This window comes from Methanobrevibacter wolinii SH (assembly GCF_000621965.1).
Taxonomy (GTDB): Archaea; Methanobacteriota; Methanobacteria; order Methanobacteriales; family Methanobacteriaceae; genus Methanarmilla; species Methanarmilla wolinii.
This window is the reverse complement of the sequence record NZ_JHWX01000007.1, coordinates 57672-115342: the sequence shown is the minus strand read 5'-3', so window position 1 is coordinate 115342 and position 57671 is coordinate 57672. Positions and strand designations below refer to the sequence as shown.

Annotated in this window: 49 protein-coding genes, 2 tRNA genes and 1 riboswitch (2 of these 52 cut by a window edge); of the genes, 40 read left to right on the top strand and 11 right to left on the bottom strand. The window is 24.2% G+C overall.

The features are described from left to right. Both T523_RS00500 and T523_RS00495 read left to right on the top strand, forming a co-directional pair. Nucleotides 1–910, top strand: the 3' portion of a protein-coding gene (locus tag T523_RS00500) for an FAD-dependent oxidoreductase (protein ID WP_042706889.1). 302 nt of this gene lie to the left of the window's left edge; 910 of the gene's 1212 nt are visible here — the last part of the coding sequence; the start codon falls outside the window, past its left edge; its stop codon occupies nt 908–910. 532 nt (nt 911–1442) lie between these two features. After that, a complete protein-coding gene (locus tag T523_RS00495) occupies nt 1443–2105 on the top strand; it encodes a hypothetical protein (protein ID WP_042706888.1) in 663 nt (220 codons plus the stop codon). A gap of 205 nt (nt 2106–2310) precedes the next feature. Here the strand turns inward: T523_RS00495 and pyrI are convergent, their stop codons facing one another. Continuing rightward, nucleotides 2311–2781 carry an aspartate carbamoyltransferase regulatory subunit gene (gene pyrI / locus T523_RS00490; protein ID WP_042706887.1) on the bottom strand — a complete coding sequence of 157 codons (471 nt, stop codon included), beginning with the start codon at nt 2779–2781 and terminating at the stop codon, nt 2311–2313. A gap of 249 nt (nt 2782–3030) precedes the next feature. Here pyrI and hisA point away from each other — a divergent pair, with 249 nt between their 5' ends. The 8 genes from hisA to T523_RS00450 all read left to right on the top strand — a co-directional run bounded on the left by hisA (nt 3031) and on the right by T523_RS00450 (nt 12527). Continuing rightward, nucleotides 3031–3774: a 1-(5-phosphoribosyl)-5-[(5-phosphoribosylamino)methylideneamino]imidazole-4-carboxamide isomerase gene (gene hisA, locus T523_RS00485; RefSeq protein WP_042706886.1), complete on the top strand. Its 744-nt coding sequence runs from the start codon at nt 3031–3033 to the stop codon at nt 3772–3774. A 241-nt stretch (nt 3775–4015) separates the two neighbouring features. Continuing rightward, nucleotides 4016–4471 carry an adenylyltransferase/cytidyltransferase family protein gene (locus tag T523_RS00480; protein ID WP_198016015.1) on the top strand — a complete coding sequence of 152 codons (456 nt, stop codon included), beginning with the start codon at nt 4016–4018 and terminating at the stop codon, nt 4469–4471. A 221-nt stretch (nt 4472–4692) separates the two neighbouring features. Next, nucleotides 4693–5742 (top strand): N-acetyl-gamma-glutamyl-phosphate reductase, encoded by a 1050-nt coding sequence (argC, locus tag T523_RS00475; protein ID WP_042706885.1) that lies wholly within the window; start codon nt 4693–4695, stop codon nt 5740–5742. A gap of 206 nt (nt 5743–5948) precedes the next feature. Further along, complete coding sequence (locus tag T523_RS00470) at nt 5949–6440, top strand: flavodoxin family protein (protein ID WP_042706884.1); 492 nt, start codon at nt 5949–5951, stop codon at nt 6438–6440. 749 nt (nt 6441–7189) lie between these two features. Beyond that, nucleotides 7190–8071, top strand: coding sequence for a protein translocase subunit SecF (locus T523_RS00465; RefSeq protein ID WP_042706883.1), 882 nt, complete (start codon nt 7190–7192; stop codon nt 8069–8071). Next, the gene (locus T523_RS00460; RefSeq protein WP_042706882.1) at nt 8068–9300 is read left to right on the top strand and encodes a preprotein translocase subunit SecD; all 1233 of its coding nucleotides are present in this window, start codon (nt 8068–8070) and stop codon (nt 9298–9300) included. Before T523_RS00465 ends, T523_RS00460 begins: the two co-directional genes overlap by 4 nt. Before the next feature lie 804 nt (nt 9301–10104). Further along, a complete protein-coding gene (locus T523_RS00455) occupies nt 10105–10368 on the top strand; it encodes a hypothetical protein (RefSeq protein ID WP_232228987.1) in 264 nt (87 codons plus the stop codon). Between the two features lie 23 nt (nt 10369–10391). Next, a complete protein-coding gene (locus T523_RS00450) occupies nt 10392–12527 on the top strand; it encodes a heavy metal translocating P-type ATPase (protein WP_042706881.1) in 2136 nt (711 codons plus the stop codon). A gap of 150 nt (nt 12528–12677) precedes the next feature. On the opposite strand, the gene T523_RS00445 is transcribed toward T523_RS00450, so the two are convergent. After that, a complete protein-coding gene (locus T523_RS00445) occupies nt 12678–13226 on the bottom strand; it encodes a GNAT family N-acetyltransferase (protein WP_052334573.1) in 549 nt (182 codons plus the stop codon). Nucleotides 13227–14010: 784 nt separating this feature from the next. Between T523_RS00445 and T523_RS00440 the strand changes: the two genes are divergently transcribed. From T523_RS00440 to T523_RS00400, 9 genes are all read left to right on the top strand, one after another. After that, nucleotides 14011–15639, top strand: coding sequence for an ABC transporter substrate-binding protein (locus tag T523_RS00440; RefSeq protein ID WP_042706880.1), 1629 nt, complete (start codon nt 14011–14013; stop codon nt 15637–15639). 347 nt (nt 15640–15986) lie between these two features. After that, nucleotides 15987–16970, top strand: a complete 984-nt coding sequence (locus T523_RS00435; protein WP_042706945.1) for an ABC transporter permease — start codon at nt 15987–15989, stop codon at nt 16968–16970. Between the two features lie 9 nt (nt 16971–16979). Continuing rightward, a complete protein-coding gene (locus tag T523_RS00430; RefSeq protein ID WP_042706878.1) occupies nt 16980–17843 on the top strand; it encodes an ABC transporter permease in 864 nt (287 codons plus the stop codon). 67 nt (nt 17844–17910) lie between these two features. Then, nucleotides 17911–18861, top strand: coding sequence for an ABC transporter ATP-binding protein (locus tag T523_RS00425; RefSeq protein ID WP_042706876.1), 951 nt, complete (start codon nt 17911–17913; stop codon nt 18859–18861). A 20-nt stretch (nt 18862–18881) separates the two neighbouring features. Continuing rightward, nucleotides 18882–19490, top strand: coding sequence for an ABC transporter ATP-binding protein (locus T523_RS00420; RefSeq protein ID WP_042706875.1), 609 nt, complete (start codon nt 18882–18884; stop codon nt 19488–19490). A 501-nt stretch (nt 19491–19991) separates the two neighbouring features. Beyond that, nucleotides 19992–20882, top strand: coding sequence for a tRNA pseudouridine(38-40) synthase TruA (gene truA / locus T523_RS00415; protein ID WP_042706874.1), 891 nt, complete (start codon nt 19992–19994; stop codon nt 20880–20882). A gap of 341 nt (nt 20883–21223) precedes the next feature. Further along, a complete protein-coding gene (gene wecB / locus T523_RS00410; RefSeq protein WP_042706873.1) occupies nt 21224–22540 on the top strand; it encodes a non-hydrolyzing UDP-N-acetylglucosamine 2-epimerase in 1317 nt (438 codons plus the stop codon). 67 nt (nt 22541–22607) lie between these two features. After that, nucleotides 22608–23756, top strand: coding sequence for an ATP-grasp domain-containing protein (locus T523_RS00405; protein ID WP_042706872.1), 1149 nt, complete (start codon nt 22608–22610; stop codon nt 23754–23756). A gap of 406 nt (nt 23757–24162) precedes the next feature. Beyond that, nucleotides 24163–25206, top strand: coding sequence for a hydantoinase/oxoprolinase family protein (locus T523_RS00400; protein ID WP_042706871.1), 1044 nt, complete (start codon nt 24163–24165; stop codon nt 25204–25206). Nucleotides 25207–25632: 426 nt separating this feature from the next. Here the strand turns inward: T523_RS00400 and T523_RS00395 are convergent, their stop codons facing one another. Then, a complete protein-coding gene (locus T523_RS00395; RefSeq protein ID WP_042706870.1) occupies nt 25633–26199 on the bottom strand; it encodes a CDP-2,3-bis-(O-geranylgeranyl)-sn-glycerol synthase in 567 nt (188 codons plus the stop codon). Nucleotides 26200–26715: 516 nt separating this feature from the next. Here T523_RS00395 and tes point away from each other — a divergent pair. The 10 genes from tes to T523_RS00345 all read left to right on the top strand — a co-directional run bounded on the left by tes (nt 26716) and on the right by T523_RS00345 (nt 38057). Then, nucleotides 26716–28245 (top strand): tetraether lipid synthase Tes, encoded by a 1530-nt coding sequence (gene tes, locus T523_RS00390; RefSeq protein WP_042706869.1) that lies wholly within the window; start codon nt 26716–26718, stop codon nt 28243–28245. Between the two features lie 154 nt (nt 28246–28399). After that, entirely contained in the window at nt 28400–29380 is a 981-nt protein-coding gene (locus T523_RS00385; RefSeq protein ID WP_042706868.1) for a beta-ribofuranosylaminobenzene 5'-phosphate synthase, read from the top strand. A 644-nt stretch (nt 29381–30024) separates the two neighbouring features. Next, the gene (locus tag T523_RS00380) at nt 30025–31011 is read left to right on the top strand and encodes a beta-ribofuranosylaminobenzene 5'-phosphate synthase (RefSeq protein WP_042706866.1); all 987 of its coding nucleotides are present in this window, start codon (nt 30025–30027) and stop codon (nt 31009–31011) included. A gap of 374 nt (nt 31012–31385) precedes the next feature. After that, nucleotides 31386–31473, top strand: a riboswitch (Fluoride riboswitch). Between the two features lie 129 nt (nt 31474–31602). Then, the gene (locus T523_RS00375) at nt 31603–32739 is read left to right on the top strand and encodes a cation:proton antiporter (RefSeq protein WP_042706865.1); all 1137 of its coding nucleotides are present in this window, start codon (nt 31603–31605) and stop codon (nt 32737–32739) included. 1062 nt (nt 32740–33801) lie between these two features. Next, nucleotides 33802–34290, top strand: a complete 489-nt coding sequence (hacB, locus tag T523_RS00370) for a homoaconitase small subunit (RefSeq protein WP_042706864.1) — start codon at nt 33802–33804, stop codon at nt 34288–34290. Between the two features lie 318 nt (nt 34291–34608). After that, a complete protein-coding gene (locus T523_RS00365; protein ID WP_042706863.1) occupies nt 34609–35238 on the top strand; it encodes an HVO_0476 family zinc finger protein in 630 nt (209 codons plus the stop codon). A gap of 170 nt (nt 35239–35408) precedes the next feature. Beyond that, nucleotides 35409–36689, top strand: a complete 1281-nt coding sequence (locus T523_RS00360; RefSeq protein WP_042706944.1) for a tRNA (N(6)-L-threonylcarbamoyladenosine(37)-C(2))-methylthiotransferase — start codon at nt 35409–35411, stop codon at nt 36687–36689. A gap of 805 nt (nt 36690–37494) precedes the next feature. Further along, the gene (locus T523_RS00355; protein WP_042706862.1) at nt 37495–37695 is read left to right on the top strand and encodes a histone family protein; all 201 of its coding nucleotides are present in this window, start codon (nt 37495–37497) and stop codon (nt 37693–37695) included. A 213-nt stretch (nt 37696–37908) separates the two neighbouring features. Beyond that, nucleotides 37909–37980 (top strand) — tRNA-Val (locus T523_RS00350). A gap of 4 nt (nt 37981–37984) precedes the next feature. Next, nucleotides 37985–38057 (top strand) — tRNA-Phe (locus tag T523_RS00345). Nucleotides 38058–38515: 458 nt separating this feature from the next. Here the strand turns inward: T523_RS00345 and deoC are convergent. Continuing rightward, the gene (deoC, locus tag T523_RS00340; RefSeq protein WP_052334571.1) at nt 38516–39238 is read right to left on the bottom strand and encodes a deoxyribose-phosphate aldolase; all 723 of its coding nucleotides are present in this window, start codon (nt 39236–39238) and stop codon (nt 38516–38518) included. A gap of 253 nt (nt 39239–39491) precedes the next feature. Further along, nucleotides 39492–41195, bottom strand: coding sequence for a tRNA uridine(34) 5-carboxymethylaminomethyl modification radical SAM/GNAT enzyme Elp3 (locus T523_RS00335; RefSeq protein ID WP_042706860.1), 1704 nt, complete (start codon nt 41193–41195; stop codon nt 39492–39494). A 420-nt stretch (nt 41196–41615) separates the two neighbouring features. On the opposite strand from T523_RS00335, the gene T523_RS00330 reads away from it, so the two are divergent. The 3 genes from T523_RS00330 to T523_RS00320 all read left to right on the top strand — a co-directional run bounded on the left by T523_RS00330 (nt 41616) and on the right by T523_RS00320 (nt 42941). Then, entirely contained in the window at nt 41616–41840 is a 225-nt protein-coding gene (locus T523_RS00330; protein ID WP_052334570.1) for a PRC-barrel domain-containing protein, read from the top strand. A gap of 55 nt (nt 41841–41895) precedes the next feature. Then, the gene (locus tag T523_RS08685; RefSeq protein WP_052334569.1) at nt 41896–42210 is read left to right on the top strand and encodes a DUF2098 family protein; all 315 of its coding nucleotides are present in this window, start codon (nt 41896–41898) and stop codon (nt 42208–42210) included. Between the two features lie 230 nt (nt 42211–42440). Continuing rightward, the gene (locus tag T523_RS00320; RefSeq protein WP_042706859.1) at nt 42441–42941 is read left to right on the top strand and encodes a DUF308 domain-containing protein; all 501 of its coding nucleotides are present in this window, start codon (nt 42441–42443) and stop codon (nt 42939–42941) included. Between the two features lie 234 nt (nt 42942–43175). Here T523_RS00320 and T523_RS00315 read toward each other — a convergent pair whose 3' ends face one another. Together T523_RS00315 and moaC are read right to left on the bottom strand one after the other, a co-directional pair. Beyond that, nucleotides 43176–45257, bottom strand: a complete 2082-nt coding sequence (locus T523_RS00315; protein WP_084486330.1) for a DEAD/DEAH box helicase — start codon at nt 45255–45257, stop codon at nt 43176–43178. A 277-nt stretch (nt 45258–45534) separates the two neighbouring features. After that, on the bottom strand, nt 45535–46002 hold the full coding sequence (moaC, locus tag T523_RS00310) for a cyclic pyranopterin monophosphate synthase MoaC (RefSeq protein ID WP_042706857.1): 468 nt from the start codon (nt 46000–46002) through the stop codon (nt 45535–45537). A 498-nt stretch (nt 46003–46500) separates the two neighbouring features. On the opposite strand from moaC, the gene T523_RS00305 reads away from it, so the two are divergent. Continuing rightward, nucleotides 46501–47286 (top strand): sulfide-dependent adenosine diphosphate thiazole synthase, encoded by a 786-nt coding sequence (locus T523_RS00305; protein ID WP_042706856.1) that lies wholly within the window; start codon nt 46501–46503, stop codon nt 47284–47286. A 281-nt stretch (nt 47287–47567) separates the two neighbouring features. Then, the gene (locus T523_RS00300; protein ID WP_042706855.1) at nt 47568–47861 is read left to right on the top strand and encodes a hypothetical protein; all 294 of its coding nucleotides are present in this window, start codon (nt 47568–47570) and stop codon (nt 47859–47861) included. A 190-nt stretch (nt 47862–48051) separates the two neighbouring features. Here the strand turns inward: T523_RS00300 and T523_RS00295 are convergent, their stop codons facing one another. From T523_RS00295 to sppA, 4 genes are all read right to left on the bottom strand, one after another. Further along, nucleotides 48052–49143, bottom strand: a complete 1092-nt coding sequence (locus T523_RS00295) for a glycosyltransferase family 4 protein (RefSeq protein WP_042706853.1) — start codon at nt 49141–49143, stop codon at nt 48052–48054. 128 nt (nt 49144–49271) lie between these two features. After that, nucleotides 49272–50411: a cobalt-precorrin-5B (C(1))-methyltransferase CbiD gene (cbiD, locus tag T523_RS00290; RefSeq protein ID WP_042706852.1), complete on the bottom strand. Its 1140-nt coding sequence runs from the start codon at nt 50409–50411 to the stop codon at nt 49272–49274. A 277-nt stretch (nt 50412–50688) separates the two neighbouring features. Continuing rightward, on the bottom strand, nt 50689–50934 hold the full coding sequence (locus T523_RS00285) for an MJ0307 family thioredoxin (protein WP_042706851.1): 246 nt from the start codon (nt 50932–50934) through the stop codon (nt 50689–50691). Nucleotides 50935–51214: 280 nt separating this feature from the next. Beyond that, nucleotides 51215–52090, bottom strand: a complete 876-nt coding sequence (gene sppA, locus T523_RS00280) for a signal peptide peptidase SppA (protein ID WP_052334568.1) — start codon at nt 52088–52090, stop codon at nt 51215–51217. A gap of 362 nt (nt 52091–52452) precedes the next feature. Here sppA and T523_RS00275 point away from each other — a divergent pair, with 362 nt between their 5' ends. The 6 genes from T523_RS00275 to dapB all read left to right on the top strand — a co-directional run. Next, complete coding sequence (locus tag T523_RS00275) at nt 52453–53313, top strand: shikimate kinase (protein WP_042706850.1); 861 nt, start codon at nt 52453–52455, stop codon at nt 53311–53313. A gap of 462 nt (nt 53314–53775) precedes the next feature. Further along, nucleotides 53776–54105 carry a chorismate mutase gene (locus T523_RS00270; RefSeq protein WP_052334567.1) on the top strand — a complete coding sequence of 110 codons (330 nt, stop codon included), beginning with the start codon at nt 53776–53778 and terminating at the stop codon, nt 54103–54105. Between the two features lie 37 nt (nt 54106–54142). Further along, nucleotides 54143–54337, top strand: a complete 195-nt coding sequence (locus T523_RS00265; RefSeq protein WP_042706849.1) for a 30S ribosomal protein S17e — start codon at nt 54143–54145, stop codon at nt 54335–54337. A 517-nt stretch (nt 54338–54854) separates the two neighbouring features. Then, nucleotides 54855–56078, top strand: coding sequence for an aspartate kinase (locus T523_RS00260; protein WP_042706848.1), 1224 nt, complete (start codon nt 54855–54857; stop codon nt 56076–56078). Beyond that, nucleotides 56075–56968, top strand: a complete 894-nt coding sequence (gene dapA / locus T523_RS00255) for a 4-hydroxy-tetrahydrodipicolinate synthase (protein WP_084486329.1) — start codon at nt 56075–56077, stop codon at nt 56966–56968. Before T523_RS00260 ends, dapA begins: the two co-directional genes overlap by 4 nt. Nucleotides 56969–57051: 83 nt before the next feature. Beyond that, nucleotides 57052–57671: the 5' portion of a 4-hydroxy-tetrahydrodipicolinate reductase gene (dapB, locus tag T523_RS00250; protein ID WP_042706846.1), read on the top strand. The gene runs 202 nt beyond the window's last position; the window shows 620 of its 822 coding nt (coding positions 1–620); it begins with the start codon at nt 57052–57054; its stop codon lies off the right edge, out of view.

The following is a 57671-nucleotide window of genomic DNA, read 5'->3' as shown; positions in this document are numbered from 1 at the left end:
TGATAGTCATATAGGTAAAGGAACTCAATTATTCATTGATTCTGCAAAAGAATTAGGTTTAAATGTTTCTAAGATGCCTAAATTTATCTATGAAGATAAATGTATTCAATGTGGTAAATGTGCATATGGTTGTCCAAACAATGCTAAATGGACTTCTGCTGATTTTGTAAAAGAAGCAGTTGATAATGGAGCAAAATTACTTAGTAATTCTCCAGTAACTAATGTTTTAGTAGAAGATAATAAAGTAGTTGGTATAGAAATTACAAAAGAAGATGGTGAAGTTGAAACTATTAAAGATGATTTAGTAGTTTTATGTGCAGGTGCTGTAACTGATGCACGTCTTCTTCAAAAATTAGGTATTCCAGCAGGTCAACAATTTACTACTGATCCATTTGTAAGTGTTGGTGCTGTAATTAAAGATATTGGATTTAATAAAGAAGTTACTATGAATGCTTTAGTAAAAGGAGAACATTTTGTACTTGCACCTCATTATTCATCTAAATATTTAGATAGTCGTGTTGCAGATGATAATTTAAAACCAGAAGATATTCTTAGTATTATGGTTAAAATCCCTGATGAAGGTTTAGGTTATGTTAATGCTGATGAAGTTGTTAAATATAACTCAATAAGGGATGTTCAATATCTTGCTGAAGGTGCTGCTACTGCAGGTGCTATTTTACAGAATGCTGGTGCTGAATCTGTATTTGTTTCAACTGTATTTAGAAGTGCTCACCCAGGAGGTACTGCTCCTATTGGAACTATTGTAGATAGTAATCTTAAAACAAAAATTGAAGGTTTATATGTATCTGATGGAAGTGTTTTCCCAAGAGCTCCAGGTGCACCACCTATTTTAGCAATTCTTGCTTTATCTAAAAGACTTTCAAAATATTTAATTAAAGAATTACAATAGTTTAATTTAAATATTTATGTAGATTTTTTTCCACATTTTTCCTTTTTTTAAATAATTTTTAATATTTTTTTACAATAAACTTTCTTAAACTTGATTTTAAATATTAATAGTCTTTAAATTTTTTATAAAAATATGATTTTTAATAAAATTCTTTTTACTAGTTTTCATTTTCATGTTTTTTATGTATTTTAAGATTCTTTTTTTTAGTATAATTTTTAATTTTTTTATTAATTTTTATTTATAATTTAATGTCTTTTTTATTATATTTTTAATATTTTTTATATTTTAAAAACTTTTATTTTTTAGTTTTATTATTATATTTTTTATTTATTAAGAATTTAATCATTAAATTTCTATTAAATTTTTATTTTATTAAATTTAAAATATTGTTTGATTAATTATTAAAATTAAACTATATATGTATGTAATGTATTCAAAATATGTTTTATATTCAATACATAATATTTATATACTGAATACAACATACTATTTAATAATTATAATATTTTTTTAGAATTATCTAGGTGTATTTATGACAAGAACATCAATATCAATTCCAATTGAGGTTAAAAAAAGATTAACTGGATATGGATCAATGAATGATTCTTATGCAGATGTTATTGTAAAGTTAATGGATTTTTATGATAATAATCAAAATATGAATGATAATAATTCTGTAAACATTGATGATAAATTAATTGATTCAATTAAAAAAGCTATTAAAGAAGAATTAATTGAAGATACTGATTTAATTAAAGTTAAAAAATCAAGAAAAAGGAAATCTAGGAAAAAACAAGAAGAATCTCAAAGTGAATTTATTATAAATAATGATTCTAAAAAAATTGAAACTAAAAAAATAAATAATAAAGACTCTTCTATTAAAGTAGATAATTCACTTAATCAAAATAAAATTAAATCTAATAACTCAATTGATGAAGGTAAAACTAAAAATACTAAAGATAAAAGTAAAGAATCTAGTAAAAATCAATCAAATAATAGTAAAGAGAATAAAGTTAAATCTAGAAAATCTACTAAAAACAATAAAAGTAATAAAACTAGAAAAGATACTAAAGATAAAAAATCTATTAAAAAACAAAAAAATAATAAATCTAGTAAAAATGAAGATAAATCATCAAGGACTGCACTTGATGATGAAATTGAAAAATTAGAAAAATTATATCATATTAAAATATAATAATTTAAAGTTTTTTTAGGAAAATAATTATTAAAATTATTTTCTAACTTTTATGAATTAGGGATTATTGTCTTTATTTAGTAATTTTGTTATTGTATTTGTTTATGTGAATTGTGGGTTTGGTGTTTTTTGTTTTAGTGTTATTATTGTATTTGTTTATGATGATTGTGTATTAATGTTTTAATTTAGTAATTTTAGTATTTGTTTATGAGAATTGTAAATCAATGTCTTTTGATTTAATAATTCTATCACAGTATTTACATCTTAACTCTGTAGGTGATGTACTGACTACGGAAAATTTAGAATTTATTGGTTCTCCTTCATGATTACTAATACATTTTGGATTAGTACATTTAATTATTCCAACAAATTCACTAGAAAGTTGAACTTTATTTTTTTCTACTATTTCATAATCTTTAATAATATTAATTGTAGCTTTAGGGGCAATTAAAGCTATTTGATCAACTTCTCTTGGGTGAAGTTCTCTGTTTTCAATTTTTAAAATATCTTTTCTACCCATTTCTTTTGAAGATACATTCATTGCAACAGTAATATCTTTTACTTCTGGTGATGGAAGACCTAAAATATTTAGTACATATAAAGATTTATTTACTGTTATGTGGTCAATTACAGTTCCATTTTTAATTGGTTTAATCTTTAAGTCAGGACGTTTCATATTTTTAACTCTTATTTTTTTATTTAAAAATTATTTAATTCTATTTTATTTTTAATTATTTTTTAACTTTTCCAAATTTATAATTTATTTTTTATATTTTTCTTATTTTAAGGATAATTTTTATAAAAATACATAAATTTTATATTTTTCTTATTTTAAGGATAATTTTTATAAAAATACATAAATTAATAAAAACATAACTTTATATAATTATTAAATTTTAATAATTTTATTTAAATTGGTGCTTAAATGTCATTTGAAGAAGGAAAAATGCAGATTATGCCTGCAGTAGATATTAAAAATGGTAAATGTGTACAACTTGTTCAAGGAAAACCTGGTAGTGAGCAGGTTATTATTGATAATCCTGAGGAAGTTGCTAAAAAATGGGAAGATATCGGTGCAGAAGTAGTACATGTAATAGATTTAGATGGTACTATTGATGGAAAATCAAATCTTCCACTTATTAAAAAAATCTATGATAATGTATCTGTTCCAATACAATTAGGTGGTGGAATAAGATCAGTTGAATATGCAGGTAAATTACTTGATATTGGTATTGAAAGAGTAATTATTGGAACTATGGGTATTAAACATCCTGAAACAATTTCTGAACTTTCTGATGAATATGATAAAGATCGTATTATGATTTCACTTGATAGTAAAGATTCAAAAGTTGTTATTAAAGGATGGCAAGAAAAAATTGATAAAAGTCCTGTAGAATTATCTAAAGAATTTGCTAATAATGGTGCAGGAAGTATTCTTTTTACAAATGTTGATGTTGAAGGTTTACTTGGCGGATTTTATACTGATCCTGTAGTTGATCTTGTTAAATCATCACCAATACCTGTTGTATATTCTGGTGGTGTAAGTTCAATTGATGATTTAAAACAATTACAAAAAACAGGTGTAAAAGGAGTAGTTATTGGTTCTGCATTATATAAAAATAAGATTGATTTAAAAGAAGCATTAAATTATCAAGATATTAAATTATAAAAATAGTTTGATTTAAAAAAAGCATTAAATTATAATTGTTTAAAATTTTTTTAAATATATTATTATAAAATTAATTTTTTAATTAGATAGTAATTATTTTTTTTAATTATTTTATTATTGTAAAATTAATTTAATTTATAAAATAATTGTTTATTTGATGTTTTTATTGGAAATTAATTTAATTTATAAAAACTAATAGATTATTGTATTTTTTTATTTTAAGAAATTTGAGGTTAAAATTATGACTATAGTTATGGCAACAGGAACATTTGATTTATTACATCCAGGACATGGTTTATATCTTCAGAAATCAAAAGATATTGGTGGTCCTAATTCAAAACTTGTTGTAGTTGTAGCACGTGATTCAACAGTACGTGCTAGAAAAAGAATACCTGTTGTTGGTGAAAATCAACGTCTAGAAATGGTTAAAATGTTAAAACCTGTTGATGAAGCATATCTTGGTTATGAAGATGATAAATTTAAGATTGTTAAGGAGATTAAACCAGATATTATTACAATAGGTGCAGATCAAGATTTTGATACTAGTCATTTAGAAAAATCTCTAAAAAAACAAGGTATTAATGCAAAAGTTGTAAAAATAACAGATTATCATAAAGCAGAATTAGATAGTAGTTGTAAAATTATTAAAAAAATTAAAGATTCTGATTTTAAAGATAAAAGAATTGAGAATTGTTAATTATTTCATATAAAAACTAATTATTAATTGATTATTTAATTTTTATGAGATTATGATTATTTGTAGATTATTAATTCTTATTTAATTTATTTGGGTATTTATTTAGATTATTTGTAGATTATTAATTCTAAACAATTAATTCATATAAATTGTGATTTTTAATTAGTTTTTTTCTAAAATATTATAGTATAGTTATAAATTTTATATTTACAGGTGATTAGATGGTTAATGTAGCTATTATAGGGGCAAGTGGATATACTGGTGGAGAATTAATTAGATTATTATACAATCATCCAGAAGTTGAAATTACAACAGTAACTTCAAGAAAAAATGATGGTAAAGAAATTTACAAAGTTCATCCGAACCTTAGAGGTTTAGATTTAAAATTTGAAAATAAAGATCCTAAAGATTTAGATGAAGATATTGTATTTACTGCAACTCCACATGGAGCAAGTATGAAAATTATTCCAGATATAATTGAAAATACTGATGCAAAAGTTATTGATTTAAGTGGAGATTATAGGTTTGATGATTATGCTGTTTATGAAGATTGGTATCCATTTAAACATACACCATATATTCCAAGTGTATATGGTCTTCCAGAAATCCACAGAGAAGAAATTAAAAAATCTAGATTAGTTGGTAATCCTGGATGTTTTACAACTGGTGCAATTTTATCTGGTTATCCATTATCTGATGAAAAATTAGCAGATAGGATGATTTTTGATTCAAAAACTGGAGTTAGTGGTGCAGGTATTAGTCCTTCTGAAACAACACATTATCCAAACATTGCAGATAATGTAAATCCTTATAAAATAACTACACATAGACATACTCCAGAAATAGCTCAAGAACTTAATAGATTTTCTAATGTTAAAGTATCTTTTACACCTATTCTTGTTCCTGTAATAAGAGGTATTTATACAACTAACCATGTTCTTTTTAATGAAGATGCTGGTTTTAGTTTTAATACTCAAGAAGAAAGAGAAGATATTGGAAAACAAGTTTGTGAAATATATAAAGAACATTATGATAATGAACCATTTGTTAAAGTTTTAGATTATGGTGAGATTCCAAAATTAAGTTCTGTTCGTGGATCTAATTATGTTCATATTGGTGGATTTGAAGTTGATAGAAGTGGTCAACTTGTAGTTTTATCTGCTATTGATAACCTTGTAAAAGGTGCAGGTGGTCAAGCTATTGAAAATATGAATCTTTTATGTGGATTTAATGAAAAATTAGGTCTTGACTTCTTTGGAGTTCATCCTTAATTAACTATTAAAATCAATAAATTTCTTAAATAGTATTTAATTTATTAAATCATTAAGTTTAAGATATTTTATTTAATATTCATACTTATATTATTTTTTTTAATAAAAATAAGATTTTAATAGTTTTAATATTTTTTAATAAAAGGTTTATATTATTAATTTCAAAATTAAAATTAAAATTCCAAATAAGATTGAAGTTGATATTTATGAAAGCTTTAATTATTTATTATTCACAAGATAATTCAACAAGGATTGTTGCAGAAACATTATCTAATAAATTAAATACAGACATTATTGAGATTAAGGATAAAAAACCAAGGACTGGTTTTAAAAATATTTTAACTTCTAATTTTGATGCTATACGTGAGATTAAAACTGAAATATCTCCTCTTAGAGTTGATGTTAGTCCTTATGATGTTGTTTATTTTGGAACACCTGTTTGGTCTAAAAAACCAAGTCCTGCAATAATTACTATTATTGATAGATGTGATTTAAGAGGAAAAGATGTTGTTATTTTTGCTACAATGTCAAAATCTGGTGGAACTGCTACTTTAGATAGGATGGAAGAGAAGGTAAAAGCTCGTGGTGGTAGGGTTATTGAAAGATTTAGTATTAAAACTAAAGGTAAATCTGATTCTTATCTTAAAAAATATAGTGAAGCTTATGCAAAAATCTTAGATTTAAGTTTATATCATTAATATTATCTTAATTTTTTAGATTTTTATTTTTGAGAAATTACTTATTTTAAAATTATAAATTTTAATCTTTAAGAAAATTTAATTTTTAAATTATTATTTTTTTACTTAAAGAGATATTGTGGATTTAATTTTTAATTTATTAATTTTACTTTAGAAAATATTGTGGATTTAATTTTTAAATTATTATTTTTTTACTTAAAGAAATAATAAATATTTAAATGATATTGTTTTTAATAAGAGTAAAACTTATTATTAATTTTTAAAGGATTTTAATAGTATCTATTTTTTTATATTTAATTTATTTAAATCTATTTTAGATTATTTTAATTTATACTTAATTTAAGTCAAATATACTTTAGTATTTTTTATATTTTTAAAATATCTCTATTTTTTTCTTTTATTGCTTTTATTATTGTAAAATCATTTTTAAAAAAATTATACAAAATAAGATTGTAATTTAGATATTTAAATAATTTTTAAACATTTTTTATCTATTTTTATAAAATTTTATATACAATTAAAAATAAAATTATATATCGAATATATTATATTTATTAAATTTATTGTATAATACAAATTTCTAGAATTTGTTTATTTCTAATATTAAATTTTTTTAGTTTCTTATATTAGATACTACTTTAGTTTTTTAATGATTATAATAAATTCAAATAGTAGTCGACATACTATTTTTAATTAAAATAGCAAACGATAACTTATTTATTTTTAAATTTAAATAAAATAGGTGGATTATGTTAAAAAAGTTTATGGATAACTATAAACTATTAATAATCGTTCCTATTGTCATAGCTATTTTATCTTTTGGATGTATTCATTTTGTAGGTATAGAACAAGGAGTAGACCTTAGTGGTGGTACCATGGCTGAGGTTAATTTAAATTCCCAAATGTCTACTAGTGAGTTATCTAGTGACTTACAAAATAGTCTACATGTAGATGAAGTTAAGGTAATTGATAATGGTAATAATAAATATACTGTTGAATTATCTAAAAAAATAGACGTAGGACAATTTAAACAAGCACTACAGGGAAAAGGAACTGTAACTAGTTATAATACTGTTGGTCCTGTTTTAAGTAAAGAAGCAATGAATCAAGTATATTGGGCATTACTCTTTGCATTTGTATTTATGGCTGTAACAATTCTTATTGTATTTAGGGAAATTGTTCCAGCATTTGCAGTAATTTTATCTGCATTTTTAGATATTGTTTTTGCTGCTGGAGGAATGGCTGTATTTAAAGTTCCTTTATCTGTTGCATCTGTAGGTGCTTTACTGATGTTAATAGGTTATAGTGTAGATACTGATATTCTGTTAACAACCCGTCTTTTAAAACGTAGAAATGGAACTGTAGTTGAAAGAGCAACAGAATCTATGAAAACTGGTTTAACTATGTCTTTTTCAGCTATTGCTGCTATGGCAGTTTTATACATTGTAACTGTTGTATTAATGCCACAAGCTAAAACTTTAAGTGAAATTTCTTTAGTTTTAATATTTGGTTTAGTTGCAGATATTATAAACACTTGGTTTATGAACCTTGGAATATTAAGGAAATATATTGACTTTAAAGAAGAGAAAAAACATCATAGAAAAACTAAAACAAAAGGAGTGGGATTATGAGGAAACGAAATGATCCTATGGAATTTTTAAAAGATAAACGTGTAATGATTTTTATTGCATGTGTTATAATTAGTATTCTATGTATTGCAAGTTTTGGAATTCAAGAAGGTCTTGACCTTAAAGGTGGATCTATTATTCAACTTCAATTAGAACATTCTGTTGATAAATCAACAATGGATACTGTTACTAAAGTCTTAGATAAACGTTTAAACTTATATGGTATTAGTGATGTTAAAGTAAGACAAAGTGGTAACCAACAAGTTGTTGTTGAAATGGCAGGAGCTACTCCAGAAGAGGTTGAGAAACTGATTGGTCACCCTGGTGTGTTTGAAGCAAAAATTGATAATCAAACAGTTATTACTGGTTCTGATATTAGTAATGTTGAAATGTATCAAGTTACTGGTCAATCTTGGAGAGTACCTTTCAAACTTACAACTCAAGGAGCTAAAAAATTTGCTGCTGCAGCAAAAGGTAAAAGTGGTCATGAAGTCTGGATGTATCTTGATGGTAAACCAGTAGATAAAAACCCACCAAAACTTTCTGCAGACCTTGCAAGTGGTGAACCTGCTACTGAAATTGAAGTAAGTGGTAGTGGTACTGATCAAAAAGATGCAAATTCTAAAGCAAATGATATTTACACTGTATTAAAAACTGGTTCATTACCAGTAAAAATTAGTGTTATTGGGTCTGATACTGTTTCAGCAGAATTAGGTCAACAATTTATTGAAGGTACTGCTATTGCAGCTGTTCTTGCAATTCTTGCTATTTCAGCTATTATCTTCTTCAGATATAGAAAACCTATATTGGTTATTCCAATTTTAGTAACAACATTATCTGAGGTTGTTATTGTTTTAGGTATAGCGTCAATTATACATTGGAACATAGATCTTGCAGCAATTGCAGGTTTAATGGCGAGTGTAGGTACTGGTGTAGACGATCAAATTATTATTGTTGATGAAGTTCTTGCTCATAAAGGAAGTTCTAATAAAAAATCTAGACGTAGAACAAGAACACAAATGAATGTTAAAAAAGCATTCTTTATTATATTTGCTTCTGCAGGTACTTTAATTGCAGCAATGTTACCTTTATCTTATATAGGATTTGCAAGAGGTGCTAGTGGTATTGGTACTATCTCTGGTTTTGCATTTACTACAATTTTAGGTGTACTTGTAGGTGTATTTATTACTCGTCCAGCATTTGCTAAATTCGTAGAAATATTTGTCAAATAGACAAATATTTTCTTTTTTTTTATTTTTAGATATTTTTATAATTTTTCTGTTTTTTTTAGTTTTTTGAGTGTTGTTTTTGTTTATTTTGTTTTTTTTTTTAGTTTTTTGAGTGTTGTTTTTGTTTATTTTGTTTTTTTTTTAGTTTTTTGAGTGTTGTTTTTGTTTATTTTGTTTTTTTTTTAGTTTTTTGAGTGTTGTTTTTGTTTATTTTGTTTTGTTTAGTTTTCTTAGTTTTTTAGTTTTTTTAGTTATTTTTTTTTAAATTGTTTTTAGTTTTATTAAAATGATTTTTTTCATTTTGCTTTATAAATAATAAAGTCTGTTTAAGTTTTTATATTAATAAAATTTTATTAAATTTAATTATTTTTATTTTTAAGTTTCATTGTAATTTAATTTTTTATTTAAATAAATTTATTTCATTGTTTTTTAATTTTATTAATTTTTAATCTTTTTTAATTAGTTTACTTATTTTTATTTTTATTTATCTAAATTTAGTCTAAATTAAAACTTTTATTATATTATTTGTTTAATATAAATTATTTATTAAATATTTTTGTAAACCTAAAAATTTATATAGTAACAAATATTAATTATTATGTATACCTAAAAAATAATGTATTTTTTGAAATCCTTCTTATATTTTTAATTAAAATTTGGGTATTATTAGAATATTATATTATATTTTATAATATAATCTATTCTTTTTGGTTGTTTTCTAATTTAACAGTTTATTTTAATTTATTAAGGATTTTTAAGGATTTTTTAAATTTAGGTGTATAAAAATTTAATAGGAGAATAAATTTTATGGCTGATATTGAACATTTTTTTGAAGAAATCATGGAACATGACCATGCTTTAGCATTTGTAGGTGGAATTGCTGCTGCTTATGTAGCTAAAAAAGTTATATCTTCACAATCTACTAAAAATGCATGTACTAATGTGGTTTCTAAAGTTATAACTGCAAAAAAGGAAGCTGAAGAACAACTTCAAAATATTAAAGATAATGCAGAAGATATTTCTGTTGATGCTGAAGTTAAAGATAAAAAAGCAGTTTATGATTCTGAATAAATAAATTCTTCTGAGAGATTTTAATGAAGTATGAAATAGTTTATGATAAAGGTACTCGTCTTCGTGTTCTAAGTGGAAGAGTAGCTTTTACAAAAGAAGAAGGGTGGGGTATTGCTACTTCACTTTTAGATTATGATTTTATTACTGATGTTAAAACATCTCATAGAAATGGTAGTATTTTAATTTATTATCAAGACAGAAGTCAAAAACAAAGAATTCTTAATATTTTAGATAATATTAAATATGAAGATTTGTATGAAGCGGAACCTCCAACAAATAAAAGTAAAATAAGGGAATTAGAAAATAAATTCTTCATGCAACTATCTAAAATAGTTATAAAAAGGTATTTATATAAAATTATTTTACCAATTCCAATAAGAAAACTTAGGTTATTTGTACATGCTATTCCTTATGTATTAAAAGGTTTAGATAGTTTAACTAGTTTTAATGTTGATGTAGCACTTTTAGACGCATCTGCTATTAGTGGATCTTTACATGAAAAAAGTTATAGTTCTGCAGGAAGTATGATGTTTTTACTTTTTATATCTGATCTTCTTGAAGAGTATACTATGCAAAAAACTAAAGATACTCTAAAAGATAGTCTAGCTCTTAATGTTGATACAGTATGGCTTTTAAAAACTGATGAAAATGGAGAGGAAACAGAGATTTCTTATCCATTATCTAAGGTTCAAAAAGGAGATATTATTGTAATAAGAATGGGTTCAATTATTCCTATTGATGGTACTGTTGTTTCTGGAGATGCTATGATAAATGAATCTTCAATGACTGGAGAATCATTTGCAGTACATAAAACTGAAGGTAAAACTGTTCATGCAGGAACAGTGGTAGAAGAAGGAACTATTCATGTTAAAGCTATTTCAGTTAATGAAGGTACTAGACTTAATAAAATAGTTGATATGATTGAAAACTCAGAAGATCTTAAAGCAGGAATACATTCTAAAGCAGAAAGATTAGCTGATTCCATTGTACCATATACTTTCCTTTTAACTGGATTAACTTATTTATTTACTAGAGATAGAGTCAAGACTCTTTCTGTTTTAATGGTTGATTTTTCATGTGCAATTAAATTAACAACACCACTTACAATTATCTCTGCAATGCGTGAAGCATCTGATAATAAAATGATGATTAAAGGCGGTAAATTCCTTGAAAATTATGCAAATGCAAATACTATTGTATTTGATAAAACTGGTACATTAACAAATGCAAGTCCTAAACTTGAAAAAGTAATTCCAATGGGTAGTTTAAGTCGTGATGAAGTACTTAGAATTTCTGCTTGTATTGAGGAGCATTTTGCTCATAGTGTTGCAACTGCAATTGTTAATCAAGCAAAAGCTGAAGGTTTACATCATGAAGAAGACCACTCTGAAGTAGAGTATATTGTTGCTCATGGTATTTCAACACATTATAATGAAAAACTTGCTATTATTGGTAGTTACCATTTTGTTTGTGAAGATGAAGGAGTTAAATTTACTAAAAAACAAGAAAAAATTATTAAAGAAAATCTTGAATCTTATTCAGTAATATATTTAGCTATTGATGGAAAACTTGAAGGTATTCTATGTATTGATGATCCTGTAAGAAAAGAAGCTAAAGATGTTATTAGTCAACTTAAATCATTAGGTATAGAAAATGTTATTATGTTAACTGGTGATAGTGAAAATGCTGCAAGGGCAATTGCTAATGACTTAGGTATTACAAGATATAAATCTCAAGTTTTACCTGAAGATAAAGCTCATATCATTGAAGAAATTAAAGCTGAAGGTAATCAAGTAATTATGGTTGGTGATGGTATTAATGACTCACCTGCATTATCTGCTGCAAATGTATCTGTATCAATGAGAAACTCTTCTGATATTGCTCGTGAAGTTGCAGATATATCATTACTTTCTGATGATTTATATGACTTAGTTACCTTAAGATACCTATCAAAAGGTATGCTTGAAAAAATAGATAATAATTACCAAAAAATACTTTGGATTAATGGTACATTAATTGCATTAGGTATTATTGGATTGATACAACCAAATATGTCTTCAATTATTCATAATTTATCTACTATGTTACTTGGTGTAGAAAGTACAAAACCAGTATTAAGTGATAATTATGATAGAAAAAAAGTTGAGAGTTCTACATAACTCTCTTTTTTTTAATTTTTAAAAAATTTATAACTAGTTTTTTTATTTTTTATTAGATAATTAATTTTAAATTTTTATTCTTTAAAAGAATTTATATTTTAATTGTAATTTAAAATATTAATTTAAAAAAGTTTATAATAAAATAATATTTTAGATAATACTTGTTGCTTTTTCTTTAATAATCTTATTTTGGATATTTCCTATTTTTTTATCCATATGAACAGTTTGAAGTTCTTCATCTGTATTTAATACTATATTAAATCTTTGTGCAAGCCAAAAATCTAGTGATCCTTTTACTGTTTTTTGTGTATGTAAATATATTTTTGAATAATTATTATTTTTTGAAAATTCTTCTGCTATTTTTACAAGTTTTGATGCTATTCCACATCTTCTATATTCTTTTTTAACAAATACTCTCCATAAGCTTGAAGTATCTTCTTTTGAATAAAGTTTTTTAAATTCTTTAAAATCTTTATCATAAGCTCTTATTCCTAAACTTGCTATTATTTCATTATCCTCATTTAGTATTATGTAAAAATTGTTTCTTTGAGGTTTAATATATGTTTTGTATAACTCTATAATATCATAATGGTATTGAGGGACATAATTTAAGTGAAATTCTTCTTTAATCATTTTAAATAAAAATTCTTGTGTTTTTTTAATAAGCTTTTTATTATTATCTAAGGTTTTTACATACATTTTATTACCTCTTAGAAACTTTTTTTACTAATTTTTAATTAAAAAGTATTACTCGTATTTTTTACTAATATTAATTTTTTTTAGGTCATGCAGAAAAATCTATTAAAATTAGTTATTTTAAAGTATTACTTTTAATATGATATCATATAAAAAAGTAATACTTTATATGAGTTCTTTTTAATTTACACTTTTTAATATATTTATTTATCTAATATAAAGCTTTTTATTGTATTACTTTTATTGCATTTTATAGCTAAAAAGTAATATCCTTTTTTCTATTTTTATTAATTTTTATTTATTATACTTAAAAATTTAATATTTATTAAATTTTCCTTTAAAACAGATAAATATTAATTTATTTAATTTTTTACTTATTTTTATAATGATTTTTTAATTTTAGCCAATTGTTATATAGTATTTTTTATTTAATTATTGTGTTATTTTTATTTAATTTTCATTATTATTACTTTTTAGGACTTTTTTAGCTTATTAGTAATACTTTTTATTTTATTTTTCAATTTTAATCGTTTTAAATCAAAATATTTATATAATATTTTTTTAATAATTTATTTAAGTATTAATAATTAATTTATTAAAAGTAATACTTTTATTAGGATTTTCATAGTAAAATTATTACTTATTCTTAAATTGAAATTTTTTATCAATTTTATTGTAAAATTATTATTTTTTTCTTAAATTGATATTAAAAAGGCATTTATTATATTCTTATAAAAGTTAGTTTTTGATTTTAGTAAATTAAATTAATACTTTTTGGAGGTTTATAATGAATAAAAAACTTAAATATGGTATTATTGTTGTAATTATTGCTATAATTGCTATTGTAGCTATTTCTTCATATTTTGGAACTAGTCATGATGATGATCCAACTCATTTAGTTGTAACTGTTCCAGGACATGCTGGAGAACCAGAAAGTGGTTTTAATCCATTAACTGGTTGGGGTTGTGGACATTTGAATTTTAATCCATTAGTACAAAGTACATTATTGAAATCTGATTCTAATGGTAGTTTTGTTGGAGATCTTGCAAAAAATTATACAGTAAGTTCTGATGGACTTCAATGGACTGTTGATATTCGTAATGATGTTAAATTTTCAGATAATTCTAGTCTTAAAGCAAGTGATGTTGCATTTACATTTAATACTGCTAAAACTAGTAATTCTCAATTAGATATATCTAATTTAGATAAAGCTACTGCAGTAAATGATACTACTGTTATTTTTAAATTGAAAAAACCACAATCTTCATTTGTATATAATTTAAGGTATATTGGTATTGTTCCAGAGAAAAATTATAATAATGAAACATATGGTGCTAATCCTATTGGATCTGGACCATATAAATTAAAACAATGGGACAAAGGTCAACAAGCAATATTTGTTGTAAATGATAATTATTATGGTCAAAAACCATACTTTAAACAAATTACTATGTTATTCCCTGATGAAGACACTGCATTTGAACTTGTTAAATCAAATCAAGCTGATGTTGTACAAGCACCATTTTCAAGTTTAAATCAAAGTGCTGATGGTTATAAATTAGTTGATATGCCAAGTTCACGTGCACAAGGTATTTCTCTCCCATATATGAATGATACTGGTTTAAAAACAAATAATGGCCACAAAGTAGGAAATAATGTTACTGCTGATCCTGCAATAAGAAAAGCATTAAATATTGGTTTAAACCGTTCAAAAATTATTAATTCAGTATATAAAGGACATGGTAAAGTTGAATATACTGGTGTAGATTATTTACCATATGCAAATGACCAAGCTAAAGTAAATGATTCTAATACAAATGAAGCTAAAGAAATTTTAGAAACTGCTGGTTGGAAAGATACTGATGGTGATGGTATACGTGAGAAAAACGGAACAAAAGCATCATTTACTTTATATTATGCATCTAAAGATCAATCAAGACAATCTTTAGCAACTGTTGTTTCAGAACAAGCTAAAGATTTAGGTATTGAAATAAAATTAAATGGTACTGATTGGGATACAATTTATCAAAATATGTATAGTAATGCTGTTGTAATGCAACAATCTTCAGATGATCCTTATAGGAATATATACCAACAATATTACAGTAAAAATAACTTTTCAGAAGATGATTATATGAATCCAAATGAATATAATAATTCTGCTGTAGATAATGTTCTTGATCAAGCTTTAAGTAGTAATAATCAGAATCAAGCAAATGCATATTGGAAACAAGCTGCATATATTGATAGTAATTCTGGTTTTGGACCTGCTGCAAATGCACCATGGTTATGGATTGCAGATTATGACTATTGTTATTTTGTTAAAAATACTGTAAACATAGGTAAAGAACCTACAATGGGTCAAGATTATATGGAAAACATTTGTAATTGGACACGTAATAATAAAACAAGTTAAATTAATTAAAAAAAGATGATTTTTTATTCTTAAATTATTTAGAATAATTTATTATCTTTTTTTTTAAATTTTATTTTTTATTTGTTTCTATGTTTTTTATATTTTTTTGGTATTTTAGTTTGTAGGTTTATTTGTTTTTTGTTTATAAGTTTTAGTTTGGTGTTTGTTTAGTTTGTATGTTTATTTGTTTAATTTTATTTTTAATAGGTAATTAGTTAGGATTTGCTTATTATTGATTAAAATTTTTATTTTTAATAGGTAATTAGTTAGGATTTGCTTATTATTGATTAAAATTTTTATTTAATTTTAGTATTATTTAATGGAGGTTATTTTTATTGAATAGAAAAATGCTTTATTTTATTCGAAATAAAACGATACATTTTATTGTATTGATGATTGCTGTAGCTATTTTTAGTTTTATTCTTATAGATTTATCACCTATTGATCCTGTTAATATTTATCTTCAACAGTCTGCAGTAAGTGAAGCTCAACGAGCAGCACTTGAGCAATATTGGGGTGTAGGTCAACCAATTACTACTAAAATTTGGAATTGGTTAATTAATTTATTACATGGAAATTTAGGTACTTCTTTAATTTATCGTATACCTGTTTCTCAAGTTATCCTTGAAAAATTTGAAGCATCAATAGTTTTAATGGCAATTTCTTGGATTATCAGTGGTTTAATTGGATTTTTACTTGGTGTTGTAGCAGGTAAAAATAGAGGTACTTGGATTGATAAGCTTGTTAAATTTTATTGTTATATATTACAGTCTGCACCTTCATTTTGGATTGGTTTACTTATATTGATAATATTTGGTGTAGAATTAGCTTGGTTCCCTGTTGGTCTTGGAGTTCCTATAGGAATTATGGAATCTAATGTAACAATATGGCAATGGTTAGCAAGGTTAGTGCTTCCAGTATTAACTTTAAGTCTTGTAGGTGTTGCTCCTATTGCAATGTATACTAGAAATGAATTAGTTGAAGTTTTATCATCTGATTATATATTATTTGCAAAAGCAAGGGGAGAATCTGGTTGGCCATTAATTGAAAGACAAGCATTAAGAAATATATTACTTCCAGCATTAACTCTTCAATTTTTATCATTTAGTGAATTATTTGGTGGTGCAGTGCTTGTTGAACAAGTATTTTCTTATCCAGGTATTGGACAAACTGCTGTAGCAGCAGGTCTTCAAAGTGATGTTCCTCTTTTACTTGGTATCGTTCTTATAAGTGCAATATTTGTATTTTTAGGAAATCTTATTGCAGATATTTTATATTACTTTGTAGATCCAAGAATTAAAGAAAATGAATCATTTGATGTAAAATATTAAGAGGTATAAATTATGTTTAATAATAAAAAAGAAAATAAACCATGGTTATTATATCATGCTAATTTAAGGACAAAAACACTTATTATAATCTTGATTGCATCATTGATTTTAATTTCTGTTTTTTTAAGTAATTTCTTTATTAATTCTCAAACAGCGCTTACAACAGATTTTTCAAATATTAATCAAGCTCCATCATTTGAACATATATTTGGTACTGATTGGATGGGTAGAGATATGTTTACAAGAACAATATTAGGGCTTGGTATTAGTTTAGGTGTTGGTGCATTTGCATCTATTATAAGTACTATTATTGCAATAATTCTTGGTTCATTATCTAGTATTAATTCTATTACAGATGAATTTGTAGCTGCTGTAATTGATTTGTTTGGATCTATTCCTCATATACTACTTATAATATTGATTTCAATTAGTTGTGGTGGTGGATTTTATGGTGTAATATTAGGTGTTGGATTAACACATTGGACTCCTCTTGCAAGGGTTTTAAGAGCAGAAATTAAAAAAATTAAAACTAGTGAGTTTATTAAATTATCTGAACAATTAGGAAAAAGTAAATGGTGGATTATTAAAAAACATATTTTCCCACTTGTAATTTCTCAAATAATAATTGGTGTAATATTGATGTTTCCACATGCTATAATGCATGAAGCAAGTATATCCTTTTTAGGTTTTGGACTTTCTCCACATGAACCTGCAATAGGTATTATACTAGCTGAAGCAATGGGATATTTAAGTACTGGTGCATGGTGGTTAGCATTTTATCCAGGTTTATCTTTATTATTTATTGTATTATTATTTGATTTAATTGGTGAAAATGTTCATAAATTGTTGAATCCTCAAACTACTAATACATAATCCTTTTATAATTTTAAATTTATTTTAGATTTATGTGTTTTTAATAAATGTTTTAAGAGGTTAGATAATGAATAAATTATTAAAAATTAATAATCTTTCAATTGGATTTACTCAATATTTTAAAGGTCTTGAACAGAGAAAATTAAAGGTTATATCTGATTTAACTCTTGATTTATATGAAGATGAAATATTAGCAGTATTAGGTTCAAGTGGTTCTGGTAAAAGTTTACTTGCTCATGGAATACTTGGAATATTACCTCCTAATGCAAAGGTTAAAGGTTCAATTTATTATAAAGATGAAAAATTAGATAGTAAATTACAAGAAAAATTAAGAGGAGATATAATTAGTTTAATTCCTCAATCTGTAAATTATTTAAATCCATTGATGAAAGTTAAGTATCAAGCTATTGGTTATGTTGAAGACGAATATTTAAAAAATGAAAAATTAAAAAAACAAGAAGAAATATTTAAAAAATATAATTTAGATAAAAGTGTTGGAGATATGTATCCTCATCAATTATCTGGGGGAATGGCAAGGAAAGTATTAATTTCAACAGCATTATTAAATAATCCAAGGATTATTATTGCAGATGAACCTACTCCAGGTTTAGATAAAAAATCAGTTAAAGAAACAATTAATGATTTAATTGACTTAAAAAATAATGGTGCAAGTATTCTTTTAATTACTCATGATATTGATACAGCTATTAAAACAAGTGATAGGATAGCTATTTTGTATTTAGGTTATATTATTGAGATTACAGAAACTAAAAATTTCATGTTTAATGATGAAAATCTTCTACATCCATATACAAAAGCATTGTTTAATGCATTACCTGAAAATGGATTTAAATTAACTAAAGGTCACCAACCATCTTATTTAAATATTCCTAAAGGTTGTCCTTATCAAGATAATTGTGAATATAAAACTGTTGAATGTATAAAAGAAGTCCCACCATTAACTAAAATAGGAAAAAGTTTTGTAAGATGTTATCATCCTATTACTAAAGAATTATAAATATTTTTGGAAGTTATATTATGGAAACATTAAAAACAGAAGATATATCATTTGGATATAATTCGAAAAAGACAATCTTAAATGATGTTAATTTTATTATGAATAATAATGAAGTTTTAGGTTTATTTGGAGATAGTGGTTCTGGAAAAAGTACTTTTTGTAAGATTCTAACTGGTTTTATGGATTCTTATAAAGGTAAAGTTTTATTAAATGATATGGAAATTAAAAAAGGTTTTAATCCTATTCAATTAATTTATCAACATCCTGAAAAGATAATGAATCCACGTTGGACAATGGGTAATATTCTAAAAGAGTCATGGGATCCTTCAGAAGAAATTTTAGATGAATTTGGTATAAAAAGGGAATGGTTTAATAGATATCCTTCTGAATTATCTGGTGGTGAATTGCAAAGATTCAGTATTTTAAGAGCTTTAAATCCTGAAACAAAATTTATAATTGCTGATGAGATTACAACTATGTTAGATGCTGTAACACAGGTACAAATTTGGGATAGTCTATTAAAGTATGCAAGAAAATATAAGATTGGAGTTTTAGTTGTAAGTCATGATATTAAATTACTTAATATACTAACTGATAGAACAATATTATTAGAAGACTTAAATAAATAATAAGTCATTTAATATTGTTTTTTTATCTATTTTTTTGCTTTATTTTTGAATAGTATGTTATTTATTTTTGTTTGGGTTTAGGTTATTTATTGATTTTTGTTTTATTTTTGAATGGTATGTTATTTATTGTTATTTCTCTTTTATTTATTGTTTATTTTTTCTTTATTATATTTATTTATGTAGTAATCTGATTTTTTATTTATATAATTTATAAGATGTCTATTTTTTTAAAATTATTTAATTAAATATATTATTTTTAAATTAAAAATAAATTTTTATCTTAAATTAGATTTTAAGATGATTTCCATATTAAAATTTTATTTTTTATATTTATTTTAAGTTTTTTAAGAATAATTTTATAATAAAATCTTATTTTTAAACTTTTAAGATGATTTTTATAATAAACTCTTATTTTTTATTACTTTTAATATTCTAAATTAATAATAAATATAAATGATTTCAAATAGAAATTAAATATAAACTAAACTATTCTGTGATATTATGAAAAGGACAGCATTTAAAGTAGCTTATATTGGTTCAAATTTTAATGGTTTTCAAAGACAACCTGATGTAAGAACAGTTGAAGGTGAAATTATAGATACTTTAACTGAAATTGGTTATATTAATAATCTTAAAGATGCAAGATTTCGTATTGCAGGTAGAACTGATGCAGGTGTAAATAGTTTAGGTAATGTTATTAGTTTTCAGACTGAAGAAGAAATTTATATAAATAAAATTAATAATTATCTTCCAGATGATGTTCAATTTATTGGAACTGCACCTGTAAGATATGGATTTAAACCAAGATATGCAAAACAAAGATGGTATAGATATATTTTATTTAGAAATGATTTAGATATTAATAAGTTAAATGAAGTAGCAAGAGTATTTGAAGGTAAGCATGATTTTACAAACTTCACTAAAAGATATCAAAAAACTACAGTAAGAACAATTGATAAAATCAATATTACATCTCCTAATATTAAGCCTGATAAACGTATGTTTCGTAATTCTAAAGCTAACAATTTTAATAGTAATCAAGATTTTTCTAGTCTTAATGAAACATATACTCCAATATTTGTTGATATTTATGGAGAAAGCTTTTTATGGAATATGATTCGTAAAATGATGCGTGTATTTACAGAATATGCTGTAGGTAATATGGATATGGATCAAATAGAACATTTTTTAAATCCAGAAAAAGATGAACCTAGAGCACTTATTAAGGTACTTGAAGCTGAAAATTTAATATTAATGGATACAATTTATGATAATATTAAATTCACTTATGATGATTATGCAGTTGAAAAGTTCAAACGTTATCTTGCTTTAAAACTTGTTGATTATCAAAGAAAATATTCTATTGTTGAATGTATGCTTAATAGTTTTTAATTTTAAATAGCATTAAATGATTTTTTAGTATTTGTTTTAAATTATATTGTATATATTGTTTTGTTTTAAATCATATTATATTGGTATAGTTTTATTTTATATTATTATTATTATTATTGATTTAGGTATAAATTTGTTTTAAATTATTTAAATCTTATAAAACAATTAAATCTTATATATAATTATTTTATTTTAGAAATAAACTATACAAAACTCAAATTTCAGAATAAAATTATTTTAATAGATTTATTATTTTAATTTTAAAATTAATTAATTAAAAATAAATTATATTTAACTAAAAGTTTAATATTATATTATTAAATTTTAAAAGGGTGATTATTATGAAAATTGGTGTTATATTAGGCACTAGACCAGAAATAATCAAGATGGCTCCTGTAATTGATGAAATTCAAGATAGAGGTCATGAATTACTTTTAATTCATACTGGTCAACATTATGATAAAGAAATGAGTGAAAACTTTTTTATAGATTTAGAACTTCCAAAACCTAATTATAATATTCATGTAGGTTCTGGTTCTCATGGAAAACAAACAGGTCTTATGATGAAAGGTATTGAGGAAGTTTTAATAGATGAAAAACCGGATATTATACTTGTTCAAGGAGATACAAATGCAGTACTTGCAGGTGCACTTGTTGCTCAAAAGTTACATATTCCTGTAGGTCATGTAGAAGCAGGTCTTAGATCTTTTGATGTATCTATGCCAGAGGAAATTAATAGGATGGCTGCAGATGACTGTTCTTATTTTTATTTTGTTCCAACAGAAGAATCAGCAATTAATCTTATTCTTGAAGGATATTCTCCAAAAGATATATTTATTACAGGTAATAGTGTAGTTGATACATGTTATAGGAATCTTAAGATTGCTAAGAAAACAAGTACTATTATTGATGATTTAGGGCTTAATAATCTTAATAATATTATTACATTAACTATGCATAGAGCAGAAAATGTAGATGACAAAGAAAGATTACACAGTATTATTAGTGCATTACATGAATTAAAAGACTTTAATATTGTTTTCCCTATTCATCCAAGAACTAAAAAAACATTAGAAAAATTTGGTCTTTATGATGACTTAGCAAATGAAGAACATATTCACATAACAAAACCGATTGGTTATCTTGATTTTTTAGTATTGATTTCAAAATCTATAATGATTTTAACTGATTCTGGAGGCCTTCAAGAAGAAGCAATTACTCTTGATGTACCTGCATTAACATTAAGATATAATACAGAAAGGCCTGAAACTGTAGAAGCAGGTGGAAATATTCTTGTAGGTGCTGATAAAGATTATATTCTTAAAACAGCAAGTAAAATTTTAAATGATAAAGATTTTTATAATAAAATGAAAAATGCTAAAAACCCATATGGTAATGGTAATGCAGCTAGTCAAATGTTAGATATTATTGAAGATGCTTATAATAAAGATAATTTGAAAATTGAATCTCCTGAAACAATATATTCCGGGTTTAAAGTTGAAATGAAACAAATATCTGAAGATATTACTGTTAAAGAATTTGAAGATAAATATAATACTTTAGTAAGGGTAATATATAAAGAAGATAAGATGGTTTTCCCACAAGAAAACACAAATATTAAGGATTCAATTATATTATTTAATAAATATAATAATTAACTAATATGATTAAGTAAAATTTTAATTTATGCTCTTTTAAAATTATAACTATTTAATAGATGATATCATGGAATATGATTTAAGTAATGTAAATGAGGATTCAATATTAGTATTTGAATATTATACTGCTACTGGATTAGATGATTTATGTATAAGTTCTGAAGCTGCTGCTCTTATTAGTGGTTTAGTTGATGATTTAGAAAATGAAGATGTTTACTTATTATTAAGTAAAAAGTATTCTTATCTTGGAAAAGATAAAAATCTTAATTTAATTATTTTAGATGAAGATAAAAGTGAAAATGCATTAGAAGATTTTTTAATAGATAATGTAAATAAATTTAATAGGTCTATATTTATTTCTTCTGAAGAAGATAATAACTTATATGATATTACTCATTTTTTAGAAGAAAATAATGTAAAACTTTATGTTTCTGATACAGAATCAACTAGAATTTGTTCTGATAAATTTGAAACATTTATGGCATTACAATATAAATGTGATTCTTTACCTTTAACTTATAAAGTTATAAATAATCCAAAGATATATTGGAAAAAACCAATTGAATACAATCTTAAAGCAATTAATGTTCCTGGAGAAAATTGTGAAGTAGGTCCTATTCCTGATGATTTAGAAATTAAGAATAAATTAATTGCAAAACCATTAAATGGTGTTGATTGTGAAAATATTAAAATTATTTCTAGTAAATCTGACATTGATGAATTAGATGATTTATTCCCTGAAGGAAATGGTATCTTAGTTCAAGAATTTGTTGAAGGTGAAGTTTTAAGTGTAAGTCTTCTTTCTGATGGAAAAAAAGCTTTACCTATTAGTTTAAATAAGCAGTATGTTAGTTTAAAAAATGATGTAGGTAATTATCTTGGTGGTGAGTTACCTTATAATCATCCAGCAAAAGATAAAATATTTGCAGTTGCTAAAAAAGCCATTGAAAGTATTGAAGGTTTAAAAGGTTTTGTTGGTGTTGATTTAATAGTAAAAGAAGAAAATGATGATTATATTCCATATCTTATTGAAATAAATTCACGTTTTACAACACCTTATGTAGGTCTTAGAAAAGTTTTAAACATAAATATTGGACAGACTATAATAGATTTAATAGACGGTAAATTATCTATTGAGGATATTGATGATTTGTCCTTTAAATCTAGTGTAAAATTTATTAAAGATAATGGTCAATTAAAAATAGAAACTATTTAATTTTCTATTTTATTTTTCTAATTTTTTTAATTTATATTATCATAAATTATTAACTTATTAATTATATTATAATTTAGAAATTAGTTAATATTATTTATATAGAATAATAAATTTAAAATTTGAAACTTGAATAATATAAATTAATATTTTAGATTTTATGATTAAAAACAATTATTTAAAATTATTTTTTTTAAAAAGCGATTAAATGTTTTATATTTTAATCTATTAGATTAAATTTAGTTTAGCTTGAATTATTTTATTTAAGTATTATATTAGTTAGATTTATTTTAACTTAAATTGTTTATTTAAGTTTTATATTAGTTAGATTTTTGCTTGAATTTAATTATTATATTAATTAGATTTGAGTTTAATTATTTATTATTGAATATTATAGAGGTTATTTTTAATGAAAATAGCAGGATTTGATATTGGTGGAGCAAACACTAAGGTAGCTATTATTAATTTTGATAATGGAGAAATTGAAAATATAGAAATTGATTTATCTTATTTACCCATGTGGAGTGATAATGATACTTTACAAACTGTTTTAACTGAACTTATTGAAAAAATATGTCCAATTGATGAACTTGATGGTGTAGGTATTTCAATGACTGCAGAACTTGTAGATGCATATGAAACTAAAAAAGATGGAGTTTTAGATATTGCAAATAAAGCTAATGATTTATTTGATTTACCATTAGGTTTTGTTACTCTTGATGGAGTAGTAGATATTGATGGTATTATAGAAAATCCATTAAAAGCTGCTGCTGCAAATTGGATTGCTACAGCACCTATAGCTGCAAAGATCTCAAATAATTGTATTTTTGTAGATACTGGAAGTACTACTACTGATATTATACCTGTTAAAAATGGTAAAGAATGTGCTAAAGGTCGTTCAGATATGGAAAGATTAGGTACTGGTGAATTAGTATATACTGGAACTTTAAGAACTAATCTTTGTTCATTTTTATATAAAGTACCTCTTAGTAAAAATGGTAAAACTATTGAATATAGGGTAGGTTCTGAATTATTTGCAGAAACTGCTGATGTTTATAGAATTCTTGACTTAATTAGTGAAGATGATTATGTATGTGGTACTTATGATGGTGAAGGTAAATCTAAGATTGAATGTGCAAGACGTGTTGCAAGAGTTTTATGTGCAGATTTAGATATCTTAAATAAAAATGATATTAAACAGTTATGTGAAACAATCCATAAAACTCAAATAAAACAAATTGCAGAAGCAATTGGTGAAGTATCTAAAAGGGAAAATATTGATACAATTGTTACTACTGGTCTTGGAAAAGATATTTTAGATAAACCTGCAGCAGAATCTTTAGGATTAAATGTTAAATCAATGAATGAATTTTTAACTGATGAAGAATGTGTTGTTGCACCTGCTGTTGGTACTGCAATTCTTATGGAAGAATACTTAAGAAATAATTCTTAAGTTTTTCTTATTTTTTAAAAAATCTGTTTAGGTTTTAAATTTAATACTTTTAACTAATTTTTTTTTTTAAAAGTTTTTATGATTTTTTTCTTAAATTATTGATTTTATGGCTTTTTTTTTAATTTATATGTTTAATACTTATTTTTTTGTTTATTTATCCTTTTTAAAATTATTTATGTTAATTGTTTTTAAATTTGGATTTTAATTTAATCATTATAAGTAAAATTAGCTAAATAAATTAAAGTTTTTGTGTTTATTTGTTTATTATTGGTAAATTTGATAAAATTAATTTTTGAATTTGTTATTTTGTTATGGGTAAATTTAGTAAAGTTAATTTTAGAGTTTTTGTGATTATTTAATCATTGTAAAATTAGTTAAAATCAATAATGTTTATTAAAAAAATAGTAAAAATAGAAAGTATTTAATTTAATACCATACATCTTTTGCACCAATTAAGTAAGCAATTGTGTTTGCTATTAAATGTATAAATATAGTTATAATTAATACTGTTATTACAATTTCAATTGTAAGATGAATGAAAAATGATACTAATATTAATGCAACTACTGCAAAGTCTATTTGATCAAGAATTGGGGCAGAATGTCCTCTTGGAATACCAAGTCTTCTTTTAATAAAACTACCAATTGCATCACCAAGTAATGCTCCAAATCCAAGTATTAAACCTATAAATAATCCATTTGTAATTCCAGAGTATGTTATAAATGGGATTATATTTCCACATGCTTGTTTAAGTAAAGGTGTATAAGCTCCTTGTAGGGCTCCTACAATACCTCCTATAATTGTCCCAGCAATAAGTCCTCTCCATGTACATCCTGGTCCAATAAGTTCCATACCATCTTTAGTTTTTTTACCAAAATCTAGAGGTGTTCCTCCACCAAATATAAGAGCACTACTATTTGATAAATATGCAGGTAGTATAAAATAAATAGATACTGCAATGAGTATACCTATATTATACAAATCAAAGTTCATTTTTTTCCTCAATTTTTGTATTAATTTCTTAAAATAATATTTGAAATTATTTCTTTTTAAAGTTCCACTAATTTAATATTAGTTTATTTTTTTATTTAAATTAATACTTATTTTTTTATTTCTATTAAATCTTTTATTTTATTAATTAAATTTATTTTTTTAATTTATTTAATATTTTTTTTGGGTTTGTTGAATTCCTATTTTTTATAAAAATTTAAACAATAATTAATGCTTGAAAATCAATTTTAAGAAAATTTATTCAAGAGATTTTGAGGATTTCAACAAAGCCATTTTTTTATAAAATATCTTAAAATATCTTAATTTTATTATTTTTTTAAATTTCAATATACTCTATGTGATGTGAATACATTTAAATAAGATTAAAAATAATATTTACTTAATATAATTAATTTATTATATATTATATTTACATTATTATTTTTTATTTAAAATTTAATATTACACTAATTATTTTAATTATAATTTTAAGGATTAAAGTTTATTTATGGTGATTTTTTGATTAAAAAAACTAAAAGTTTATGTCCAGTATGTTTTAAAGCTGTCGATGCTGAAGTTTATGAGGAAAACGGGAAAATCATGATTAAAAAAACTTGTGATGAACATGGAGAATTTGTAAATACCTACTGGAGTGATGCAGATATTTACAATAAAGCAAATGCTTTTTCCACTACTACTACACAAGTTGAAAATCCTCAAATTCATAAATCTCAAGGTTGTCCTAATAATTGTGGATTATGTGAAGAACATAAAACTTCTACTGTTTTAGGTTTAATTGATGTTACTAATAGATGTAACCTTAGATGTCCAGTATGTTTTGCTAATGCTGCTGTAAGTAAAAGATTATATGAACCTACTCAAGAAGAAATTAGGATGATGCTTAGGAATTTAAGAAATCTTAAACCAGTTCCTACACCAGCTATTCAATATGCAGGTGGAGAACCTACAGTAAGACGTGATCTTCCTGAGCTTATTGCAATGGCAAAAGAAGAAGGATTTGTACATACTCAAATTGCAACTAATGGTATTAGACTTGGAAGTAAAAAAGGTTATGCTGAAGAACTTAAAGAAGCAGGACTTAATACTGTATATATGCAATTTGATGGTGTAACTGAAGAACCTTATATTGCAAACAGAGGTAAAAATTTACTTCCTAAAAAATTAGATGCTATTGAAAGATGTCGTGAAGCAGGATTAGGTATGGTACTTGTACCTACCTTAGTTAAAGGAGTTAACGATCAACAAATTGGGGATATTATTAAATTTGCATTTGATAATAGGGATATTATTTATGGTGTAAACTTCCAACCTGTTGCATTTGCAGGAAGAATTGATACTGATTTAGTTGAAAAAGAAAGGTTTACTATACCTGACTTTGAAAAAGAAGTTGAAAGACAATTAGACCATCAAGTTACTACTGATGCATTTTATCCACCATCATCTGTTGAACCAGTTACAAGATTTATTTATGCTATGGATGATAGTGTTGATCCAGTTATGTTAAATTGTCACCAACATTGTGGTTCAGCAACTTATGTATTTGTTGATACTGATGAAGATGGAAATCAAAAATATATTCCAATCACTGATTTCATTGATGTTGATGCATTTTTAAAATTCTTAGATGAAAGTGCTGAAAAAATGGAAGAAGGTAAATTTGCTGCAAAAGCTAGAATTGCAGCTAGTGCTATTAAAAATTTATCTAATTTTATAGATACTAGTAAAGCACCTTCTGACTTAGATATTAAACACATTTTATATGATGTATTTAAAAATAAATCTTATGATGCTTTAGGTGAATTCTCTACTAATGCAATGTTAATTTCTTGTATGCACTTTATGGATCCATATAACTTTGATGAGGATAGAGTACAAAGATGTATTATCCATTATGCAGTTCCTGATGGTAGAATTATCCCATTCTGTACTATGAATTCTAGATTTAGGGAAGGTATTGAACAAGAATTTTCAGTACCATTAAACAGAAAAGAAAGAGAAAAAATTGAAGAATTACAAAAAGAAGCATAATTCTTTTAATTTTTTTTTAATTATTATTTTTTAGGTTACTATTTTTTTATATACTAATACTTTTAATAAAAAAGTTCTAAATTAAATAAGAAATAAATTAAAATAGTTAATTTTTTTATATTATATATTTAAAAACAATTGAGGACACTTAAATATGATTATTAAAACACCTTCTCGTCTACATATGGCTCTTATTAATATGGATGGGTCAAACGGAAGAATGGATGGAGGAATTGGTCTTACATTAGATCAACCTAATTTTATTTTAGAAGGAAATTTTTCAGATTCTTCGGATATTACTGTTAGTTTTGAAGAAGACTTAAGTAATGATATTAAAGCAGAATATACTGAAAAGATTAAAAATGCAGCAAATAAAATCTTAGATTATTATAATCTTAATGTAGGTTTTGATTTTATAGTTAAAAAATCTCTTTTATTACATTCTGGTTTAGGTTCTGGAACACAAATAGGATTAGCTACAGCAAAAATTATAACTGAATTAATGGATATCCATAAAGATGCAGTAGATTTATCTACTATTATTGGTCGTGGAGGTACTTCTGGTATTGGTACCTATTCCTTTGATTTTGGTGGATTTATTGTTGATGGCGGTCATAGTAAAGAAGAAAAACCTGATTTTTTACCTTCTTCAGCTTCACCAGCTAAACCTCCTAAACTTATTGCAAGATATGATTTTCCTGAAGATTGGAATATTTTAATTGCAATTCCAAAATCTAATGGAGTTAATGGTAAAAAAGAAATTAATGTCTTTAAAGAAACATGTCCTATTTCATCAAGAGAAGTTAATGAGATATCTCATATTATTTTTATGAATCTTATACCTTTCATGCTTGAAAAAGATATTATTGAAGTTGGAAAAGCTGTTAATGAGATGCAGTATAAAGGTTTTAATAAAGTCGGTATTGATATACAAAATGAAAAAACAAAAGATTTAATGAAATTTATTCATGATAATGGTGCTTATGGTGTAGGTATTAGTTCTTTTGGTCCTGCATTATATTCCTTCTTTGATGAGGATAATGAGGATATTGTTGAGAAAACTAAAGATTACCTTGGTGATGATGGTATTGTATTTGTAACTAAAGCTAAAAATCAAGGTTATGAAATTTTATAATTGTTTTTTCATTTTTAAAATCTATTTTTTTTTATTTTTGCTTTTTTTGTTTGTATTATTTTTTGCTTTTTATTTTTTTTAGATTTTTAAATCTTATTTATTTTTAAATTTAATGATTTATCTTGGATTTAGAGGTGTTTAGTAAAATTAATTTTTTCTTTAATTTAATGATTTATCTTGGATTTAGAGGTGTTTAGTAGAATTAACTTTTCTTAAATTTTGAAGTTTTTAATAAAATTAACTTTTTTTTAGTTTTTATTATTAATTTATATTTTATCTTTGTTTATTTATTTTTAGTTTATAATGTGTTTTAATATACTTATTTACTTAATTTTTATCTTTATTATTATATTTTTTCTAATATTTTTCCTTTATTTTTAATTTTCATATACTATTTTTTATCTGATTTTTATTATTTTTCTGAAATTTTGTTTAATTTAATACAAACTTTTAAATTTTGTATATATTACTTATTTAAAAGGTTTTTTATTAGAACCTTATAGAAAACTTTAATATATATTGTTAATAAAAAAATATTAGTTACTAATAACGGTATTTAAATTTGATTTTTTTAATTTAAAATCTCAAATTTTTAAAACACTGTTGATTTATTTATTTAAAAAAACAATCGAGGACACTTAAATATGATTATTAAAACACCCTCTCGTCTTCATATGTGTTTAATTGATATGAGTGGTGCATATGGTAGAACTGACGGAGGAATTGGATTTACTATAAATCAACCAAATTTTATATTAAAAGGAGAAGAAACTAACTCTAACGAGATTAATGTTGATTTTAAAAATGAAGTTAGTGGAGATAGTAAGTCAGAATGTAGTAGTAAAATAATAAAAGCTGCAGAAAAAGTTCGTAAATTTTATGATATTGATTATGGATTTGATTTTGAAGTTCAAAAATCTTATCTTACACATTCTGGTTTAGGATCCGGAACACAAATGGCATTAGCTACAGCAAAAATTATTACTGAAATTATTGGACATAGTGAAAACTCTGTTAAATTAGCTAATATTGTTGGAAGAGGGGGTACTTCTGGTATTGGTACTTTTTCATTTGATTATGGGGGATTTATTGTTGATGGTGGACATAGTTTAAAAGAAAAAGGTTCTTTTTTACCATCTTCTGCATCTAATGCAAAACCACCTCAACTTATTGCACATTATGATTTTCCTGAAGATTGGAATGTTTTAGTTGCAATACCTAAAGATAATGATCATGTACATGGTCAAAGGGAAGTTAATATTTTCCAAAACAATTGTCCAGTATCTAAAAGTGAAGTAGAACAAATGTCTCATATTATTTTCATGAATTTAATTCCATTTTTACTTGAACATAATATATATGAATTTGGTCATTGTGTTGATGCAATTCAAGAAAGAGGATTTAAAAAAGTTGAAGTTGGACTTCAACCACCTAAATTTATTAATCTTATGCAATATATGCGTGAATCTGGTGCATATGGTGTAGGTATGAGTTCATTTGGTCCAGCTATATATACAGTATTTAATAAAGAAAATGATGATATTGTAAAAGCAACTAAAGATTATCTTGATGATGATGAAGTTGTTTTTGTAACTAAAGCTCAAAATCATGGATTTGAATTAATTAAATAAATTATTTAATTTATTTTTAATTAATTATTTTTTCTTATTTTTTGTTGGGTTTTTTTGTGTTTTTTTAGTTGTTTATTTTTTTTGTTGGGTTTTTTGTGTTTTTTCTGTTTTTTTTAGTTGTTTATTTTTTCTAGGATTTTTTATTTTTTTATTTTTTATTTATTAATTGTTTTTATCTAATTTTGAACTTTTTTTAGTTTATTAGTTATTTTTATAAGAATTAGAATTATTTTATTTTTTAAAATAAATTAATATCTTTAATAGTTGTGTTTTAAATAAATTAAATTTTTATCAGGAAAGTTTATATATTTTAAAACAATATACTTTATTTTATATTATAATTTAGTTACTGTTTAGATTTAGCAATAATTTCATTATAATTTGGTGATGAGGTTCACCAAGTATTAATTTACAAAACCGTTAAACTCTTTTTAAGATTTAACTGATGACTTCTATTTAATTTAAAATTGTTATTATTTTTAAGAATTTAGTCATCAGAACCATAAAACATATCTTTTAATTATTCCCATATTATTGGATGACTTTTTTCTTAAATTTTAACAATTTTTTTAATTTGGAGGAGAAAAGTTTATGGTAGATGTGTTCCCTTTAATTTTAGGGTTACTTATTTTAATTGCTAGTTTAATATCTATTAAATTAGGTATTTCAGTTACAATTATTGAAATTGTTCTTGGTGTTATTGCAGGTAATTTAGGAATTATTAGACCAGAACAATGGATGATTTATATTGCAAGTTTTGGTGGTGTTTTATTAACATTTCTTGCAGGTACTGAAGTTGATGTTGAACTATTGAAAAATAAATTTAAAGAAAGTTTATTTATTGGTATTGGATCTTTTATTGTTCCATTTTTAGGAGTATTTTTACTTTCTTATTATTGTATTGGTTGGAATTTATTAGAATCATTACTTACTGCTACTGCATTATCTGAAACTTCTATTTCAGTAGTATATTCTGTTTTAACAGAAAAAGGGTTATTTAAATATGATTTAGGTAAACTTATCATGGTTGCTACTTTTATTGGAAATCTTTTAACTGCTATTACTTTAAGTTTACTATTTATGAAAACAGATATTAATACAGTTATATTTTATGCTGCTTCTGCTATTATTATTTATTTAGCATATAAATATTCTAATAAGATATTCTATTCAAAACTTCTTAGAAACAAACTTGCAGAGGTTGAAATTAAATATATATTTCTTTTATTACTTGGTTTTATTTTCCTTGGAAGTTTAGGTGGTGGCCAAGCAATACTTCCAGCATTTATTTTAGGTGTTGTATTATCTGATTACTTTAAAGTTGAAGATAAAGGTGAGGTTAAATCTCGTATTAAAACAGTTGCATTTGCAGTTATTACACCAATATTCTTTATTGTAGGTGGGATGAAAGTTTCTATACCTCTTATTTTATCAGCAATATTTATATTTGTTGGAATATTTGTAGTACGTCAAATTGCAAAATTCATTGGAGTTTATGGTATTAGTAGGTATTATCTTAAAGATTCTTGTGAATATGTTACACTTATGATGAGTACTGGTTTAACTTTTGGTCTTGTAGCTGCAGTATTTGGTTTAAATAGTGGTGTGATTTCTCAAACAGTTTATTCTATTCTAACTGGGGTTTTAGTTTTAAGTGCTGTTTTACCTACTTTTGTTGCTGAAAAATGGTATTCACCAGTTCATTCTGAAGATATTAATGAACTTTAATTTTTATTTTTTTATTTTTTTTAGGTTTTTATTGTTTAATTATTGATTTTAAGATGAAATTTTATTTAAATTATGGTTAGAATTTAAAATTTAATTAATACAATTATTTAAATTTCTAAATAAAATACCTTATTTTTTAGATTTTTAATATTTTTTAAAAATATTTATATATTAAGAAGTATAATTTTAAAATATAGTTTTGTACATTTTTATAATTGTGTACAAAATTTAGCTTAAATTTAATTATTTTAAATTTAAGTATGTTCTCTATAAAACTGTTAAAATTATTAAAAAGTTTAAAAATAGTTAATATTCTTAAAAATTTAAGAATTAATATTATGTGTTTAATTAAAAAGATAAGATTTAATTTACATTTAATTTATAGTTTTAATTGTTTTTTAATGTTTTAATTTAATTTAGAGATTAAATTTTTTTATAACTTATAAAACCTTTAATTTCCCATATCTATATAAAATTATTGTATTTATAAGTTCTAATAATAAATTATTATATTAAATATAATTATTAAATTATGAATTACAAACCTCTAAAATATTTGATTTAATTTTAATTATCTATTTTTAATTAAATACATAATATTTTATTTTTTAAGCTTTGTTAAAATTCTTCTAATTTTTAGAATATTTTTTTTAATTTTCAAGTATTAATAATTTTTAGATTTTATAAAAAATAGGTTTTAATGGCTTTTATTTAAATATTAATTTTTAATTTAATAATCTGAACTTAAATTTTTATTTAAATTTTATTTTAATAGTTTGTTTGGATTTTTCTTTAGATTATTTTTTTTATATGCTTTTTAAAATTATTTATTAGTTTTTTTATCTTTTTAATTAAGTTCTAAATTTTTTTTATAAGAAATTAGATTGTTAATTCAATTTTAAAAATTATATTTTTTATTAATAAATTAAAATATTTTAAAATTTTTTAATAGTACATTTATTTTAATATTTTAATTATTTTATTAAAATTAGTATTTTTAAACAAAGATTTAAAAAGAGAAAATTATAATATAATATTATAATAAAAATTTTTGTGATAAAAATGGAAAAAATTCAAGGAAGAGTTTGGAAGTTTGGAGAAAACATTGATACTGATTTAATTATTCCAGGTAGATATCTTAGAACATTTAATCCTCAAGATTTAGCAGATCATGTATTAGAAGGAGAAAGACCTGATTTTACTGCTAATGTTAAAAAAGGAGATATTATTGTTGCTGATGAAAACTTTGGTTGTGGCTCTTCTAGGGAACAAGCTCCTGTTGCTATTAAAACTGCAGGTGTAGATGCAATTATTGCAAAATCCTTTGCAAGAATTTTTTATAGGAATGCAGTAAATATTGGGCTTCCTGTTATTACTGCAGATATAAAAGCATCTGATGAAGATATTTTGTCTGTTGATTTAAGTGAAGGTATTTTATGCAATAAAACTACTGGTGAAACAGTTCAGTTTGAACCATTTAAAGATTTCATGTTAGATATCTTAGAAGATGGTGGTTTAGTAAATCATTATTTAAAAACTAAAAAACAATAAATTTTTTCATATAAAATAAATATTTTATAAATTTATTTTTTAGAATTTAATAAGATAAGTTTATTTTTTATATGATAAAATCAAAAGGAATAAAATATAAATTTATTTTAAGTTTATTTTTTATATGATAAAATCAAAAGGAATAAAATATAAATTTATTTTTTTATTAAGTAAATTTAAATTATAGATTTATTTTTTATTATAATTTTTTTTAAAATTATTAATTATTACAATTATGGGTTTAATCTACTTTTTTTAAACTAATTTAATGATTAAGTAGATTATTTAATTAAAATATATTATTTAGAGGAATTAAAAATGGAATGTCCAATTTGTGGATCAGATGATCTTACGGTATTAAAATCAAAGGAAACTTCGTCTAAAAAGAAATTAATAAATGATTATTTATTAAAATGTAATGAATGTGAACATGTATTTAAAGATAGAATAACTCAATCAAATCCTATTCCATGTAGAATTATTATAAGTGAAAATGAACAATCTATTAAATCAGTAATTGATTTATATCCTTATGAGACAATTAATGTTGGTAATGTTTTACTTACTGATAATGGACAAGTTAGAGTTAAATCTATTGAAACTAGTGAAAGAAGAGTAAAATCTGCTATTGTTAAAGATATTAAAACTATTTGGGCTTCATCTTTAGAGATTCCATCAAGATTTGGATTATCTATTGATTTAAAAGGTGAAACTCAATCTTATAAAATTGATACAGATAGGGATTTTGAAGTATCTACTAATGATATTATTAAAATAGAAGATTTTATTTTAAAAGTTCATATTATTAAAACTGATAATGGAAAAATTACTAGTGGTTCTGTAAAAGCAGATCATATTAAAAGGATATATACAAAACCTATTGATTTAAAATCTTATGATTATAATTTAACTGATAATATTGTTAAAAAAACTTTAAGATGGGAATAAATTATTTAAAATAAGTTTTTTAGTTTAATTTTTTTAAATTTAAATAAAATTTATTTTTAAAATAAAACAAATTAACATAATCTAATTATTTATAATTTTTAATTATTTATGAATAAATTATTCTTAACTTTATATTTTACTAATTTTTTTAAACTAAGGGTATTATTATGATTCGAGTATCTATTGAAACATTTGGATGTACTTATAATAAAGCAGATTCTCAAATTATGGCAGGTGTTTTAGCTAAAAATGGTATGGAACTTGTAGATAATGTAGAAGATGCTGATGTTATTATTGTAAATACTTGTTATGTTAAACTTCCAACAGAAAGTAAAGTAACAAATAGAATTCAAAAATTACAAAAAACTTATCCAGATAAAAAAGTTATTGTTAGTGGATGTATGGTTGAAATAGACCCTGAAAAAATAGATAAGATTACTAAGGAAGGTACATCATGGATTGGACCACATCAATTAGATAAAACTGCAGAAGTTGTTAAAGCAGCTTATAATGGTGAAACACTTAGAGAAGATGGTTTATCTAAAAAATCTAAAGTTGGAGTTAAAAAATTTAGTGAAGATAAAAAAGTTCATATTATTCAAATATGTGAAGGATGTATGGGTAAATGTACTTTTTGTTGTACTCGACTTGCTCGTGGACCATTACATAGTTATCCCATAGCTGATATTAAGAAAGAAGCAAAAGAAGCTATTGAAAATGGTTGTGTTGAGATTGAACTTACTGCTCAAGATACTGCAGCATTTGGTCATGATACTCATGAAAAATTATCAACTTTAATTAAAGAAGTGGCTTCTTTAGATGGAGATTTCAGGGTACGTATTGGAATGATGCATCCTAAAAATATTTTCGACGATGTTGATGGAATAATTGAAGCATTTAAATTACCAAAGGTATATAAGTTCATGCATTTACCAGTACAAACTGGAAGTGATAAAGTACTTAAGGAAATGAATCGTCGTCACACAATTTCAGAATATAAAGATTTTGTTAATAAAATGCGTAAAGCTATTCCAGAAATTACTCTTGCAACTGATATTATTGTAGGATATCCAACAGAGACTGATAAAGATTTTAATGAAACAATTAAATTACTTCGAGAAATTAAACCAAGTATTGTTCATTTATCTAAATATCAACATAGGAAAGGTGCTTTATCTTCATCACTTAAAGCAATTCCTTTTGAACTTATGAAAAAAAGATCTAAAAAACTTACTCAAATCATTTCTGAAATTACAAAAGAAGAGAACGATCATCTTTTAGGTCAAACTTTAGAAACACTTATTGTAGAAAAAGGATCTAAAGGAGGATATATTGGAAAAACTAATTCTTATCTTCCTGTAGTTGTTCAAGAAGCTAAAATGGGTAGTTTTGTAAATGTTAAAATAGTAGAAACTACAAGTACTTATTTAATTGGAGAAATAGTTGATTAAATTATTTTTTTATTAAAATCAAGTTAATAGGTTGTATTTTTAAAATAAGATTCCTATTTTTTATAAATTTTCTAATAATTTTATTTTTATGAGTTTGTTGGATTCCTATTTTTTATAAAAATTTAAACAATAATTAATGATTTAAAATCAATTTTAAGAAAATTTATTCAAAAGATTTTGAGGATTTCAACAAAGCTATTTTTATATACTTTTTTTATTTTTTAGAGGTTTATTATTTTTTAGGTATTTTGTTTTTATATGCTTTTTTTATCTTTTGAAAGTTTATTATTTTTGAATATTTTATTTTATATTATTTATTTTTTCTTTGTTTTTTATATAATTTTAATTATGTTCGTTAAAGGTAATACTTTTAAAATTCCATTTTTTTTAAAAATTTTAAGGCATTATCTATCTTTTTTTTATAGTTTTATTTTAAAATATTCTTTATATTGTTTATAAAATTTTATTATTAATTGTTTTTATATAAATATGATTATATTTATTGTTTTAATTTATAAATTTATTTTTAATGCTTATTTTATATTATAATTAAATATATTATTTTTAAGCTTTATTTTAATAGTTTTTAGCTTATATTTTTTTAATATTTTTAAATCTTTATAATGGTTCTAATAAGTTATAAGTTTTAATATTCTTTCTGATTTTTTGTTTGTAATTATATTAATATTTTATATTGTCAGTAAGTTAAATTATACTTATATGATTGAATATTAACAAGAATAAAGCAATTTTTTACGAAACCTTTATATACTATGTAGTACAACAATTATTTGGAGGTGAAAACATGAGTGAATTACCAATCGCACCAGTCGGTCGTATCTTAAAAAATGCTGGAGCACAAAGAATTTCTGATGACGCAAAAGTTGCATTAGCTGAAGCATTAGAAGAACAAGGTGACGAAATCGCACAAAAAGCTGTTAATTTCGCACGCCACGCTGGTAGAAAAACTGTAAAAGCTGAAGATATCAAATTAGCTATCAAATAGATTTGTTAGTGTTTGATTCAGTTTTTGTGTATTTATAGTTGGCCAGTTCTTGGCCATAATTTTTTATTTTTAATTTTTTATTAAAAATTCTATTTTGTAAGTTTTTTTATTATATCTGTATTTATTTTTGATACTTTCATCAAAAATTATTAAAAGTAATTATAAAATAGTAATCTTTATATATGACTTCGGACAAACTATTATAAGTATGTAGGTCCGGTGGTCTAGGGGTATGATACCTCCTTGACGTGGAGGGGATCACGAGTTCAAATCTCGTCCGGACCATTATGCCATGGTAGTTCAGTTGGGAGAACGCTAGACTGAAGATCTAGATGTCGCTGGTTCAAGTCCGGCCCATGGCATTACTAGATTTTTTTTATTAACTTATTTTTTAATACTTTATTTTAGATTATTTTTATTTTAGACTTTTTTCTGATTTTTAATGTGAATTGTTTTTTATATAATATTATTCTTTAGTGAGTTATGTTTAATTTTATTTTTATTTTATTGATTTAATCTAAATAATAAGTTTTTTCTATTGTAAATAGATGTTTTCTTATTATTTATTAATTAAAAAGTAAAATTGTTGATTTTTTAAATTTAGGATAATTTTATTTTATAATAATGTGTTTAGAATAAGATTTAATAAGTATAAAAAGTAAGATTCTTTGATTTATTAAATTTAAAATATATTTTATAAAATTGAGCTACTAAATAAAGAAGATTTAATAAGTATAAAAAGTAAGATTCTTTGATTTATTAAATTTAAGATAAAAATAAGTTTTAATAAGTATAAAAAATTTAAAAAGAGTTTAAATTTTTACATACTTCCAAGTATATTTCTTGGTTTATATGCTTTATTTTCAAGTGTATTTTTAAACTCTTCTAAAATTATATTTGCTGTAGAGCATCCAAGTCTACTTGCACCTGCAGCTAAGTATCTTGCACAAGTTTTTCTGTTTCTAATTCCACCTGATGCTTTAATTTCTTTATTATTTGCTGCTGTTTTAATAATTTGTAAATATGTAACCATTTCATTAAATGTATTTTTACCTGTAAATCCTGTATTTGTTTTAATAAAGTCTGCATCAGTTTTATTTATAATCTCACTAATTTCTTTTATTTGTTTTTCATTTAATAAATTAGTTTCAATAATAACTTTAAGGACTTTATCTCCGATTTCTGATTTTACTGCAGCAATTTCATCAGTAATTACATCATAGTTACCATTTACAAAAGCAGGAATATTCATTACCATATCAATTTCGTCTGCTCCGTCTTCTACTGCAATTTTTGCTTCTAATGCTTTTACACGTTTATCATTTGTTCCAAGTGGGAAGCCTACTACAGTTCCTACTTTTACATCAGTGTCTTTTAATAATTGGCTTGCTTGTTTTACATAGCATGGACTTACTACAACTGAATACATATTCCAGTCTGCTGCGATTTTACAGAAAACATCCATATCTTCTTTTGTAGCAGTATTATCTAAGTAAGTAAAATCCATACATCTAGCAAGTTCTTCAGGTGTTTTTGCTATCATTTTATTATCTCCATTAATTGCATTATATACTGTTTGATATGATACGAACTAATATATAATATTTTTCTTTTATACTAATTTTTATATGGTGTAAACTTAAATCTTTTTATTTTATCTCTATTTTTTTAATTGCTTAAAAAAGATTAAAATCATTTAATAAAAAAAGTAATAAGTTTATTTTATTTTTTAAAAATTTATAATTGGTAAAATAAAAATTAAAAGTTTTTAATTAATTTTTATTCTAATTAAAGATTTATATTAATTTTTTAGCCATATATGGTCCTTTCCTTTCATATCCAAATTTACGATAATAATTTCTAGTACCAATACCACTAATAATTAACATTTCTTCTTTTCCATTATCTATAGAAATTTCTTCTGCTCTTTTTATTAGTTTTTCACCAAATCCCGTGTGTTGACCTATGGTATTTCCTTTTTTACCGATATGAATAAGGTTTCCATATACATGTAATTCTCTAAGTAATGCAGAATCACTATTAATCTCAGGTCTAAATGCATCTTCTGAGGGGAATCTAAGTCTTAAAAATCCTGCAATAGTTTCTTCATTTTTATCTTCAATTGATAAAAAGTGTTCTTTACCATTACAACATTCATAATCTTCTTCAAAGAGTTTATAATCATCTATACTATAATTTTCTTTGGTTTTTTTATGGCCAATTTCCCTACAACGAATACATTTACAGTTAATATTTTCTTCTTCTAATCTATTATAAACAAGTTCACCAAGATTTGAATTTTGAATTCCTCCTTTAATTAGTGTAGTTGGAATATCTCTTTGAATTCTCATGGTTCTAACCCATTTAGGAAGTATTTTTTTAATTTCAACAATTACATCAACTGCTTCTTCTGTTGTATATGGATGATATCCTCCTTTTTTCCATAAATCATAAAGTTCACTACCTTCAGTAACAAGTACTGGATATAATTTTAACATATCTGGTTTATAATTTGGATCTGAAAAGATAGTTTTGAACATTTCAATATCTTGTTTTTTATCTTGGAATAAACCAGGCATAAAATGCATACATACTTTAATACAAGAATCACGAAGGTTTTTATTTGCAGCAATACTATCTGCAACAGTATGGCCTCTTTTTACACGTTTATAAATATTATCATGTATTGTTTGAACACCCAGTTCTACTCTTGTAACACCCATATTTAACATTCTATTAATATGTTTCTGTTTACAGTAATCTGGTCTTGTTTCAAAAGTCATACCAACACATCTAATCTTAGCAGATTCATTTGCCTTTTGAATATCTTCTAAGATTACATAATCATTTGGTTTATATTCTTTAACTAATCCATTTGAGTATGGTGGATATTTCTTAAGAATATCATCTTTATTAATTTTATCAAGATCAAGAAGTTTTGAACTTTCATGATGTTTAATCTCAACATCATCAAGTATTATACCAAAATCAACCATTGCTTTAAGACATTGTGATACAAACCATTCTTGATAAGATAAATCAAGTGATGGGAAAGTACCTCCCATAATTATAAGTTCTACTTTGTCAATTGGATGACCTACTTTATGAAGTTGCATTAATCTATTATAACATTGAATATAAGGGTGGAATTTAAACATTCTTCCACGTAATGCTGCAGGTTCTTCACCAGTATAACTTGGTGGTGCTGTACTACTTTCTGGACAATAGAAACATCTTCCATGTGGACATTTATGTGGATGACACATTACTGCAACAATTGCAACACCAGATAATGTTCTTGTAGGCTTTTTCTGTAAAATTGGACTTACAAGTTCTTTTTCTTCATAACTTGCATGTTCTAATATATCCGCATTACTCATAAATTTTGATAGTTTAAAATCACGACAAAGTTGTCTTTTTTCTACTTCAAGTTCACGACGGTTTGTTATTTTGCCGTTTATAATATCATCAATTATTATTCTACAAGCTTTGTCTAACATGTTTTCCTCGTTTTATTTTTTTAATAGACTAAATAATATTAATATAAAAATAATAATTTATATAACTTTTATTAAGAGTTTTTATAATATATCATTTTTTTTAGTTTTTAAATATATTATTTAGGGTTTTTTTTATAATATATCATTTTTTTTAGTTTTTAAATATATTATTTAGGGTTTCTTTTTATATTTATCATATTTTAGTTTTTAAATATATTATTTAAAATTCTTTTTATAAAATTAGATAATTTATTATATTTAATTTAATTAAATTTTATTTTAAATTAATATTTTTATCTTTTAAAATAATTAGTTAATTATTTATATTTTTATAATAAAACTTATAATTAATATATTATTAATTTGATATTTAAATAGATAATTTAAATATTTTTAAATCATTTAATTGTGAGGATTCATATGAGAATTAAAAGCTTATTAGGTATGAAAGTATTAGATACTGATGCTAAAGAAATTGGTAAAGTTATTGATGTGGAGTTTGATAAAGATTCTGGTGAAATTAAAAAAGTATTTATTTCTCTTAAGAAAAAGTTCCTCTCTAGTAATGAAATTGAAGTAAGATATGATGATATTAAAAGTATTGGTGACTATCTTTTATTAGATGTTGATGTGATTACTGAATAAGTATTATAATACTTATTTTTAATTGAAATATTTTAATTAAATAGTGGTGACTTTAATGGATGTTAAAGATGCTCTTGAAAATACTATAGAAATAGGAGATCATATAGTATATGTTCCTACTGGTACTAATGGTAAAATAGAAGATATTAGATTAAAAGATGAAAAGTACTGGGTTAAAATTGAAGGAACTGGTATGTGGTATGTTACTTCTAAAGTTGAACTTCTTTCTGATGGTGAATTTGAAGATAAAGACGAATATAGAGAACTTGAAAAAGATGATACTGATGAGGGTATTGAAAGAATCAAACAAAGAAAAGAAGAAATGTCTAACTTCGAATTACAAGATGAAGTTGCTGAAGGTGGAGGTTAAATATATAATTTAACCTTTTTATTATTCTATTTTTAATATATTAATTAGTTTTTATTATCTAGAACTTATTTTCTTATTTTTTTAGTTTTATTATATCTAATTATTTTAATATAAGACTTTATTCATTTTAGCTTTTTTTAATGTTTTTTGAAAAAATTTATTAATAATTTTTTATTAATATCTATATAATTATTAAATATTTTGTATAATTTTTAAAAGGAGGTTATATTATGGATGATTTATCTGTAACAGGTATTATATTGTTTGTTCTTGGTATTATTATCATTGTATTTCCTTATCTTAGTCAAACATTTTTATCATTTGTACTTGGATTAATATTTATTATTAGTGGTATAATTTCATTAATAAGATCTTATGATAATTGGAATTATACTTCTGGGCACTTATTAACTCGTATTGTTGGTGCAATAATTGGTATTATTTTAGGAGTATGTTTACTTGGTAATATTTATCTTTTCAGTGCTTTATTTGGAATAATGTTTTGGATTGTTGGTATTATCTTAATAATCTTTGGAATTGCAGGAATATATTATAGAGATTATGGTCCTTTAAGAGGTTCTTCAATAATAATGCTTATTTTAGGTCTTATTACTGTATTACTTGGTTACTTCTCATTACTTAATCCATTTTATGTTTCACTTATTTTAGGTATAAGTTTAATTATTGATGGAATTGGATTTATTTTTGCAGGAGAAAGTGCTTATTATTAATTTTTTTCTTTTTCTTTTTTTAGGTATTATTGATTATAATTAAATAGATATTTTAAAATTAAAATTAGTTTTTTATTAAATTATTCTGAATTGAATTTAAATAAAAAATTAGAAATAGTTATTTAATTGTTAGGTTATTTTTTTGAGTTTAAATTTAAATAGTAGAGTTAGAAATAATTATTAAATTATTTTTTCTGAATTTAAAATTAAATAAAAAAATTAGAATTATTAAATTTAATTATTATAGTTTTCAGCAAATTCTTTAATTCTTTTAGATAATTTTTTACCTATACCATCGATTTTTTGAAGTTCATTTTCACTAGGTACTCTTAAATCATCACCAAAAGTATCTACTATTTGACGTCCACGTTTTCTTCCAAGACGTTTTACTCCAATAATAAGTGGTAAAATATCTTCTTTTGCACCATAGTATAATCTTGCTGATAATGTACTTAATTCATTATCATACTTGTAGATTCTAAAAATATTGAATATGTCTTTTGTAAATTTAGTAAGCATTGATGCTTCTATTGCACTACGTCTACAAGAAGCAGCATATACATGATATTTATTCTCAATTTCTTCTTCTGTTCTTTCATCTATCCATTCTATAAGTGAAACTGTTGTAGCTTCTTCACTTCCAATACTTGTAGTAAATAATCCAAGGGATGACATTTTTTCTTTAGTTGGATCTTTACTTTTTCTTGCCATGAAACTAATAAGTGGAATATCTGGGGTTTGTGCAAGTAAATAGATAAATTCACCTATATTTATATAATCTTCAACAGTATTTATGTATTCTTTTATTTTAACTGCAGTTTCAACAGAATAATTGGATTTAGCTATTAATTCACCAAATTCAGTAGTTTTGAAACCTTCTGGACCAGGTCTTATAATTTTATTATTCATTAAAAATTCAAGTGAACTTTCTATTTCAAATTTTAAACCTTCTTCTGCAAAGAATTTCATTGATTCATTTGATGTCATTTGAAAACCATATAAGGTTTTCATAAAGAATTCTTTTAATTCATCAGGATTTCTAGATAATGATGAAGATATTTGTGCTATGATTTGTTTTTGGAAAGCATCTTTATTGTCAACTAATTTAGAAGTAGTTGGTTCTATTTCTCCATTTACATATTTATCTTCAAGTTCAATTGCCTCATCACTTGTTTTAGCAAGAAGGTAAGAATATCCTTCATTATCATATAATGGTCTTCCTGCTCTTCCAGACATTTGTTCATAATCAAAAACAGGTATTTCTTGTGGACCATTATTTGTCCAACGAGTATAATCACGGATTATTACAGATTTTGAAGGTAAGTTAACACCATACATTAAACTTGGTGTTGCAACAATCATTAAAATATTTCCAGCTCTAAATTCATCTTCAATAATTTCTTTTTGTTCTGGGAAAAGACCTGCATGGTGGAATACACAACCATTTTTTGCTGCATTTGCAAGGTTTATACATGTTGTTGTAGGTCTTGATCCTTTACGTTTTGGAACATTAAGTAATTCTTCTGAAACTTTTTCAAATTTTTGTCTTTCCTCTTTTGTTATTTTATTTTTAATTTTACCAGCAACATATTTTGCTAGACTTTCAGTAAAACGTCTTGTTGAAACAAATGCTAATGCTTGTGAATTATCTTTAATAGATTTTTCTATGATTTTTACTACAACATCGTTTTTATTTTTAACATTAAATATTTCATTATCAAGAACTTGTTTATTAAGAGGTACTGGTCTATAGTCATGTTCTATGACTTTTGCATCTAACCATGTTTTAATATCTTCCATATTAGATAATGTTGCAGAAAGTGCTATTATCCTCATTGATGGATTTATTAATCTTGCTCTTGTAATTGCACATTCTATTGTTGGTCCTCTTGAAGCTTCTCCAATCATATGAAATTCATCTATGACTATTGTATCTACTTCTCTTAATGTATTCCATGAAAAACGAGTTATTGCATCAAAACTTTCAAATACCATTACTGCAAGATCTGCATATCTTGGGCTTTTACCTACTTTGATTCCGAATTCTTCAAATTTTTTAAATTCTTTAACTTTTTCATTTTGTATTGATACAAGAGGTACTGCATAAATTCCTTTTCCACCATTTAAAATTGTTTTAAGTAAACCAAGAACTCCAAGTACTGTTTTACCACTTGCAGTTGGAATTGCAATGATGTAATTTGAATCATCATCTATATATCCACTTTCAATTACTGCTTTTTGTGCTGGATTAAATTCTTTAATATAAGGATATGCAGTTTGTATGATTTTTTTCATATCTTTGTTTAAGCTTTCCATAATAATCCATTCTATTTTTTTAATAATTTCTAATTTTAATTTTTAATATTTAAAAGATTATACTAAGACCATTTGAAAACTAATTTTTCTTAAAATATTCTTTTAATTAAAGTTTAATTTTTTAATATGATTCTATTTTTTAAGAATAAAATCTTATTTTAAATAAATTTATTATTATTTTTATGAATATTAAGCTATTTTTTAATAAAATGATTTATTTAGTTTATTATTATTTTAAAAATAATCTAAATTTTTTAGTATTTATTAATTAATTTAATTATATTTTTTCTTTTTTAATAACCTCAATATCTGAGATTTTTGTATTTGGATATTGTCCATTTTCATCTTTTTCTACTGCTTTAACCATATCCCATATTGTAAGTAATGCAAGGCTACAACCAGTAATTGCTTCCATTTCAACACCAGTTTGTCCTTTTGAATTTACACTTACTATTGATTTAATGTATTTTTCTTTAATTTCAAAGTTTACTTCAATACCTGTAATATGTAGTGGGTGGCATAATGGAATCATTTGTGAAGTATTTTTAACTCCTTGTATACCTGCTATTTGTGCTGTTGTTAATACATTTCCTTTTTTAATTTCAGAATTTTCTATTTTTTCAATTGTTTCTTTTTTAAGGTATATTTTTCCACTTGCTGTTGCATTTCTTATCTGTTCTGGTTTTGAACCAACTTCTACCATATGTACTCCATTTTCTGTTAGATGTGTAAAATCGCTACTCATATTACTTACCTCTTATTAATTAAATTAATTATATATTTTCTTTATTTATTATTAAATAATTTTTATTTCTATTTTAAAATAAGTTTATTTATAATAATTAATAATGTTAATTAATATATTAAATATTTAAAATTGTTTAAAATAATTTTTTTAGAATAATTCTATTTTTTAACTAATATTATTCTAATTTTTTATCATATATTATTTTATTTTAAATTTAATCATTTATTATTTTTTATTGTATCTATTTGCTTATTTTTTTATTATTTTTTCTAAAGGTTTATATATTGTATTTATCATAATTAATAATGTTAAATATGATTTTTTTTAATGTTTTTTATTAAATATTTGAATTGTATTTTTTTATGAAATATGATTTTTTTTAATGTTTTTTATTAAATATTTGAATTGTATTTTTTTATGAAATATGATTTTTTTTAATGTTTTTTTATTAAAATTAGATTATATTTATAAAATTTTTAAAAATTAGGTGATTTTTTGAAAAAATTAGATGATGTTGTCGTATCAAGGGCAATTATACAAGAATATATGAATGACTTTTTAGATTACACTGATATGGATGTAGCTATTGGTGGTGGAGGTCCATCTGGTGTAGTCGCAGGATATTATCTTGCAAAAGCAGGATATAAGGTTGCATTATTTGAACGTAAACTCAGTATCGGTGGCGGTATGTGGGGTGGAGGAATGATGTTCAATAAAGTTGTTGTTCAGGAGGAAGGTAAAAGAATCCTTGATGAATTTGGAATCAATTCTAAAAAATTCCAAGACAATTATTATACTGTTGATTCAATTGAATGTACTTCTACTTTATGTTCTAAAGCTACTCAGGCAGGACTCAAAATCTTTAATTTGATGAGTATTGAAGATTTGATGATAAGAGAAGAAGGAGTAAGGGGGGTAGTATTAAATTGGAGTTCAGTTGAAATGGCAGGTTTACATATAGATCCATTAACTGTTAGAGCAAAGGCAGTAATTGATGCAACAGGTCACCCAACAGAAGTCACTAAAATTATTGAGAATAAATTAGGTGAAAAATTAAACACAAAAACAGGTAAAATTATGGGTGAAAAATCTATGTGGGCAGACCGTGCTGAAGGTAAAATCCTTGATAATGTAACTGAAGTATATCCTGGATTATATGTAACTGGTATGGCTGCTAATGCTGTTCATGGTTCCCAACGTATGGGGCCAATATTTGGTGGAATGTTATTGTCTGGTGAAGATGTTGCTAAAAAGGTAATAAAAGACTTGGAAAACAGATAATCTCTTAAAAAATATATTATATTTTTATATAATATATTTATTATCTTCCTATATTATTAAATCTATTTTTAGTCTAAATATTGGTTTTATTGAACTTTTCAGAATAAATTTATTCTAATTTAATGAATATGTTTATAAAAAAATAAATCCCCAAACCCTACTTTTAAAATACAAAACCAATAAAAAAAAACAATTTTTATAAAAATAAATAATATTTTATATCTCTTTTACCTATCATTATATAAGTAAAACATTTTTTTTATTTGGGTAGGTGAATAAAAATGATACGTGGACCTGATTTTAATGGTGATGGAAGGTTTGATGCTGAAGATGTAATGATTTATGATATTGTTACTGATGATTATGATCGTGATGAGGCAGAAAGAAGAGCAAAAATAGAAGAGGAAAAACCGAGTTATGATGTACCTAAGAAAGATGATAAAATAACTTCTGCTCAAGAGATAGGTACTGCAATAGGTACTGTTATAAGTGTTATTATAGCTTCTGTATTTCTTGGTTTTTTATTAATTATTCTTTATCTGGTTATTTCATTTTTAGTTAATGCTTTATGGTAATTATTTTAAAGCATGTTTAGGGTAGTATACAATATTTAATATATTATATGGAAGATTCGATTGATTTATATTTCATTGGATAAATCTCTAAAATAGTATTTTTAAATAAATACACTTTAACTTATTGGAATAAATATCTAGTGATTTAATTACTTAAATTGGATATATAACCTAATTAATATGATTTATACTATTTTAATTCATCATATGGAATTTCTACTTTTGAAAAGTCAGATGCTCTGGAACGAGCATTTGATTTAAATTTATTTAACAAATTATCATCTGAGAATGCTTTATCAATGCCATCTTTAATTGAATTAATGTCTTCTGGATTTATAAGTAATCCAACATCATCAGTAATTATTTCTTTTATTCCCCCAACATTGCTTCCAATCACGCCACAATTAGATGCAAGTGCTTCAATGAGTACAAGTCCAAAACTTTCTGTATGTGATGGTAGGACTAATATATCACAGCTAGGTAAAATATTTTCAACATCTCTTCTTGCACCAGTAAAGTATACATTATTAATATTTTCTGCTAATTTTTTAAGATGGTCTTTTTCTGGCCCATCACCAACAATTACTAAATTATAATTTGTTTTAGCTATTTTTTTGGCTTCAATAAGACTATTCACATTTTTACGTGGTATTAGGTTACCTACAAAAACAAGTATCGGGTAATCATTATTAAGATTGTATTTTTCTCTGAGTTCTAATCTAAAGTCATAATTGTTGTCTGGTTTAAATCTATTTATATCTACTGAATTTTGATATAGTCTTAATTTTTCTTTTAACCCTGTAACATCTATTTTCAACATATTGTCATATAATGAGTGACTAACTGCAAGCACTATATCTGCTTTTTTAAGCACTTTTTTTATTATGTGGTGTGTATATTGTTTTTTATTGTATAATTCAAATATGTCAGATCCATGGGCTGTTACATATGTTTTTATATTTAGTCTTTCTCCCACTTCTGCAGCTACAAGCCCTGCTGGTACAAGGTAATGGCCATGTATTATGTCAATGTTTTCTTTTTTGCATAGTTTAATTAATTCTTTTTTAGCATTAAAGTAAAATCCAAGTCCTCTTAATCCGGGGATATTTATTCCTTTTGTTCCAATTACATGAATTCCATCAATATCTTTAATATCTTTATGAGGGTATGTAATTACATATACAGTATGTCCTCTTTTTACAAGTTCATGTGCAAGTAAATTAATATGAACGCCTACCCCTCCAATATGTGGTGGGAATTGACCTACCATTGCTATTTTCATTACATCACCTTTTAATTTAATTGATTTTATTTTATGGTTATAATATTATTCATCTTAAATATTTTTTTATAAATGGGATTTTTTTAAATTTTATCAATAATAAATATTTAGTTTATATGTATTACTTGTTATTTTTTAAGTAAGTCCTTTGTATAGTTTGAATTTAATATATTTCCTTCCATATCTACTATAATAACATTTAAATCTATGTCAAATCTGTCCTTTACTCTTTCCCTTATTGAATCTGCAATGCTATTTAAAACAATCACGTCCAAATTTTTTTTCTTTAAAATTTCAATAATTTCTTCGGTAGTTTTGCATGAATAAACTTCTTTAATTGTTTTAGTATCAGCTCCACATATTCCAGTATGTGCAGCAAATATCTCACGTCTACCGTCTGCAATTGAATGTTTTGTATTAAATATTCCTCCTGCAAGTTTTACAAGTTTTCCAATATGTCCTAATAAGATAGCCTTTTTAACACCTCTTTTTTCGGCTTCTTCAAGGACAAATCCTACAAAATTAGTCATTTGAATTATTTGGTCAGGATTTATATTAAGAATTTTTTTTGCAATTTTTTCTCCAATATTTCCAGGAACAAAAATTAAATCTTTATATCCCTCTCCAATTGCAATATTAAGAGGTATGAGAAGTGAATCTTTATATGCTTTAGTACTCATTGAACGAGCTATTCCTGTTGTACCAAGTATGGATATACCGCCTAGAATACCTATACGTGGATTCATAGTTCTTTTTGCTAATTTTTCTCCTTCAGGAATATAAATTGTAACTATAGCTATTTTATCTTTCGGAACAAGATTCTTTAGGTTTTCCTTAATCATTTTACGTGGAACTGGGTTTATTGCATATTCTCCGATAGGTATTTGAAGACCTTTTTTAGTGACTTTACCTATTCCACAACCTGCTTTAATTATAACTTTATCTTCTTTAGAAATAAGTGGACTACTATAATCAATACTTGCTGAATCCTTACTTAAAATTTCTACTTCTGTAATAATTTCAACATTAACAGTTACATCAGGATCATCATAAGGATATTTATGTGCTGAGGCTTTTGCTTTATTGTTTTTTATTTTTTGGCATGAATCTAAAAATATGTCTAATTTTTCTTGTGGGGTTTTAATTTGAACTATGGATATTTCTTCATTATTTATAATTGTTTTTAAACTAGCAAGTGCGCATGCAGTAGCTATACTTCCAGTGGTTGGTCCAAATTTATATCCTTTTTTAGATGTATTATCTTTCATAGATTTTAATTTGTATTTTAAATTAATAAAAATTAACTTTTAGTATATATTCAAAAAAATATTTTCTTCAAGTTTTATAAGTATTAAAATTAGTGAGTTTGGTTTTTATTTTAGTTAGTTTTCCATAGTAATTTGCTACGTCTATTTAAAATTAGTTTTTATTTTAGTTAGTTTTCCATAGTAATTTAGTATTTTATTTTATATTTTTGATTGAAAGTTTGATATTAAAATGAGCTTATTTTTAAAAGTTTTAAAAAAAGAAAAAAATATTGGTAGTTTATTTTAAACTATCTTTTAATTCGGATAAACTTGGAGCACCTACAAATGAAACTTTGTTATCAATTACAATGGTAGGTACAGCCATAATTCCATATTCTATAGCTTTGTCCCGATTTTCAGCATCTTCAACATTACAGATTTTAACATCTAAATCAGGGATTTCATCTTTTGCTTCTTTTACAACTTGTATTGCTCCAGGGCAATGAGGACAAGTTGATGATACAAATACTTCTACTTTAGTCATTTTAATCAACTCATATTTTTTATGTTTACTTAAAGTAAACATTTTTTTTCAATTGTATAAAGATATTTTTATTTAGTATATAAAGTTTATGGTTTACATTTAAGATTAAAACAATTTTTTATTTTATTAAATTAGCCCAATCATATGTATACTATATTTTTTGCTTTTATTTTTATGTTTTCTAATTTTTTAACTTAATTAAAAAGTTATATTTTTTTATAGATTAAATAAAAATTTTATATTAAATATTGGTTTGTTCATGTTTTTACTAACGAAATTTTTATTGAGAATTTACTAATAAAGTTTTAAAATTTATATTTGGAAGTTTATTATAATTTCCAATTCCTAAAATAATATTCTGATTAGTATTCATTGTTTTAACTTCATAGTTTGAAGATAGGTTTCCCATTTTTCTTCCATATTCTATTGCATCTTTTTTACTACCAATTTTATCTACAAGTTTTTTATCTTTCGCTTCTGAACCATCATATATTTCTCCATTTGAAATATTGTCGATATATGATTTTGAAAGTTTCCTATTTTTAGCTATTTCTATTTTAAAGTTATCTGCGTCATGGTCTACAATTTTTTGAAGCATTTTGGTTTCATTTGGACTTAAATTTCTATAGTCTGCACCTATGTCTTTATATTCTCCACTTTTAATAGAATATGTATTTATTCCAGTGTTATTGTAGTATTTTGATAAATCAGTTAATGTTATAATTGCACCAATATTACCAATCATTGAGGAATTTGTTGTAATAATCTTATCACAAGCACTAGCAACAAGATATGCTCCAGACGTTCCGCTTTCACCAATCCATGCAACTGTAGGTTTTGATGTATTTTTAACCATTTCCATCATTTCATTACTTGCAACAGTACTTCCTCCAGGTGAATTAATATCTAGAACAATTGCACCTACTGATGGATCATTATCTGCTTCAGTAATTGCCTTTTGAAATTCATCAGGAGTAATTACTTGATTAGTACCATTGTTTCCATAGGATATTTCACCATAAATGGGAATGACTGCAACACTTGTACTACCAAATAATCCAGTAGAACCAATTACTGAAAATAGTATTATTATAATAAAAATAATAAGAAATCCACCAAGAATTCCATACCCAAAATATTTTGCTTTATCATCCATTTTTATCCTCACTAGATTAAAACCTTAATTTTGCAATTCGAATTTTTTAAATTATTGAATTTACTTATATTTCTAATTTTCAATTTAAAAACTATAGAATACTTTAATTTTTAAGATTATTTTTTCAGTTTAAGTTTTAATAATATTTATTAAATCATTTTTAGTAGAATGAATTTTGATTTAATATTAAAATTTTTATTTTATAAATTATTTAATTTAAAAAATTATTAAGTTAATTTATTAAGTATTGGATTTAATCTTATTTTAAAATAAGACTAATTAATTATATATAATTATTTTAATAAATTTTACTTTAATTATAAATTTTTTATTTAAAATTTTTTTAATATTTAGGTGATTAATTGAAAAAAATAGTTAAATCTTTAGGTTCAGCTACAATTATAAATGCAATAGCTTCTGGTTATGGTTCTGCATTTGGTATTGATTTGAATATAGAATGTGAGGTTAAAACAAATAATAAGGATAAAATTCTTGCTAATTCCGATATTGGTGTAGATACAAAACTTATGGAAATGTGTGTGAAATCAGTTTTAAATCATTATGGTGTTGATTGTGGAGTTGATGTTAAGACCAAAACCAATCTTCCACTTGCATCTGGTTTATCAAGTAGCAGCGCTCTTTCAAACGGTGTTGTTAAAGCTACTTCTCTTCTTATTGCCTATGAGTTTGGTTTGGAACCTTTAAGTGATATGGAGATTCTTAATATTGCGATTGATACTTCTTTAGATGCAAAAGTTACAATTACTGGTTCATTTGATGATGCTTCAGCATCTTATTTTGGTGGTGTTGTAGTTACAGATAATTATAATAGAAAATTATTAGTTAAGGAGCCTATGGAAGAGAATTCTGTTTTAATTTTCTTAGTTGATAGGGAATCTTCAACTTATAACAGTGATCGTTCAAGAATGCAACTTATTGCACCTATGGTTGATCTTGCATTTGAACAAGCAAAGAATAAAAACTATTATCTTGCACTTAATTTAAATGGTTTACTATATAGTAATGCACTTGGATATGATCCAAATATTGAATTGGATGCTTTATCTGCAGGCGCATTGGCTTCTGGTTTATCTGGTACTGGTTCAGCTATTTCTGCTATCGTCACTGATAAATCAATAGACAAAGTAAAAGATGCTTGGTCTAGTTATGAAGGTCAAATTATTGAGACTAAAGTTAATAATGAAGGTAGTATTGAATTGTAATTTATTAAATAAAAATTTCTTTTTTAAATTTCAGGTTTTTACTAAATTCTTAAAATTTAGATTTATTTCTATTTAAATAATGTTTTTATTGAAATATTTGGAATTCATGTTAGATTTTATTTTGATTTAAAATTAAGTAGATTTTAAAAATCATATTTTTTAATTAGACAGGTTTTCAACGTTATTATTTAAAATTAAAGTTTAATCAATTTAAATCTTTAATAAAATAAATTAAATAAACTTATTGTTATTTAAAAATAATTATTTTAAGAAATTTTAAAACTTATTATTAATGAAATATAAACTACATAATTGTTTATTTAATTAAGGTTTAATTGGTTTAATAATTTTTTAGAAATCTTAACTAAATCTTAAATTAATTAAATATTCAATATATTTAAATATTATAAAGATTAAAAATTCTATTATTATAATTATTACAAATTTTGGAGATTTTTTTTCATGATAAATTCTGATGTTAGTGAGTTGTTTAATAGTGAAGATGAAGCTAAACAAGTCCTTGAAAATTCTAGAAAAAAGATTGATGAACTTGATAATGATTTAATTAATGTTATTTATGAACGTACTTCTCTTGCAGAAGATATCGTTAAAGCTAAAACTTACTTAGGTATGGATATTTACGATGCAAATCGTGAAAAAAATGTTCATGAGAAAGCTAAAAGGTTAGCAAATGAAAAAAATATTGATAAAGATATTTTAGATCAAATCATGACTATGTTGGCTATTTTAAGTAAACGTGAACAAAAACATATCTTAGATAATTTAGAATAATATATTTTATTTTTTTAAAAATTATGGAGGCATGATTATGGGAAATATAAGAACTACTTTTGTAAAACGTATATCTAAAGAACTTATTGAAACCCACAACGATTTTACTACTGACTTTGAAACTAATAAAAAATTAGTATCTGAATATTCTACTGTTAGTACAAAACATTTAAGAAATAAAATCGCTGGATACATTACTAGATTAATTAAATTACAAGAAGCTCAAGCTTAAGTATTTTAATTTTATCTATTTTTTTACTATTTTTATTATTTTCGCTGAATTTTATAATTATCTAATTTTACTTTTATATCTATAAACAAAAAGGTTCATTTTTCATGTTTTTAGGTGTTAGCTTGTATTTTTTATTTTTTTTAGTTTTGTTAAATTGTTTAATTGATAGATTCTATTTCAAATTCGAAATGATGTATTCTTTCATTTATGATGAGTTTTAATTGTTTAATTCTTGGCTTCTATTTTTAATTTTAAAATAAATGTTTTTAAAAATCTTAGATTTTTAGTTATTATAATTTAAACAAGGCCTATTTTTGATTAAAAAATTTTTTATATTTTTATTTTAGATTTTTTATTCTTATTTTATAAAATACTCTAAAAATTTATTAATATGTTTTGTTAATAATTATTAATGTATACAATTTAAAAAATCTAAGTTTAATATAATTTTTTTAATTAATAATTAATTTTTGTTTATATTTAGTTTAGAATTTTTAATTTTAGGTTGTGAATTTTAATGGAATTGATAGTAGCAAAATTCGGAGGAACTTCGGTAGGAAATGGGGCTAGAATTAAGAAAGCTGCCCAATCTGTTGTTAATGAATTTATGAAAGGTAATCAAGTAGTTGTAGTAGTATCTGCTATTAATAAGACTACTGATGATTTAATTGAAGTTGCAGATGGTGCTATCGGTGATAAAATTTCACCTCAACAAATGGCTCAAATTTTGTCTATGGGTGAAATGACTAGCACTCGTGTATTTGCATCTACAATAGAATCATTAGGTGTAAAGAGTACTTTTGTAGATCCATATAGTGATGAATGGCCTATTATAACTGATAATAGTCCTTTAGAAGCTAAAATTAATTTTAAAGCTTCTGAATTCCAATCTAAGAAAATTAGGGAACTTTTAGATCAAGGAGTTATTCCTGTTGTTTGTGGTTTCTTAGGAAGAGGTCCTAATAATGAAATTACTACTATTGGTAGAGGTGGAAGTGATGTTACAGCTTTCTTCTTAGGACATGCTCTTAAAGCTAGTGAAGTTGTAATTGTTACTGATGTAGATGGTGTAATGAGTACAGATCCTAGGAAAATTGCAGAAGCTGAAAAATTAGATAAAATATCAGTTGAAGAAATGAGGGATATTGCTGTTCATGGAGCACAAGTTTTACATCCAAATGCATTAAAATTTAAAGATCCTATGATTAAAGCTAAAATTATTAGTTTTGAAAAAGGTGATTTATCTGATAAAGGTACTGAAATTATCGGCCCTTTTGAGGATAATTTATTAAAATCTGCAGTATTATATCCTGAAGAATTATCTATTATCGCTGTTGTTGGGGAACATATGATAGAATCTAAAGGATTGCTTGCTCAACTTACAAATATTCTTGCAGAAAATGATATTAATATCTATGGCATATCTGCTGGGGAAAATTCTATAACTGTATTTGTAACTAAAAAAGATTCTGATAGGGCTTATCATTTATTACATAGGTTGGTTGTTAATACTGATATTCTTAGTTCACTTTCAATTGGTAAAGATATTGCTATGATTACTGTAGTAAGTCCTGAATTTACTGTTGAGACTCCAGGAGTTATTTCAGATATTATTAGGCCTTTACGTAAAAATAATATTAATATTGTAGAAATTTCATCTTCACAGACGGCAATTATTATATTTGTTGAATGGAAAAATGGTAAAAAAGCACTTGAGCTTATTAAGGAGGTTTTAAATTGAGTTTTGAAGGAACTGCTGTTGCAATGTTAACTCCTTTTACATCTGATAATCAAATTGATGAAGAAGGATTTAGAGAAAATATTGATTTTTTAATTGAAAAAGGTGTTGATGGTTTACTTGTTGCTGGAACTACTGGTGAATCTGCGACTCTTACACATGAAGAACATAGAAAATTAGTTGAAATTTTAATTGATGAAGCAAATGGTAAAGTTGCTACTATTGCTGGTGCAGGTAGTAATTCTACTGATGAAGCATTAGGTTTAACAAAATTTTCAGAAGATGCTGGTGCAGATTTTGTACTTGTTATTACTCCATATTACAATAAACCACAACAACATGGTCTTGTGGAACATTATAAATATATTAATGATAATTCCGATATTCCTATAATTGCTTATAATGTTCCTTCACGTACAGGTATTGATATGGCTTCTGAAACAATATGTGAAATTGCTAAATTAGATAATGTTACTGATATAAAAGAAGCTAATCCTAGTCTTGATAAAACTAATAAAACATTTTCTTTACTTAGAGAAAATGGTCTTCAAGAGGATATTACTATTTTGTCTGGTAATGATGGTCTTACTCTTCCTTTAATGTCAATTGGTGCTAAAGGTGTAGTAAGTGCTTCAGCTAATGTTGATCCTGTAAGGATGGTTAAAATGGTTGATTCTATTTTAGATGGTGATTTTGAAACTGCTAAAGATCTTCATTATCAAATGTTACCTTTAATTGATGCATTGTTTATTGAAACAAGTCCAGCACCAGTTAAAGCAGCATATAAAATGATGAATAAACCTGCAGGACCTTTAAGATTACCTCTTGCACCTATTAAAGAGGATTCAAGAAAAGTTTTACATGATGTTCTTAAAAAAGAGGGATTTATTTAAATAGACTCATCTTATACTTTTTATTTTTTATATATTTTTCATTTATTTTTATTAAACTTAGATTACAAAGGAGATTATTAAACATGATTAAAGTTGCTGTTACTGGAGCTGCTGGTAGAATGGGTTCTGGTATTGTTAGAAAAATTACTGAACAAGATGATATGGAAGTAGTTGCTGCTATTGAAATTCCAAATACTCCACTTGAAGGTAAAGATATTGGTATTCAAGCAGGTATTGATGAATTGGGCGTTCCTATTACTGGTTCTGAAAATCTTGAAAAAACCTTAAAAGAAACTCAACCTGATGTTTTAGTGGATTTTACTATTGCTAATGCTGCAGCACAAACAATTCAAACTGCTACTAAATGTGGGGTAAATATTGTTGTTGGAACTACTGGTTTTAGTCAAGAACAAGTGGAGGCAAATGCTAAAGCTGTTAAAGATAATAATGTTAAAGCAGTTATTACTTCTAATTTTTCTATTGGAGTAAATGTATTTTTACAACTTCTTAAAGATTTAACTCCAATTTTAAGTGATTATGATATTGAAATTATTGAAGCTCACCATAATCAAAAAGAAGATGCTCCTTCTGGAACTGCTGTAACTGCTCTTGAAAACATTGCCGAAGCATTAGGTAGAGATTCTAAAGAAGTAGCAGTGTATGGAAGAGAAGGACATGTTGGCAAACGAACTAAACAAGAAAT

What these genes read in the sequence shown, in the direction of transcription:
- T523_RS00380 (WP_042706866.1), top strand. Translation starts at nt 30,025, where the DNA reads ATGATTATTAAAACACCCTCTCGTCTTCATATGTGTTTAATTGATATG.
- T523_RS00445 (WP_052334573.1), bottom strand. Translation starts at nt 13,226, where the DNA reads ATGTATGTAAAAACCTTAGATAATAATAAAAAGCTTATTAAAAAAACA.
- argC (WP_042706885.1), top strand. Translation starts at nt 4,693, where the DNA reads ATGGTTAATGTAGCTATTATAGGGGCAAGTGGATATACTGGTGGAGAA.
- T523_RS00400 (WP_042706871.1), top strand. Translation starts at nt 24,163, where the DNA reads ATGAAAATAGCAGGATTTGATATTGGTGGAGCAAACACTAAGGTAGCT.
- T523_RS00495 (WP_042706888.1), top strand. Translation starts at nt 1,443, where the DNA reads ATGACAAGAACATCAATATCAATTCCAATTGAGGTTAAAAAAAGATTA.
- sppA (WP_052334568.1), bottom strand. Translation starts at nt 52,090, where the DNA reads ATGGATGATAAAGCAAAATATTTTGGGTATGGAATTCTTGGTGGATTT.
- T523_RS00460 (WP_042706882.1), top strand. Translation starts at nt 8,068, where the DNA reads ATGAGGAAACGAAATGATCCTATGGAATTTTTAAAAGATAAACGTGTA.
- moaC (WP_042706857.1), bottom strand. Translation starts at nt 46,002, where the DNA reads ATGAGTAGCGATTTTACACATCTAACAGAAAATGGAGTACATATGGTA.
- T523_RS00355 (WP_042706862.1), top strand. Translation starts at nt 37,495, where the DNA reads ATGAGTGAATTACCAATCGCACCAGTCGGTCGTATCTTAAAAAATGCT.
- deoC (WP_052334571.1), bottom strand. Translation starts at nt 39,238, where the DNA reads ATGATAGCAAAAACACCTGAAGAACTTGCTAGATGTATGGATTTTACT.
- T523_RS00385 (WP_042706868.1), top strand. Translation starts at nt 28,400, where the DNA reads ATGATTATTAAAACACCTTCTCGTCTACATATGGCTCTTATTAATATG.
- T523_RS00425 (WP_042706876.1), top strand. Translation starts at nt 17,911, where the DNA reads ATGAATAAATTATTAAAAATTAATAATCTTTCAATTGGATTTACTCAA.
- hacB (WP_042706864.1), top strand. Translation starts at nt 33,802, where the DNA reads ATGGAAAAAATTCAAGGAAGAGTTTGGAAGTTTGGAGAAAACATTGAT.
- T523_RS00315 (WP_084486330.1), bottom strand. Translation starts at nt 45,257, where the DNA reads ATGGAAAGCTTAAACAAAGATATGAAAAAAATCATACAAACTGCATAT.
- T523_RS00295 (WP_042706853.1), bottom strand. Translation starts at nt 49,143, where the DNA reads ATGAAAATAGCAATGGTAGGTCAATTCCCACCACATATTGGAGGGGTA.
- cbiD (WP_042706852.1), bottom strand. Translation starts at nt 50,411, where the DNA reads ATGAAAGATAATACATCTAAAAAAGGATATAAATTTGGACCAACCACT.
- pyrI (WP_042706887.1), bottom strand. Translation starts at nt 2,781, where the DNA reads ATGAAACGTCCTGACTTAAAGATTAAACCAATTAAAAATGGAACTGTA.
- T523_RS00420 (WP_042706875.1), top strand. Translation starts at nt 18,882, where the DNA reads ATGGAAACATTAAAAACAGAAGATATATCATTTGGATATAATTCGAAA.
- T523_RS00405 (WP_042706872.1), top strand. Translation starts at nt 22,608, where the DNA reads ATGGAATATGATTTAAGTAATGTAAATGAGGATTCAATATTAGTATTT.
- T523_RS00440 (WP_042706880.1), top strand. Translation starts at nt 14,011, where the DNA reads ATGAATAAAAAACTTAAATATGGTATTATTGTTGTAATTATTGCTATA.
- T523_RS00270 (WP_052334567.1), top strand. Translation starts at nt 53,776, where the DNA reads ATGATAAATTCTGATGTTAGTGAGTTGTTTAATAGTGAAGATGAAGCT.
- T523_RS00335 (WP_042706860.1), bottom strand. Translation starts at nt 41,195, where the DNA reads ATGTTAGACAAAGCTTGTAGAATAATAATTGATGATATTATAAACGGC.
- T523_RS00435 (WP_042706945.1), top strand. Translation starts at nt 15,987, where the DNA reads ATGCTTTATTTTATTCGAAATAAAACGATACATTTTATTGTATTGATG.
- hisA (WP_042706886.1), top strand. Translation starts at nt 3,031, where the DNA reads ATGTCATTTGAAGAAGGAAAAATGCAGATTATGCCTGCAGTAGATATT.
- T523_RS00455 (WP_232228987.1), top strand. Translation starts at nt 10,105, where the DNA reads ATGGCTGATATTGAACATTTTTTTGAAGAAATCATGGAACATGACCAT.
- T523_RS00375 (WP_042706865.1), top strand. Translation starts at nt 31,603, where the DNA reads ATGGTAGATGTGTTCCCTTTAATTTTAGGGTTACTTATTTTAATTGCT.
- T523_RS00285 (WP_042706851.1), bottom strand. Translation starts at nt 50,934, where the DNA reads ATGACTAAAGTAGAAGTATTTGTATCATCAACTTGTCCTCATTGCCCT.
- T523_RS00365 (WP_042706863.1), top strand. Translation starts at nt 34,609, where the DNA reads ATGGAATGTCCAATTTGTGGATCAGATGATCTTACGGTATTAAAATCA.
- T523_RS00320 (WP_042706859.1), top strand. Translation starts at nt 42,441, where the DNA reads ATGGATGATTTATCTGTAACAGGTATTATATTGTTTGTTCTTGGTATT.
- T523_RS00470 (WP_042706884.1), top strand. Translation starts at nt 5,949, where the DNA reads ATGAAAGCTTTAATTATTTATTATTCACAAGATAATTCAACAAGGATT.
- T523_RS08685 (WP_052334569.1), top strand. Translation starts at nt 41,896, where the DNA reads ATGGATGTTAAAGATGCTCTTGAAAATACTATAGAAATAGGAGATCAT.
- T523_RS00395 (WP_042706870.1), bottom strand. Translation starts at nt 26,199, where the DNA reads ATGAACTTTGATTTGTATAATATAGGTATACTCATTGCAGTATCTATT.
- wecB (WP_042706873.1), top strand. Translation starts at nt 21,224, where the DNA reads ATGAAAATTGGTGTTATATTAGGCACTAGACCAGAAATAATCAAGATG.
- truA (WP_042706874.1), top strand. Translation starts at nt 19,992, where the DNA reads ATGAAAAGGACAGCATTTAAAGTAGCTTATATTGGTTCAAATTTTAAT.
- T523_RS00265 (WP_042706849.1), top strand. Translation starts at nt 54,143, where the DNA reads ATGGGAAATATAAGAACTACTTTTGTAAAACGTATATCTAAAGAACTT.
- T523_RS00450 (WP_042706881.1), top strand. Translation starts at nt 10,392, where the DNA reads ATGAAGTATGAAATAGTTTATGATAAAGGTACTCGTCTTCGTGTTCTA.
- T523_RS00465 (WP_042706883.1), top strand. Translation starts at nt 7,190, where the DNA reads ATGTTAAAAAAGTTTATGGATAACTATAAACTATTAATAATCGTTCCT.
- T523_RS00480 (WP_198016015.1), top strand. Translation starts at nt 4,016, where the DNA reads ATGACTATAGTTATGGCAACAGGAACATTTGATTTATTACATCCAGGA.
- T523_RS00330 (WP_052334570.1), top strand. Translation starts at nt 41,616, where the DNA reads ATGAGAATTAAAAGCTTATTAGGTATGAAAGTATTAGATACTGATGCT.
- T523_RS00260 (WP_042706848.1), top strand. Translation starts at nt 54,855, where the DNA reads ATGGAATTGATAGTAGCAAAATTCGGAGGAACTTCGGTAGGAAATGGG.
- T523_RS00300 (WP_042706855.1), top strand. Translation starts at nt 47,568, where the DNA reads ATGATACGTGGACCTGATTTTAATGGTGATGGAAGGTTTGATGCTGAA.